This window comes from Salinicoccus sp. Marseille-QA3875 (genome assembly GCF_054950095.1).
On record NZ_CM143103.1, the window covers coordinates 1,323,677 to 1,380,753 of the forward strand.

Below are 57,077 nucleotides of genomic sequence, written 5' to 3' on the forward strand. Positions count from 1 at the left end.
ATAAGCGCTCTGTGCCTGTTCCAGTGTGCCGCCGTTAGTGAACACGGCATCTGCATGCTTAGCAGCAAAACCAGATCCTTTTTTGGAGGCGCCGGCCTGAAAGATGATCGGCTGACCCTGCTTGGAACGGTCGATATTGAGCGGCCCCTTCACTTGGAAGTGCTCCCCATTATAGTTGAGCTCATGCATTTTTTCTTTATCAAAGTATTGATTGTTTTCTGCATCCCGGACGAAAGCATCGTCTTCCCATGAGTCCCAAAGCCCCTGCACAACCTGGAGGTGTTCTTCTGCGATGTCATAACGGAGACTGTGCTCGGGATGTTTGTCCTTGCTGAAGTTATCCGCACTGCCTTCAAGAGGAGAAGTTACGACGTTCCACCCTGCACGGCCGCCGCTTATCTTATCGATTGAGGCGAGTTGTCTTGCTACAGTGAACGGTTCGCTGTAAGAGCTAGAAATTGTGCCTACAAGACCGATTTTGCTCGTTATCGGTGCCAGTGCCGCCAGGATCGTCAATGGTTCGAAGCGGCTGAGGAAATGTGGGATGGACTTTTCATTTATATACAGACCGTCTGCGACGAAAACAAAAGAGATACCGGCCGCTTCTGCTTTTTTTGTCACGTTCAGGTAATGTTCGAAATTCGTACTGGCATCGGATGGCACATCGTCACTGCGCCAGGCGTTCATGTGACCGCCCGGGCCGTGCAGCATCACGCCGAACTGTACTTTTTTTCTGCTCATACTATCCCTGCTTTCTCTGAATTATGAATTGTATTGACTGGTGCCAGTGCTTCAAGTGTCTGTTCACGTATTTCAGGATCTGTCGTCGGCAGATGGAACATGAATTCATCAATATAATTATCTTTATTGAGTTCCCGTAATCTATCGATCACTTCATCAGCACTTCCCATGATGATATCCGGCTGTTTTTTTACAACTTCAATTTCTTCATCTGAATTTTTCACGAAAGTTTCAACCTGTTCTTCAGTGATTACTCTATACTTTCTGCCGTCTTCGTATAGTAATTGATAGTATTCATTCTCTTTGATGACCGCTTCTTTGCTCTCATCGCCTTCAATGATCAGTACGGACAAGGCAACGATGAACTTTCCTTTTCGGACATTCTCTTTATAATTCTGTGCGACCTCTTTTAAAAGAGCGACATCATTGTTTATAAAATGTGCAAACATGTAATTCACGTTTTCTTCTGCGGCAAACAAAGCGGAACTTACACTGCCGCCGAGTAGAAACAGTTCAGGCGGGTTATCTGTATCGGGAGAAATTTTCAGTTCATCTGCATTTGAATGTTTATTGTTCAGGTACTTCTTAAGTTCAATGAAGCGTTTGTTGAAAGGTGCGATGTCATCTTTCAGCTCATGCTGGAGCGCTTTTGTTGCATCAGGCGTCCCGCCGGGTGCTTTTCCCACACCAAGATCGATACGGCCGTCAGCCAGGTGGCTGATCAATTGAAATTGCTCGGCAACATGAAATGGATTGTGGTGGGAGAGCATGATACCGCCCGCTCCAATATGCATTTTAGAAGTGTGTGCAGCAATATGTGACACGAGCACTTCGGGTGCCGTGCCGATCAATGTTTTCAAGTTGTGGTGTTCTGAAACGAAAAATCTATTGTAACCTAAAGTCTCTGCTTTCACCGCAAAGTCTATAGTATTCTGCAGCGACTCTTTAACTGTATGATTTTTTAAAATAGGACTTTGATTTAAAATACTGAATTCCATATACTCACCCTCAATATATAAACATACTATGTAACTATGAATTAAAACCATAGTAACACAGTAGGAGAAAGAATCAAGGTTTTGATGTGAAAAGTTTAAAAATTAAAACAATAAATATATCAGAATAACACTTTTATCTCATGTATAATTAAGAACATCATAAACTCTGAAGAAAACAGGTGGTTAAGATCCAGACGCTCTATTTAATCCTCATTGTAACGATTTTGATGATTTTAATCTCAGCAGGTATAAAGATTCATGAAATTTATAAAACAAGAAAAGATATTAAAAATTTATGGGATAGAAAAGAAGCATTCGAGGCCAAGAAGGATTCTTTTGTGCATTATCATAATTACTTCGTAAATATTTTGGAAAATGAGGATACCGATAACAGGAATATCGTAGATGATGAAACATGGAGTGACCTGGACTTGGGGCAGTTGATCGATAAAAGCAATTTCACTTTTACGACTATAGGTGAAGAACTGCTTTATGCTGCACTGCGCAATTCAACAGAAAATAAAGTCATTGATGAAGATTTAATAGAAGATATAAAACATGATGCGAGTTTTCGGGAAAAACTCTCTTATCGTCTGGCTATGCTCGGTAAATATAAAAACTCTGATACAAGCAAGTTCATGTATGAATATATTCCAGAAAAAAAGTATAAACCTTTATACATACTGTTCTCGTTCCTGCCGGTAATAGGCGTTTTTCTATTTGTACTTAATCCCTTGTTTGCGTTGATTATGATAATCGCGGGACTCGGCATAAATGTCTACATTTCACAGAAGCATAAAGGTTCCACCGGGTTCGATTATACAGATATATTTTACACCCTGAACATTATCGTAACTGCAGGCAAGTTAAAATCCGAATACAACAGCAAAGGTTTGAAAAGATTATCGCTGCTCAGCCCTTTATTCGTCAATGATGATAATGCGCGTGAGATGAATATAGCAATCCAGCTGTTTGTTGTGATGAAGTCGTTATTCCTGATTGATTATCATATCTATCATGCCATTATAAAATCGTTGAATAAAAACCATGAATTATATAAAGCCGGCTGGCATTATGTGGCCAGACTGGATTTGAATTATAGTGTCGCAATGTGGCGCGAAACTCTGCCCTATTACAGTCTTCCGGATGTTGCTGAACATTCGTACATCAATGTCGAAGATCTCTACCATCCATTGGTGACGGAAGCGGTTGAGAATGATCTGGATTTCAATAAGGACATATTGCTGACGGGCTCAAATGCTTCAGGAAAATCAACATTCATGAAAGCGCTGGGAATCAATGTCGTACTCAGCAATGGCTTGAATACTTCAACGAGTACGCACTTTGAATATCACACCGGTAAAGTGATTTCGTCGATGGATATTACAGACAGTGTTATAGAAGGAGACAGTTACTTCATCAGTGAAATGAAATCTTTGAAGAGGATTATTGATGAAGCAGACGATTTTGAAGGTAATCTCTACTGCATCATAGATGAGGTGTTCAAGGGTACCAACACTGCGGAACGCGTTGCAGCGGCAGAATCCCTGCTCCGGTATTTGAATGGTAAAGAGAATATCTTTTTAATTGCAGCGACACATGATATGGAATTAACCGAACTTATGGATAAAGAGCTTGAATTCTACCATTTCAGGGAAAATCTGATTGATGATGAAATTTATTTTGATTATAAAATCCGTGAGGGCGTTTCTTCTACCACGAATGCAATAGAGCTGTTGAGGCTTTATAAGTTTCCTAAGGAAGTGTATGCGGAAGCGAAAAGGAAAACGTGCAAAGGCTCTGAAAGTTATACTCAATGAGATACAGCCATTAGTTCAAATCAATGAATTAATGGCTGTTTTGAACTGCTTGGAATATTATCATAACTGCAGTTATGTATATGATAAAGATCAACATGTAATATACAAACGGCTGCGCCCTGTCATTCATCAAAAAGCACTTTTTTGTCCCATTTGCCAAATCTGTAATAACCATAGGCAAAAACACTGCTGAGAATGAAACTTGCGCCCATCCCCATGCCGATTCCGATCGAACCAAAGATGGAGGAGAAAAGATCCGTCAGTGGAAATCTGAGTACCCAGAAAGATATGATATTGAGCACAAGCACCTGGAACATGGCACCTGAAGCACGGACGATGCCATTCAGTACAAAGTTGATTCCCAGAAATGGAAAGCACAGTGCAACGATCCTTAAGTAGGTTGCACCGAACTCGACTGCTTCAGACTCTTGTATGAACAACCGGATACCGGCCTCTGCAAAAATCATGATGATGACAGCGATGGCCACCATGATTGCGAGGTTATATACAACCGCATATTTTGCGATGCTTTTTACACGGTTCCAGTAATTAAGGCCGATATTCTGCCCAGCCATACTGTTGACGGCAGTTCCAAGCGCCATTGCAGGCAGTGTGATCAGACTGCTCAGTCTTTGTGCTGCGCTGAACCCTGCAACAGTCTGTCCCCCGAAACTTGTGACGACGCTTAAGATTGCAGCGGAACCTGCAGCGATGACACCCATCTGCAGTCCCGCAGGTACGCCCAATTTTAAAATGAGCGATACTTCAGAGAACTTCGGCAATGTCGGATAAGTGAAAGGGATCAATTTATACCTCATCGAGTGATAAACGCTGTATATAAATGCTATTCCCTGTGAAGCGACTGTTGCAAGTGCCGCCCCGACAATGCCCAGTTCAAAGATGACCATCAATACAGGAGCTAAAACCGCGTTCAGCACAACGGCGATCAGAACAATTCTCATCGGCGTCCTACTGTCACCAAGTGCTCTTAAAACAGTATTGATGAAGTTATAGGCAAACAGAAAAAACATGCCTAAAAAGCTGATTTGGAGATATATCTGTGACTGGTCCAATATTGATTCAGGTGTACCGAGCAGGAGCAGCAGTTCAGCTGAAAATATGTAGCCAAGGAGTCCAAAACCGACTGCCATGACTGTCATGACAACGATAAAAGCATTTAAATATCTCTTCAGACCCGCTTCATCACCTCTCCCATATTGCTGTGAAAGGATTGTTAAAGCTGCATTGTTTAACCCAAGTACAAATGACAACACAGTGACGAGTATTGTTGTTGAAATGTTGACTGCGGCAAGAGCTTCCGCACCAAGAATATTACCGACCCAAAGACTGTCGACGATTTGAAATGATGTCTGCAGCAAGTTTGTCAGCATGATCGGTCCCGAAAACAGTATTAAAGGTTTCAGTATCGGCCCCTGCGTGAAATCCTGCGTATTTTTAGCCACTTTGTCACCTTCCAGTCAATGATAATTTAATCAAAAGAAATCGGACGGGAAACTTTATTGATCTGACCGCCGTCTACCATCATCGTCTGACCGCTGACAAATGCCGAATCGTCCGAAGCAAAGAACAGACATGCTTTCGCGATGTCATCCACCTTACCGAAACGTCCCATAGGATTAAATTCCAGAGACTGTTTCATTGCCTCTTCTGGATCATCAAGGCTTTCAAAAGTTTTTTCGAGCATCGGTGTTTCAATAGTACTCGGACCCACAGCATTCACCCGGATCTGATCTTTGCCGTAGTCGAGGGCCATCTGTCGTGTCAATGCAGTCAGACCGCCTTTTGCACTGGCATAGGCAGCCAGTCTCGTGATGGTTGTCTCAGCATGCCAGGAGACAATGTTTATGATTGAAGCACTTTCCTGTTTCTGCATTTCAGGAATCGCATATTTACTGCAGAGGAAAGCTCCGGTCAAATTGACATTCATTAAATTATTCCACTCTTCCAACGAAGTTTCATGAACAGCTTTCCGATAGTTGACCGCAGCATTATTGACCAGAATATCAATACTGCCAAATTTATCAGCGGTAAATTTCATCAGTTTTTTCACATCGTTTTCATTGCTCACATCTGTTTTGAGAAAAGCGACTTTCAAGTTTTCATTTTTAAACTCTATTTCCGCCTGTTCGCCTGTCTCGCTGTTAATATCTGCGATGACGACTTTAGCCCCTTCTTCGGCAAAATTTTTCACGATACCTCTGCCAATGCCCTGGCTGCCGCCGGTAATGATGGCAACTTTATCTTTTAATCTCATAATTTCATCTCCTAAATCTTAATACTTAAATCAATTATACTTGAATGGGCCTAAAATAAAAAAGCACTATGTAATAAACATAGTACTCTCCATTCTATAAGATTGCATTCACTTCGCGGTTTAAAAATTCAACGATAGATGCAGTGATGGGAATCCCATTTTTTTCGCGTTCTTTAACAGTCTGCATTTCAATATCACCGGGAGCAAAAATTTGTTCTGAATTTCCTGCAGGCGGTGCTTCTCGCAACTCATTAATCATTTGATCTAATCTGGATTTGAAAATATCTGCAGCTACAAATTTTGCAGGGTCAATTACCATGAAGAAATGACCGAGTTCTCTATTCTTATCGTAATCTCCGTACATTTTGGAGATGTGGGGGCCGAAGGCAGCCCCTGTCAGTAATGCGGTGAAAATTTCAACAACCATTGCGAGTCCATATCCCTTGGGGCCGCCAAATGGTGTTAGAGCAACGACTTCATTTGGATTATTCGTATCATTACCGTCTTTGTCGACTCCCCACCCACTTGGGATACTTTCGCCGGTTTCTCTGGCATTTAAAATTTTACCAAGTGCGACAGTACTGGTGGCAAAATCTAATATTAACGGTTCTTCTTTATTGGCAGGAAAGCCAAAAGCAATCGGGTTTGTACCAAAAAATGATTCTGCACCGCCAAAAGGCACTACTATTTTGTCAGCATGTGTCATTGCAATTCCAATCAGGCCATCTTCAGCAGCCTGGTTGACGAAATATGATAAAGCCCCGCAGTGGCTGCTGTTCTTGACTGCTACAGCACCAACCCCTTCGGCTTTTGCTCTCTCAATCGCACTATTCATGGCTTTCTTTGCAATATAGTGACCAAAACCATTATCACCATCTATCGTACTTGTAGTTGCTGAACTTTCCGATTCTGAAATTCGAGGCTGAATATTGATTCCGCCTTCTTTGATTCTTTTTATGTAGTGTTCTATTCTTAAAACCCCGTGAGAATCTACACCTCTTAAATTAGCATGAACCAGTACATCGGCTATCGTCTCTGCCGACTCTTCTGGTAACCCATACTTTTTGAACACGTCTTGTGTTGCATTTTTCAATTTTATTTTTGAAACCAAAAAATTACCTCCTTTATTTGTAAGCGTTTTAAATTATACTAGCATACTTGTATGGTAGTATGGTAGAATAAATCCAGAAAAGGGGGATAGACATGTTAAATAAGAATGAATTTAGAAAATCAACACGTGGATTCGTCTATGACACATTACTGGAAGCCATTGTTTCTCTTGAATTACCTCCAGGTACAACAATCTCGGAAACAGAAATATCAGAAGAACTGGAAGTAAGCAGAACACCTGTCAGAGAAGCATTTCTAAAGTTGTCTGAAGAGGAATTGCTGACTGTTCTTCCGCAAAGGGGTTCGTATATATCTCTTATTGATTTAGATCATGTAGAAGATGCACGTTTCTTGAGAGAGCAGGCTGAAGCAGGAATCATACGCCTTGCGTGCCAATCTTTTTCAAATACATACATACAGAAACTTGAAAAAAATTTAAAATATCAAAAGTTCGCGCAAGAAAATGATGATGAAAATGAATTATTCGCATTGGATAAAGAATTTCACCGTCTGTTGGCTGAGGGAAGTGGCAAATTAAGAGTTTGGGAAGTCATTCAAAAGAATGAGACGGATTCTAACCGCCTAAGAAGACTAAGCCTGACGATGAAACTCAATTGGGATGTCCTGGTTGATCAGCATGAAGAAATGATTGAAGCAATCAAGAAAAAAGAAGCTGACAATGCTGAAAAAATTATAAGGAAACATTTGGAATTATTGATATATGATCAGAAAGCGCTGAAAGAATCATATCCTGATTATTTCAATTGAAAAGGGATGGAGGACTAAGTAATGAGGAAAAAATGGACAGTATTCATATTGTTTTTTATATTGATTGTAAGCGGTTGCGGACAAAGTGATACGGCAACGGATGAAAATGGCGTCACCACTTGGAAAATGACTCATATTTCAGATGAGAACCATTTATGGCACAGAACATCTGTTGAGTTTGCAGACCTTGTCGAAGAGAAAACAGACGGAAAAGTGCAGATAGAAATATTCCCAAACAGTCAGTTGGGAAGCGAAGTGGATAACATCAACTCTATTCGCTACGGAGCTACAGATCTGACAATAACCGGTGAATCATTGGAAGTATGGACACCAAATGCTGTAATGCTCGCAGTACCCTATGCATTTGATGATCAGAATCATATGCGGAGAGTGGTAGAAGGTCCGCTTGGTGAACAGATTGAAAAAGAGATTGATGAAGATGTTGGTTTGACTCCATTATTCTACATGGAAAGAGAGCCTAGAAATCTGACATCCAACTACCCTATTTCTTCGCCGGAAGATTTAAATGGTTTCAGTATGCGAATACCAAACGTTCCGCTATTTCTGGATTCATGGTCTGAAGCCGGTGCGCAACCACAGGTGATGAGTTTGAGTGAAGTGTTCACTGGTCTTCAGCAGGGCGTTATTGATGGCCAGGAAAACCCGAATGACTTGATACAAAGCAGCGGTTTCTACGAAGTGCAGAATTATATTAATGAGACAGAACATGTACGTTCTTGGATTTATATAGTGGTCGGTTCAGAACAATTGGAAGCACTTCCTGAAGAACAACAGGCCCAAGTATTAGAAGCTGCCGAGGAAGCGGAAGAATTTGCACAGGGCTTGATTGAAGAAGAGGCTGAAACGGTTCGTACTGCCTTGGAAGAAACAGGTGTCGAGTTTAATGGTGATGTAGACCAGGAAGCTTTCCGTGAAGCAATGATGCCTGCCTTGGAAGAATATTTCAATGAAGACCAAGTTGAGCTCTATAATCAGATACTTGAAAGTGGAAATGGAGGTAACAATGAATGAAATTAATGAGTAGAGTCGATAAAGTTTTAGGCATTATTTCCATGGTACTCTTTGCAGCCCTCCTTTTTGTAGTCGTGATTCAAATTTTGAGCAGATACTTTCCAATTGAATTTACTTGGACGGAAGAATTATCCAGATATTTATTTGTATATTCAATGGTTACAGCGGCTCCGGTTGCACTCAGAAAAAGTGAGTTCATAACTGTGGATATGATTATTACCGCATTGCCCAGCCTTAAGGCACAGAGAATTTATGAAAGTGTAGTTTCAGGTGCTATTGCTATATTTTCTGTATTTCTATTTATTTACGGCATCCGGTTTACAGGGCTCGGCCTGGACTTTTATGCACCGACTCTGGGTATGACGATGGTCTATGTATATGCGGCAATTCCGATATTGGCGATACTGCTGTTTATATATTCAATAGTTTATATAATAGACCGTTATCAGGGAATTGAACAAAGGAATGAGGTGGATGATATATGATGGCTTTACTCGTAGTAGGATTATTCCTCTTATTTATCGCAGTTGGTGTACCAATTGCATTTAGTTTAGGTTTGTCAGCTTTGATTTATCTGCTTGTGGCAGAGGTGCCTCTGACTGTTATACCTCAAACTATGTTTGCCGGTCTGGACTCGTTTGTAATGCTTGCGATACCTGCATTTATTTTAGCGGGTAACTTGATGAATGCCGGAGGGATCACCAACCGTATCATAGATTTTGCAAATGCGTTGGTGGGCCATATTCGCGGCGGCCTTGCATTGACAAACGTTGCTTCATCACTTGGATTCGGAGGTATTTCCGGAACCGCACTTTCAGATACGGCGAGTATCGGTTCGGTGATGATACCTGCAATGAAGAAACAAGGGTACGGCTCCGGTTTCTCTGCAGCTGTAACGTCTATTTCGTCAACAGTAGGTCCGATGCTGCCACCTTCTCTGCCGATGATTATCATTGGTACATTGGCAACAATTTCAATTGGTGATTTGTTCGTAGCCGGAGCGATACCGGGTGTTCTTTTATCAATAGGATTCTTAATCATTACATACCTTATTTCAATAAAACGTCAATATCCTAAAGGAAGAAGACATTCTGTGTCTGAAATCGGTAAAAGCTTCCTTGGCGCATTTTGGGCGCTGTTAATGGTAGTCATTATTCTATGGGGTATTTTAGGTGGTTATTTTACGCCGACTGAAGCGGCGGTCGTCGTCGTATTCTATGCATTTATCGTAGGTAAATTCGTATATAAAGAACTTGATCTAAAAGAAATACCAAGAATCATGATGGATACATTAAGAACGACTGCCTCAATCCTTATTCTTGTTGCGCTTGCAAACACATTTGGATGGATTCTGGTTGCAGAAGGTGTACCGTTATTAGTAGCCGACGGTATCCTGTCAATTACAGAAAACCCATTCCTCGTCATACTGCTGATTATTTTATTGCTGTTGATCATAGGTATGTTTATGGAAACAATAGCAGCAATTGTGATTCTGTTCCCGGTGCTGCTGCCTGTTGCTGAGAGCATAGGAATGGATCCAATTCACTTCAGTATTGTCATGGTGCTTGCACTGATGATTGGTCTTTCAACACCGCCTGTCGGTGTCTGTCTGTTCGTCGCATCATCATTTGCCAACGTGAAAATTATGACGACGGTAAAAGAATTAATACCTTATTTTGCAGTGGCGATCATAGTTCTGATCATTGTAGCATTTGTACCATCATTGTCATTGTTCCTGCCGAGTTTGTTTGAATAAATGTTAGGAGTGTAATTGAATGAAGGCTATACAAGTAGAAAAACCGGGAAAGATAGATATTGTAGACATTGAAAAACCAGTCATTGAAAATAATAATGAAGTTTTAGTAAAGGTGAAAAGTGCAGGTATATGTGGATCTGATGTCCACATATACCAGGGCACCAACCCTTTTACAGTTTACCCGAGAGTGATTGGCCATGAAGTTTCCGGAGTTGTAGAAGAAGTCGGTAAAGATGTTTCTTCATTAAAAGCCGGCGACCTGGTATCTTTAGAACCGATTACTTATTGCGGAAAATGTTATGCATGTAAAAATGGACAGCCTAACGTATGTGATACTCTGGAAGTTTTCGGAGTGCACAAAGATGGTGGAATGGCCGAGTATTTAAAAGCTGATGAAAATAATTGGCATAAAGTACCCGGTAACATCAGTGAAGAGTCTGCTGCCTTAATGGAACCCATGACGATCGGGGCTCAGGCAACCTTTAGAGGTGAGGTGAGAAAAGGTGATACTGTACTGGTCATTGGTGCAGGACCAACAGGAATAGCATGCCTGCTCCAAGCGAAACAACGGGGAGCCAAAGTTTTTATTTCAGATTTCAATCAGAACAGATTGGAATATGCAAAATCAATTGGTGCTGATGCAATCATCCAGCCTAAAGAAGCAGATGTGGACCAGGAAATCGTTAAATTGACAGATGGAGAATTGGCGAATGTAGTTATTGATGCGGTGGGAATTCCACAGACATTTCAACAAGCCGTTGAACTAGCTTCAATCGCAGGAAGAGTGGTGACTCTTGGATTTAATGAAGAGTCCTCATCAATCCCCTCTTTCCTGCTGACTAAAAAAGAATTGAAACTCGTCGGTTCAAGACTTCAGACATATCAGTTCCCTAAAGTCATAGAACAGGTAGGGAATGGTGAAATTGACCCTGCTCAAATCATTTCACATAGATACCCAATGGATGATATCAAGGAAGCTTTGGATTTGCTGGAGAATAGTCCTGAAGAAGTAAGAAAAATCGTACTGACATTTTAAGAAAGGAACTGATACCACATGCGTATGACATTTAGATGGTATGGAGAAGATAATGATTCTGTATCATTGGATCAAATAAAACAGATTCCGGGTGTTGAAGGTGTCGTTTGGGCACTGCATCACAGGCCGGCAGGTGAAATATGGACGGAAGAAGAAGTGAAGGAAGTTAAAAGACAGGCAGATGAATATGGATTCAATCTGGATGTAGTGGAAAGTATCAATGTTCATGAAGATATTAAATTAGGAAAATCAACAAGAGATGAATACATCGAAAATTATAAGGCAAGCTTGAGAAATGTGGCAAAAGTGGGTGCAAAGGTAGTATGTTTTAATTTCATGCCTGTTTTTGACTGGACAAGAACAGACTTATATAAAGAATTGGAAGATGGGTCCACGGCTTTATTTTATGAAAAATCAAAAGTGGACAATATGAATCCAAAAGATTTGATAAAACAGACCACTGAATCTGAATTTACCATGCCTGGCTGGGAACCTGAAAGACTGGCTACAATCGAAGAATCATTCAAAGATTATGAAAAAGTGGATGAAGAAGAGCTTTGGAACAATCTGGAGTACTTCTTAAATGAAATTCTGCCTGTTGCTGAGGAAGAAGATATAAAAATGGCCATTCACCCTGATGATCCGCCTTGGTCGGTATTCAATCTTCCCAGAATTATAAACAGTGAGAAGGCAATAGAAAGATATCTCTCAATCTCTGACAGCCCTGCTCACTGCTTAACCTTATGCACCGGATCATTAGGAGCAAATCCGGAGAATAATATACCTGAAATAATCCGCCGTTTCGCAGATCGTGTGGCATTTGCTCATATCAGAAATGTCAGGATTTATGACAATGGCGACTTCATTGAAACCTCACACAGAACAAAAGATGGTTCTGTTCCTATAGATGATGTTGTCAAGGCGTATCATGAGGCTGGTTTTGAGGGATATGTACGTCCGGACCATGGGAGACATTTGTGGAATGAGAACTGCCGTCCTGGATACGGATTATATGACCGTGCACTTGGTATCATGTATTTATGGGGCCTGTGGGATGCGTATGAATTGAACAATAAAAAAGGAGCTGAATAATTTTGTTACCAATTTTTGAAGGTTTATCTGGAAAAATTGCCGCTGTAACAGGCGGGAGCGGTGTCCTTTGTCAGGAGATGGCCAAAGAACTTGCCAACCAGGGGATGAAAGTTGCTATTCTGAACCGCAACCAGGAAAATGGCCAGAAAATTGCGGATGAAATTACAGAGAATGGTGGCAAAGCCATTGCTGTGGCATGTGATGTTCTCGATGAGGAAAGTGTCAGAAAAGCTTATGAAACGGTTAAAAGTGCGCTCGGTGAATGTGATCTGTTAATCAACGGTGCAGGTGGCAATCATCCTGATGCGATAACAGATAAGGAAACATTTGAAAAAGGCGATATTGAAGATGACACTTTGAAGTCATTTTTCAATCTTGAGATAAAAGGCTTTGACCATGTTTTCCGTTTGAATCTTGCAGGGACACTAATCCCTACTCAAGTGTTTGCTAAAGAGATGACAGAAAATGGAGGCACTGTAATTAATATATCCTCCATGTCCGCACCATCTCCGATGACTAAAGTACCCGCATACAGCGCTGCTAAAGCAGGTATAGATAACTTGACCCAATGGCTGGCAGTGCATTTTGCTGAAGCGGGAATACGTGTGAATGCCATAGCACCAGGTTTCTTCTTAACTGATCAGAACCGTGATTTATTATTAAGGGAAGATGGTTCATTATCTGAAAGAGCTGAAAAAATAATTTCTCATACGCCTCAACGTCGTTTCGGTGAACCGGAAGACTTGCTGGGGACATTATTATGGTTGGCTGATGAAAACACATCGAAGTTTGTTACAGGTATTACGGTCCCTGTTGACGGTGGCTTCATGTCATACTCCGGTGTGTAATATGATAGTGTTGGTCGTGGGAATGTCCTGCGACCTGTTTTTAATGATGACGAAAAGATATAATCATAATGCAAGTAGCAATAGGAGGCTCTTTAAATGAAAAAGTTTGAGATTCTGAATAAGATACATGAAAATTACATGGTAGCAGTTGTCAGGGGGCATGACTTTGAGAGTACTGTCAAAATGATTCAAAGCATCATCGAGGGTGGAATTAAAAATATAGAAATCACTTATACTACTCCAAAAGCGAGTGAACTTATCGGACACTTCAGTTCACAAAACGATATATGTGTCGGTGCAGGCACTGTAATGTCCAGAGAAACAGCAGATGAAGCAATCAGGAGAGGCGCTCAGTATATTGTGAGTCCTCATTTGGATACGGATATTGCAGAGTTATGTAATCTTCATCATATCCCCTACCTGCCGGGCTGTGGTACAGCCACTGAAATTACGGAGGCGATGAAAGCAGGCGTTGATGTAGTCAAAGTATTTCCTGGCGGCATACTGGGCGCTTCATTTATTAAAGATATCAAAGGACCGCTGCCGCATGCCAATCTGATGCCTTCAGGGGGCGTCAATAAAGATAATATGGCGGATTGGTATGCCAACGGGTCTTTTGCTATCGGCATCGGCAGTGCGCTTGCTGAAGGATATGAGGGTGATAATCCGGAAGTAGTCAAAAATAATACAGAGGGATTTGTGAGAGCGTATGAAAAAATAGTGGAGGGAACTAGTCGATGAAGTTTATTACATTCGGAGAAATTCTGATGCGTTTGTCGACCGGGACCACACGGGCATTTAAAAATACTGATGAATTCAACTTGGATATCGGCGGCAGTGAAATGAATGTCGCACTGAGCCTCGCTGCCTCCGGTGTTAAAACTGGAATGATCACTACCATCCCTGATAATCCATTCGGTAATCGTATCCTCTCACTTCTTAAAAATAATGAAGTGGATATAAGTAGCATAAGGCTTGATGGTCCCCGTATCGGAACCTATTTCCTTGAGCAGGGATTCAATATAAGGTCATCATCGGTTGTTTATGATCGGAAATATTCAAGTTTTGAACAATCTACACTTGAGGATTATGATTTTAAAAAAGCTTTCAAAGGTTATGACTGGTTCCATTTCAGCGGGATTACACCCGCATTGAACACTAAAATGCAGAAAGTTCTTCTTAAAGCGGTTGAAACGGCAAGCGAAATGGGATTAAAAGTGAGTTCAGACCTTAATTTCAGAGGCAATCTGTGGAGTTTTGATGAAGCCAGAAAAACAATGCCGCAGTATATCAAGTATTGTGATGTCATATTCGGTTATGAACCTTTGGAACTTATTGAGAATGGCGAGGACCTCAAAGATGGTCTGGAGCGTAATCCTGACACTGACACACTTAAACCCATTCTTCAAAAGATACACGAAGTATATGATGTTTCACATATAGCATTCACACAGCGGACAGTGCTCCATACCAATAAACACATTATCAAAGGTGTGTACTCCACCCCGGAAGTATTGACTGAAACTGAAGCATATGAAGTGGAAATTCTCGACCGCATCGGTACAGGTGATGCTTTTACGGCAGGAGTAATCCACGGTCTGATAAATCAGCTTGATAATGAAGAGACACTGAATAATGCGTTGGGCAATATGCTATACAAACATACGATCAGCGGGGATTCCATAATGGAGGATATCTCTGCTATGAGCAGTGTTCTCGATTCAACACAAGAAGTGAAAAGATGATGATTAAAAACCCTTCCAGAGCTCAATATTCTGGAGGGGTTTCTGCTGTAGATAAATGAGGACTCCGGTCATGCAGATTTTTATTACCCAGCCATGCTTTAACTCGCGGCAGCGCAAGCTGATACAGGCTGATTGAGATAAAGATTCCGGCCATTCCGAAAGTGAGGCCGCCGATTGTATCGGACGGATAATGAACGCCTAAATATACTCTCGAAGTCATTACAAATAGAATCAGTATCAGCGCAATGCTGCCGATGACGATCTTGTGCCACATTTTTTTAACAAGCAGTATCAGTATAAGTCCCACAAGGCCGAAGAGCATCACTGAAGCGATGGAATGACCGCTTGGATAGCTCATTGAAGTTTCTGTGGTGAGGACCAGCAGATCTGGACGTTCACGGCCGATGAGGTCTTTCATGGTATCCATAAAAAATGAAGCGAATATATAGATGGTGAGGCCAAACCAAACAGCTGCGATATACATTCTTTTTATCAGCAGTGTCAGTACTACAGCCAGAGTCAGTACAAAAACTGCAGGAAAACCTGCAATATCAGTTGCAACGGAAACAAAATCCGCCCCATCCTCGGTGACCTGTCCCTGGATAAGAGCGGTCAATGAGTAATCAAATGTCTGAACCCACTCAAGGTCCGCCATGACTCCCCAGGTAATGATAAAATATAATATCAAAAAGACAATCCCTGTAAAACCCAATTTTTTAGCCATTATTCTGCTCCTTTAATCTGATTGAGTTCATCCTTCCTTATTGTATATGTTACTGCCGAATAGTTTAAAGGTTTTGGAAAGTGAGTATGTAATCAGAAGAGTAGCAGCCTGTAATAGATTGAATATGATGAAAGAACCCGACATATCAGTTGTAAAAGTCATGGAATCATAATTGATGATCAAGAGCATCGGGAAAACCATTAACAGCATAGCAGTGTAATGTATGATGATTTGTTTTATAAAACTCCATTCTATGACGAGGAAAATGACACTTCCAAATCCCAGAAACATAGCGATGAAACCATAATAGAGAAAAACTCTTATATTTTCAGCGGAACCTATGAAGAGGCTCCAAACCGATAAAAGTACAAAAACCGAGAATAATGCAGCGCCTCTGAAAAACCCCCGTACGAATAAACTGATAAGAACCCCTCCTTTTTTTAAATAATTCAAAAATTATGTATTTGTATTACATTATAACCATCAATCCGTAAAAAAAGCAGCCTATAATTTAAAAGGCTACTTAAAAAAGCAGTATTTAGGGGGTTAATCAGAATCGCTGCTGTAAGGCCTTTTTAAAGCCATTTTGAATAAGTTTTCAGCGGCATTCTCCGGGCTCATGATGTAGTCATTTTTTATCCACCACAAAATTGTCTCTGTGTAGGCACCTGTTATATATGAAATAAGAAAATCACGATCGACTGCCACAAGCCGTTCCTGCGCTTTTGAATAATGGATACCTTCAATTATAAATTGTCTGATGATATTTTTTACGCCTTTGATGAATAATGCATCCGGCTGCCTGACAAGCAGTATTTCATAAGCATAACGGTGCTGGTAAATATGTTTGAATAATAAGAGCATATTTTCCGGCAAATCGTTGGATGCCTCATAGACAGCCATCGGAATCGGATTATTAATTGTGAGAGCGACTTTCAGTTTGGACAGCAGATCATTATGAACATCAAGGCGCAATGCTTCCAGATCACTGTATTGCTTATAAAAAGTCGGGCGCGTGATACCTGCTTCAGTACATAATTGCTGAACGGATATAATGGTTTCATTGTCAGCAAGTAAATTCAAATAGGCCTTATACATGCTTTCTTTTGAACGATGCTGCCTCGGATCAAGTTGAGCCATAATGATCCCTCCTTTTGAGAATTAATGACCATAATCATAACACAGCCCGGACCAGTTGAAGACTGAATCCGGGCTGTTGATTTTATTTTATTGTGCGGTCAAACCGCCATCCACGATAAATTCCGAACCTGTCGAGTAGTTCGATTCATCTGAAGCGAGGAACAGTACCAGGTTGGTTACATCTTCAGACTGTCCCATTCTTTTTGCCGGAATGGCTTTCGCAAACTCTTTAATCAATTCGTAAGAATCGCCTTCTTTGACCATTGGTGTTTCAATTACACCGGGGTGCACAGAGTTGACGCGTATATTATCTTTTGAAAATTCCAGAGCGGCAGCTTTGGTCATGCCCCGTACTGCAAATTTAGTGTCTGTATAGCCGATTGCTCCGCCGACGATTCCATTCATGGATGAAATATTTACAATAGATCCGCCTTCAGCTTTTATCATGGAAGGATGGACATGTTTCATACCCAGGAACACAGATATCTGGTTGATGTTCACAATACTCATATAGTCATCCAATGTCGTTTCCGCAATGGATTTATTTCTGCTGATTCCTGCATTGTTCACCAATATGCTTACCGGACCGAACTTCTCTTCAGTTTCTTCGATGACTTTTTTCCAGTCATCTTCATTCGTCACGTCATGCTTGATGAATAGTGCATTATCGCCAAGTTCTTCAGCGAGGGCGCTGCCCTTCTCTTCATTCAAATCTGTGATGACGATTTTTGCGCCTTCACTCAGTAATTTACGGGCATGTGACTCCCCCATCCCTTGTGCTGCTCCTGTAACAATTGCTACTTTGTTCTCTAATCTCATTTTATTTCCTCCTGTCTAATTTACAGTATGTAAAATAGTTTGTATTTTATTTATATCATAAAATTGAGATAAATAATATTAAAAGGAGTGCTATAATGGCTGGGATGCTAAAATCATCAATTTCAGGAGGTATTTTTTTATGGGGGTCAGAAACTTGAAATAAGCCCGGCTTACCACATATTAAATAAAGGGGGTATTTAACATGAAAAGTAATTGGGCTGACAAATTTTATAAGATGCAATTTGGAAATATGAGTGCTATAGATACGTCATATTACGAAGAACAGGCGAAAGAAATACTGGAGCAGACTGGGAGAAAGATTGATTCACTGCTTGAACTGGGCGCCTGGGACGGCAGTCTGGCGCGTGCGCTTTTAAAAGATGTAAGCCGTATAACGACGGTGGAACTCGTTAAAGAAATGACGGAAGCGGCACAAAAATATAACCCGGGAAATATTGATATCATTCATGGCAGTTTTTATGATGTCGAGCTGACAGATAAATTTGATGCCATCATTTACATTGACGGTTTTGGTGTAGGGACTGATGAAGATCAGTTGAACCTGCTTAAAAATATTCGGCATTGGCTGAAAGATGATGGCTGTGCACTGGTCGATATTTATCAGCCTGAACATTGGAAAAGAGCGGATGGCATTGAGATGTATCCTGACCCGAAACACAATCCGGATATAGTACGCAGATATTCCTTTGACCATGAACAGAATATTATGATGGATACATGGTGGCATAAAGATGATGCAGGACTCAAACAGACGCAGTATTTGAAATGTTATACCGCCGGTGAGATTCATCATCTCTGTGAACAGGCAGGGTTAAAAGTTGCCGGCTACTTCCCGAATGGTGTCATGGACTATGAAAACATAAGATATTATGAAAATGCATCATTGGAAAAATGCATGTCATACCGGATTAAAATTATAAAATGATTTGAGCCACGATTTCGGCAGTGCCAAATCGATTTCGATGTTCTCTCTTTATATAAAATGATTTACCAATCACCTTTAGTGGTATGTATATGTTGAAGAGATCAATATAAGAAGGTGAGATTTATGAATCAATCAAAAGCGATAGAACGTATTACTGAAATATTGGATGACTCGAAGATAGGTATATTATCCACAGCTAAAGATAACGTCCCGAATTCACGGTATATGTGGTTTTACAATGACGGCATCACACTGTATGCCAAAACGAGTGATGAATCTCCAAAGTTTGATGAAATCGAAGAAAATCCGCAGGGGTTCGTGTTACTTGGTTTTCACGATGAGAAGAATCATGCATTTGTAGAATATTACGGCGAGATTGAAGTCATCAGAAATCAGGAGACGATTGACTGGTTATGGGAAAATCAGGATAAGGACTTTTTTGACAATAAAGAAAATCCTCATCTGGTTGCTTTGAAGATTAATCCGACGGCCATTAAAATCATGAACGATGACGAATTCCAAGATGTAGAACTTTCGCTGTAAACAGTGTGTTGAAAGTGGATTGCTCCACTTTCTTTTTTTTATACAGAACAGGCTGAATTTAAAATTAATAGTCGCGATTTTGGGTAAAGAGAACTATGACTATCTTTTAAAGACAAGGAGAGATTTGAATGCTGGCTTTTGTCTGGGCTGAAGACGAGAATAAATTAATCGGAAAAGGCGACGAATTACCATGGCGTTTACCGGTCGATGTCGCTTTTTTTAAGAAGGTGACGATGCGCGGGGATATGGTAACGGGCAGAAAAACATATGAAACGATTCCGAAAAGACCTTTACCCGGGCGCCGTAATATTGTCTTAACAAGTCAAAAGGACTACGAAGCACCTGGGGCGGTCATTGTTCATTCCAAAGAGGAAATTCTGGAATTGGAAGAAAAGAATGGTGAAGACTTATATATCATCGGCGGTGAATCGTTGTTCAGAATGTTCGAATACGAAGTTGATGAACTGTACAGAACAGTCATCTATGACACATTCGAGGGTGATACGTATTTCCCTAAAGATTTTGATTATGAACCGTTCGAACTTGTTAAATCCGAGGAAGGTCCTGTGGATGATAAGAATATATATGAACATACGTATGAACTGTGGCGACGTAAGTAAGAATAATGATATTCATTTGTCAGGACCTGTTACAAGCGGGTTTTATATTAAAATGCTCCGTATAAGAAAAAACTTCCTGTGATGGCCATTGCACGCAATATAGTAAAAAATAAGCCGCCGGGATTTCCCGGTGGCTTATTTTATCTTCAGTTCCTGATTAGCTGTCCCACTTGGAATTTACGATGCATGTACAGAAGTTGGGGTTTGCATAGTCAGGCTGGAAGTGTTTGATCACATCCTCTTTCATATTGCCGAACGTCGTTTCCGGCTTATGCTTGATGCCGTTATAAAATGCTTCAATGATATCATTTTTGAAATTGTTTCTAGGGAATTTCTGGATGACGGACTTTCTGATCTCTTCAGAAAACTGCTCGAAGTTATCTCCCATCACGTCCATGCCGACGCCGTGGAAAAGAAGTGCGACTTCGCTCTCTTTATGTTCTGCAACACCGGGTGTAGTATGGAGTGCAATCGCATCCCAGACCAGCTGCATCTGATCAGGTGTAATATTGTGGGTGTCCAAAAACTGACGTGCAGTGTTCGCGCCGTCGACTTCAAAACGCAAGTCATCACTGCTGTACTCTTTCGTCAAGCCAAGATCATGGAAAAGTGCACTGATATATAATAGTTCATGATCATACTTTATCTTATCCTGGTCACCTTTGACTGCACCGAAAAGATAAACTCTGTTCGAATGGTTCCAAATCAGTTCGTTACCGTGTTCATGCACGAGATCCTGTGCTTCAGTTATAATCCTACTGTCCGGGACTATGATTTCATCCAATTCTGTTATCATTACTTAATCAGCTCCTTATACTTAAAGGGTAAGAATAAAATACATAATAATCAAACTATAGTGCTATAGTCCTTGTGAAATGGAGGGAAGATAATGTCCTATAAGCGGTTGTATTATTTTTTTATACTGGGCTGTGAGAAAAATTATTCCGAAGCGGCCAAAAAAATCGGCATCAAGCAGCCGACCTTGAGCCAGCAGATCAATCTGCTTGAAGAAGAGCTCGATATCAGATTATTTTACCGGAATTCAAGAAAAGTCTTACTGACCACAGCCGGAGAACAGCTGTTTCATAAAATATCTGAAATGAAAAAAGAGCTGGACGATGCAGTCAATGAACTGTGGCATGAAAACTCCAGCAGAAAAATTTTGCGCATCGGTGTAATGCAGGGGGAGCTTACGGATTTAATATCCAATGTCATGATTCGATTCAAAATGAATTATCCTGATGTCCAATGTGTACTTTATACTTTGGATCTATCTACTTCAATGGTGGAAAAAGGAGAACTGGATCTTTATTTTGATTATGATACGACAGATAATAAAAATAATATGAAATTTTTATATGAAGATGGTTTTAACATCATTTCTTCAAAAAATGTTGGGAATATTGACCTTGAAGCACTTTCCGATCATTCATGGGTGCTGATGAATGATAGATATTCATGCAGGCATATATTCGAAGAACTGTCGTCCCGCTATGGCTTTAATGTACGCCCTGCTATAGAACTCAGTGATCTCTCAGTTGTTTATAACATGGTGAATAATAATATGGGTATCTCTCTTGTATCAGATACTTCGCTCTCCTTCTACGACTCTGAGACTTTGAATATTTTAAAAATGAAGGAGCCGGAATTGAAGCGGAATGTCGTCATGCACCACAACGGCGGTTTAAAGAAAGGAGGTTTCCCTGATGCATTTTATCAGCTGACCATCCAGGAACTGAAAAAACTTAAGATTATGAGGTAGAATATATTTCAAAAAAATTATTCCGGTAATCGAGGATGGCTGTTTTTAAATGGCCAATCAAGGGTAAATGTGAACTGCATGAATCATAAGTTCGAATATTAGGAGGAACTTTAAATGGCAGAAGAAAAGATTCTCGTGACAGGTGCAGGTACAGGATTTGGCAGAGGGATCGTTTTAAAACTGGCTGAACAAGGAAAATCCGTAATAGCCGGTGTAGAAGTGATGTCACAGGTTTCTGCACTTGAAAAAGAGGCACATGACCGTGGAGTGGATATGCAGATTGAGAAGCTGGACGTGACGAATCCTAAAGACCGTAAGAAAGCGTGGTCCTGGGATATAGATGTTCTGGTCAATAACGCAGCTGTAAAAGAAGGCGGTTCATTAGTGGATATACCGGAAGAGAATCTGCGGCATCAATTTGAAGTGAATACATTTGCGCCCGTGCTTCTGACACAGGAGTTTGCACGTAAAATGATCAAGAATAAAAAAGGCAGAATCATCAATGTATCATCCGTGTCCGGATTGATGGCCGATCCGTTATCAGGTCCTTACTGCGGCTCTAAATTTGCGCTCGAAGCATTCACTGAATCACTGAGCAAAGAGCTTCAGGAGTTTAATATAGAAGTAGCAACGATAAATCCGGGGCCTTATTTAACAGGATTCAACGATCGTGAATTCGAGGCATGGAAGAACTGGCATGAAGACAATAGTGAAACTGTATTCGACTACGAAAATGCAGCTTTCCCCTATGAGCAGTTTGACCCTGAAGAAGTGATCGGACCGGCTGTCAAAGTAATTCTTGGAGAAACGAAGACTTATAGAAATGTCATTCCTGAGGCCATGGTTCCCGAAGTGAAGAAAAGAAGAGGGGCAGTATGGGACAAACGAACAGATGATGAGCTTGGACAAAGACATGAAATGATTAAAAAGTCGTATGAAATGGAACCTGGAACGAAAGCAGAATAAGAAAAAAGTGTGCGGGAAGTGAATGTGACCTCACTTCCCGGCTTTTAATGATTGGAGTGAGTAGAGATGACACAACAAAGAAAGTGGGTCCTCGGATATTTTATAGCTTTCGTCATCATGATTATCATGAACTACACTGCCGGCTCGAGTGTAGGGAATGTGGCAGATGACAATCCGACGATTATTCAGCCGGCAGGTTTTGCATTCGCCATCTGGGGTTTGATATATGTACTGATTTTTATCTGGATGGTAAAACTGTTTTTTTCCAAAGGTGATCAATTTTCTGTTTCTATTGCAGAGCGTTTGAAATACTGGCCGATTATAAATTTCATATTGAACGGTGTCTGGATTGTTGCATTTACCCAGCAGTGGATGGTTATTTCTACAATAGTGATACTTGCTCTGCTGTTTACGTTATTCAGAATGCACACCATCACTTCCGCCGAGTTATATCACTGGTATGACCGTCTGCCATTTTCAATCTACTTCGGCTGGGTGACAATCGCTTCAATCGTGAATATATTTACTGCTTTCTCAAATTACAATATAGAAAGCCTCCTTGGAATGAGTGAGTTGGTCTGGACCATTATCGCAATAATGGCAGCAGCACTTATTGGTATATTCATTGCCGGGTTTTTCAATGACTGGCTTTATCCCCTGGTGCTGATCTGGCCATTTTTCGGCATATACATGGAAAGCGGGGATATATCTACCGGTCTTAATATCACTTTGGCAGCAGCAAGTCTAACACTTGTGATTACAGCAATGATAATCATTTCCAAAAAGACAAGGGCCATGAGGGCGTAAAGCCATAAGAAAAAGAGTGACGAAAAGTCACTCCTTTTCATTTATTTCAAATCTTTTATTTTCATTACACCATTTGCGACGGCGAGATCAAAATATCCCGCCCCGACGCATTTATACAATGTGATTTCATCATCTGAATTTCTCAAATGATTTTTATCGAAAATATCTGCTAAAGTGCCCTTGATATCTTCCCAGGAGATGATGCCTTCTTGGACAGCTTTTATAATTTCCCCAGCTTCTTCTTTTGCACCGTTCATATCATCCAGGTAAATCTGATCCGCACTTTTAATGGTCTCCATATCCATTTCGATCATTTCAGGAGTGAATGAACCGACTCCATTGATATGTGTCCCTTTCTGTAATTTAGAGCCGTCAAAAACAGGTGCTTTTGACTGGGTCGCACAGTTTAAGATGTCACTTTCAACGACCAGATTGCCGATATCACTCATAACCTCGACATCGATATTGACTCCAAAATCCTTCAAGTCTTCTTTAAAAGTTTCAGCCTTGCTTTCGGTTCTGTTAAACAGCAGAATCTTTTTGATGCTGCGCACTTCGAGAACACCCAGCACTTGTTCAAAAGCCATCCTGCCTGTACCGATGACGCCGAGGGTTTTCGAATCTTCCCTCGCAAGCTTATCAGTGGCGATGGCAGTCATCGCACCCGTACGCAGTCTTGTTAAATAAGAAGCTTCAAGTGAGGCAATATGCCTGCCGTCATTCAAGTTGGAAACCAGTATGTTCCCCTGGGTCGTCGGCAAATCTGCATTTTCCGGAAAGATGGATACAGTCTTGATAATTGAAACTTTCTGTTCCGTGCTGATGCAGGGCATGTAAAGCATGGAAGAGCTGTCACTCGCCGGTAAGACGATTCTGTTGGCCTCGACCAGCTTGTCATTTCTGAAATCATCCAGGACTAACTTTACATCTGAGATGGCATGATGGATTTTATAAGCGTTTTGAATATCTGAATCACTTAAGACATGCATTTTATAGAACTCCTTTTCATAAGTCATTATGTATTTCCCTCTTTAGTAGAGCTTACAACAATATTCTTGATTATTCACTAAAATAAAAACCCATCTTGATTTTATATCAACATGGGTTCTGATATTATTTGCATCACTCATACAATTCATCTCTCGTAATGGAAAATGATGAGATGTCATGTCCTGTCTTCCCTTTTGTAACAAGGTCGGTCAAAATTTCTCCCACTACCGGGACATATTTGAAACCGTGTCCGGAAAAGCCGCCGGCAATGTAAATATTATTATGTTCAGGGTGCTGGTCTATGATGAAGTCTTCATCCGTTGTATTCGTAAAAATGCAGGTGACGCCTTTATTGACCTTGCCATTTGCGCCTGCCATATGTTCTTTCAGATAAGTTCTGAGATCTCCTTCATCTCTGTCGAATGCACCGAATTCCCTGTTCATGTTCTCCGGTTCACTATCATCGTCTTCGTAGCCATCGTAACGGCCGATTTTCACGCCCGTACCGTCTATACTTGAAAATCCATAGTAGGAACCGTGCCGGGAACGTCCGATAAAACCCGGGAAATGATCTGAGCTGTATAGTTCTTCATCAGCTTCAAACCATGCGATAGTTCTCCTTGACGGCTGGAGATTTAAATTCAAACCCAGATCTTTAAGCATTCTGCCGTTCCGTGCGCCTGAGGACAGGATGAGTTTATCCGCTGTAAAAGAATCCTTTTCAGTTTCCACACGGACATGTTCTTCTTCGGGCTGAATGCTTTTTACCGGTGTATCGATGAGCAGTTCAGCACCGCCAGCCAGCGCAAGCCGGCGGTATGTCCGGATAGCATTCTCACCCATGATCACACCACCTTTTTTCTCATAATAACCAATCTCTAAGTCTTCACCATGAACTCCAGGCCATCTTTCCTGTATTTCTTCAGCCGTAAGAGTTTCAATCTCCAAATTATATTCACGGGCACCTTCAATAGTGTTCTCAAGGAATTCAGATCCTTTATACCCAAAATTAAGAATGCCTATCTGTCTGAAAATCTCATCATTTGAATGTGTCTGAAGTTCATTCCATAATTCCTGTGAGCGTAAAGCAAGTGGAATATACTGCAGGCCTTCACCTACTGCATGGCGGATCAGACGTGTGTCTCCGCCGTGGCTGCCATGGGGATGCGGCGGGTCATTTGCATCAATCATCAGAACTTTGAGATCTTTTTGTGAAAGATAGTAACCTGCGGACATTCCCATTGAACCGGCACCGACAATAACGACATCATAATGCTTATTAATAAGATCACCCCTAGCGGATATATTTATTTCAAATCATTCCTACTCTACCCGGCACGGCAGTCAGTTAATTACAAAATATGAGATTCATAAAAAATTACACCTTATCAAATCTGAATATTTTGATAACTGGTTCGAGACATGAGATAATGGATATAAATAAGTATGTAATAAATCGGGTGATTTATTACTAAAAGGAGTGTGACACCCATGGGAAGAAAAACAAAGTTGGTCAGTGCAGTCGGGTTGGTCGCAGGTGTGTTGTACCTCACTAAAAATAAAGAGACGGTTAAAAAAGGTATTGATAAAGGAATCGATATCGTCGTCAGCCAGGCAGGAAAATGGACAAGTGATCCATATGTTAAAAAGCTGGGCAGACCTGAGAATCTAAGAGATTCGAATATGGTGGACGAAGGTGCTATGACAAGTGTGCAATACTACAATGATTTAAGAGAAGAAGCGCGTCATAAAAATAAGTGATTAAAAACGGCCGGGCTCAAGTTCATTTGAGTCCGGCTCTTTGATTTTTATTTTTGAACAGTGCCTATGTAAGTAAATTTCCCATGGCATTTGCCGCATATATACCTTTTTTCATATCCCTTCATGTTCTTACTGAATTGATATTTACATTTTCTGCATTCATATAAAAATGATTGTCCCCTGTATTTATATCTTCGTGTTTTAGAAATTCCAAGGTGTTCCAATGTATTTATAAACTCCGGGTCAGAGTCCCTGAAAGGCAATCTTTTCTTATACAGTGCATAATGCACACATTCATGGTAAAGAACATCGAGTACGGCTTCTTTATCGTTGTTGATTATAAAGTTATAAGATATAACAATCTCGCTGCTTAAAACTTTGTGGTCATTATATTTAATGCTGAATACTCCGAGCTTCGACTTCATCCTCTTAGATATACGCAGCGGCACATCCAGTGATAGGTCAAAGTTCTTTCTGAGGAATTCATCAGCATATATTTCTAACTGCCGCGTATTCATATTCGATCACTCTCAATTTTTAATGGTTGGATTAATAATATCACAAAAAATCCCCATCCGACTTTTCGATATTTCGAATGAGTGGAAATGGGGATTTCACATTCTAACTTAGATCTCTTCTCTTAAACAGCATCCAGCCTGTAATGAATAACAGGAGGCCTGTCCCGATGACACCAGTAAATCCGACCCAGTCCATGTCCTCGATGGGTACGTTGCTCAAATAATGGAACGGAGTCAGCATATGGAATATATCATCAAGTTCGACGAGGTTGCCGAGATAAGCGACGAAGAACAGGTAGCCGGTATACAACCAGACCAGCTTGAATAATTTATTGGATATTCCGAGCAGCAGGACACCAAGTCCGGCAGCACATACAATGACACTGAAGTAATTGAGACTGGCCATGAAATAGTCTCCTAAGTCCACCTGCAGATTATCAACGTTCAAGCTTGCGAGATACATGCCGAGTGTGGTTAACAGCATGCCGAAAAAACCGACTGCGAGGCTGATCATCCAATGTATGACCAGCACTCTGCCGCGTGATAATTTGTTAAGCAGTGTTCCGGAGTTCACGACTTCAAGCCGGGCACTGTTTTCTTCTTTCAATATCCGGCCGATGATCATAAGACTCGGAATGACAGCGATAACGGTCGTGATGATTAATATCATATTGATGAAGAATAATATCGGGTCATCAATTGCCCCTGCTTCGACTGCGGCACTCAGCATCTCATTGTCTGAAACCATCATCTCCAAATCACCGAACACAGAGCCGTAAGTCAGTCCGATGACGAAGAGGCCGATGAGCCACGATACGATCATCGTTCGCATGTTAAGGAAGGCGAGCATTGTATAACTTCCGATGGAACGCGGTTTATTATGTGCTTTCGCTTTAAAGTAAGCATCATTGATATCCCTTTTAGAAAATAAAAACCATCCGGCAAATGCAAACACAATAAGAATGATGAAGGGCAGCAGCCAGATAAAGTTGTCTTCAGCATATGGATACATGCGTGTCAGCCAGTTATACGGAGAAATGACAGAGTAGCTCATATCGACAACATCCGTTACCGCACGGTATAAATACATCAGGATAAGCACACTGAGTGATATGCCAAAAGTGAGTTCAGCCGACGATACAATTGAGCCGATGAATATTGTAAACATATAAAAAAGCATGCCGAAAAGCGCAAGTCCCATACTGTAAAGCAGATTACCGCCATTGGTAAACGTTTCTATATTCATCACAGACAACCCGCTGTAAATAATGATGCCGACTGACAGGTTGATAATGACACCTGCGATTATTTGATTGAAATACATCGTGCTCTTTTTCAGACCGCCACTTATCAAATACTCAGCCAGTCCGGCATCTTCAGATCTTTTACTCACCTGATTTGCAATCAGTATGCCGAATATTCCATGTACGATGGCCATGAATATCATCATTTCGTGACTGTATGCGACAGCGGTTGTATATTCACCGTCCGGTATCGGACCGACGAGTGCAACCATCGCAGGGTTATCAAGAGTTGCTTCTATTGACTGAAGTTCCTCTTCCGTCGAAAACAAGTCACCAAAAACAGGTACGAGGCCGAGTGACATGCCGCATAAAATGAGCAGCCATATGGACACTTTTACACGGATTTGTTTAATGAGCAATTTTAAATAAATCATGATTTGACCTCATAATAACGCATGAAGATATCTTCAAGTTTAGGCGGTTCGGTGACCAGGTACGTGATGTTGTATCCACTGATATCATCGAGGAATCGGGACACTTTGTCGTTGTCGACCATGAGATGTGTGGTTTCGTCTTCCTCGCGGTAGTCATGCACATACTCTTTATCTTTAAGAGCTGAAAGGTCATTTTCCGATGATAAGATATATTTGATGCGCGTAATATGGCTCAAATCGGACAGTTTGCCTGTTTCAATGATTTTACCGTCCCGTATAATCGCAATCCTGTCGGCAAGCTTTTCAACTTCCGATAAAATATGGCTTGATAATAATACACTTTTTCCCTGATTTTTTGCATTCAGGATTTCTTCATGAAAGACGCGTTCCATCAAAGGGTCGAGCCCTGTGGTCGGCTCATCGAATATGAGCAGGTCCGCTTCTGATAGAAAGGCCGTAATCAGTGCCACCTTCTGCCGGTTCCCCTTTGAATATGTCTTACATTTCTTGCCTGGATCCAGGCGGAAATTTTCAATTAGTTCATCACGTAATTTTTGATCTTTAAAACCACGGAGTTTCATGAAGAAGTTGATGACTTCCATCCCGGTGAGATTATCCCACAAGTTGACATCCCCTGGTACATAGCTGATTTCTTCGATATATTTTTTGTACTTTTTAATATTTTCTCCTTTAAAATAAATGTCTCCCGAAGTCGCATTCAATGCTCCGATTATCATGCGGATCGTCGTTGATTTCCCTGCACCGTTAGGTCCGATGAATCCGAAGATCTCACCTTCATTTATGTCGATTGATACATTGTCAGCTGCTTTCACTTTGCCGAAATGTTTGGACACATTATCCAGTGTAAGAATCGTCATTGATATTCCTCCTTATAATAGATTTTTTTCAAGGCAGTCAAATACTCGTCAAATTCTTCCCATAGCGGATCTAAATTGTTCAAGTCGGCATTCATGCCCTTCGCTTCCTCTTCAACGTGTTTTGAATAACCTTCTATGGTCCAGGTGATCAGTTTCATGAGAGTTTCATGGGAAACATCATCTCTGAAATATGAAAGGTCAACGTCTTCATACATCTTTTCAAAGCCGTTTTGAACCAGTTCATCAAGCAGTGAGCGGAATGTCTCGGGAACACTGTCATATAAGTATACTTGTGTGATGAATTGACTGATTTCCGGATTTTCATCATAGTATTCTTTCTTCAATCTGGCGATGAGTGCCGAACGCTCGATAAATCCCTGTCTGGGATAATCTCTTTTCATAAGTGCAGTGTTCACATTTTCCAAGGCGTATTCTGTACAGGCGTAATACAGACTTTCTTTATTCTGAAAATAGTAATACAGCATGCCCTTCGACATGTCAGCACGTTTAACAATGCTGTTTGTTGAAGCATCTTCATAACCGTAAGCTGCAAATTCGGCCAATGCTGCATTCATTATCTCGACCTGTCGTGAGTTATCAAGCTTTCTAAAGGCTTCTTTCATAATAAAACCCTCTCCTTGACCAGTCTGGTCAACATCAATTTAATTTCATATTACACTCTTTGACCAGTCTGGTCAATATTAAAATAAAAAAACAATCTTATGAAAATATCATAAGATTGCCCATATGACCCGGGAAATATCCGGTAGTCGTTATTTATTATAAATCCGGTAGAATTCTATATGCGGCTTTGGAAAATAATAATGTACCAAGCAAGGTTGTAATCAATGTTGAAATTGTAATCGTGACAAAGCTGAACCAAAATGGTATTCCAAGTACTGCAAGCAGCATCAGACCGACGAATATACCGCAAAGCAGACTGTACTGTATTGCGTTTATCCATACGTTTTTAATGAAATAGCTGATCGTATATGAAATGACGGCGATGCCGACCCCTGTCGCAACATCAATTAAACCCAGCGGCGAGAAAAAGTTGGCTATTGCGAGCCCGATCAGCATTCCCGGAATGAATTTCCGGTTGAAAAATGGAATGACCGCGAGCATCTCGCTGATTCGTATTTGTATCGCCATGGTCCCGATGGGGTTGATCACTGTTAGCGCAACATAGATGGCAGCAAGGACTGCATTGTAAATCATTATTTTGTTACTGATAATAATCATTCTCCTTAGTTTTTTATACAGGGAGTTTGCGAACCTGTGAGATGGAACATAACAAACTGCCATATAATTATATCAGATTAATATATTATTTGAAGGCCATTAAGTGACAGTGTGATGATGAAAATAAAGCCCCTGAAATTTAGATTTTCAGGGACTCTTGTTTGAGAATGATTAAGTTTCGTCTTAATATGGAGCCTCCAGTGACACGAGATGAATTAAAAATCATCTTTCGTGTCATCTGGCACAGGATTATGGCACCAAACATATGGGAACTCTACTCTCGTGCCATTTGGGACGGAAATGTGGCACCAGGTTTACGAAAAGGGTGTTTTCGTACCATTTGTCACGAGTCTATGGCACCAAATCTACCAAAGAGGAGTTTCGTGTCACGTAGGAAATAAAATAGCTTTTCAACACTATCCGTTCATCACTCTTTGATAGTTATCGGGGTCTGTATTACCTTCAGTATTAATGACCAACACTTTTGAATCACTGCCGAGCTTCAGTTTTTCTTTAAGATCCGCATACGAATCATTTGTCATCACTTCATGCAGAAAACCGGCCGGCAAGGCACCTGAGGCGCCTGAAGTGATTTTTGTATCACCTTCTATTGGTCTGCCAAGGATTCGCATGCCTTTATCGCTGATTTCATCCTTACATGAAATGAAATAATCAGCAGTTGATTTTAGTATGTTCCAACCGATTGGACTGGGTTCGCCACAGGAGAGTCCCGCCATCGTTGTATCCATAGCGCCGTAGACTCTGACAGGGTTTCCGAGCTCACTATCAGCTGAGCGTAAAATAGGATTCGCTTCTGTCGGCTCGACAACAATAATTTTTGGAGGATTGCCGCCAGTAATATTATGAATAGCGGCTGACATTGCACCTGCAAATGAACCGACGCCTGCCTGTAATATCACATGTGTGACTTGTTCGAGATTTTCTGATTCAAGCTGCTCAGTAATTTCAGAAATAATCGTCGTGTATCCCTGCATGATATTGGTGGGTATTTTTTCATAACCTTCCCAGGCTGTATCCTGCAATAAAATCCAGCCGTTTCCACTGGATTGATCAGCCGCGTATTGAACTGTATCATCATAATTTATATCTGTGACTTTCGCTTCAGCTCCTAAGTCAGTGACTGCATCAACACGAGATTTTGCAGCTCCTTTCGGAAGAAATACTTTACCTTTTTGATTAAAAATGTCAGCACCCCATGCCACACCCTTACCGTGGTTGCCTTCGGTGGCAGTCGCAAACGTTTCAGGAGGAAATTCACTCACCTGTTCCAGTAGTTCGTTGAAAGTCAGATCAGCAATATCCTGATTCAATTTTCCGGCAAAATAGCTCGCCATCGCGTATGATACGCCAAGTCCTTTAAATGCATTCAAACAAAATCTTGGTGACTCATCTTTGACGAATAAAGCACCCAACCCCATCTCATTTGAACGTTTGGTCAATTTATAGAGAGGTGTTTTTTCATATTGAGGCATGGATTTATGCAAGTTATTTACTTTTTCCATATTCTCCATAGAAAAATCTGGTGTAAACTTTTTAACGTTAGTATGATCTTTAAATTTATTCTGTATCCACTCCATTTACTGAACCTCCTTAATGGTTGATAAGTCACTATCGGAATATTTTTTCCAGCTCCAGTGCAACTTTGAATAATGCTTTTTCAATCTCCTTATTAAGCTCTATCATAACTCAAATCTGTTTAAAATTAAGTTCTTAGTACCTTTGTGTTCTAAATCAGAATATACTGTGTATAAATAAAAATACCCAGTAAATTTTGCCAATTACTGCAGGGTAACAGAAATAGTATGGAGATATGATGAATACAGGAGGTTGGTATTATGGACATTAAGCGAATTAATGAGAGTCTGGACTATATTGAATCACATATTGAAGAAGATATTAATTTTGAAAAAATCGAGAAGATCTCTTTATTGTCCAGGTATAATTTTCAAAAGGTTTTTAGAATTCTTTCAGGGTATTCTCTGGGCGATTATGTACAGAGAAGAAGAATGTCGATTGCAGTATTTCAGTTAAAAGAGACTGAGAGAAAAATTATTGATATAGCAATGGATTGTGGGTACGAGAACAGCGATTCTTTCGCTAGACGTTTTAAACAGTATTATGGTATATCTCCAAGTCAATTCAGAACGGACACCACTTCTATACCAACCTTCCCTAAATTAACAATTTCTGTGGAGATTAGAGGAGGAAGTAATATGAATTATCGAGTAGAAGAGTTGAACACTATTAATATTCTCGGAGAAAGCCGCCATTATTCTACAATGGAAGAGGCACAAAGAGAAATTTCAGGATTTTGGATGGAGTTTAATCAGCGAAATGACAACAGCTTGTTTAAACTGCAGAATGATTATTTAAAAGGCATGCTTGGGTTATGTATACCTGCAAAAGAAGGTGGCATGATTTATGTGATTGGAGTGACTTCAGATAATGAAAGTGAGCACTGGTCCAAACATGAGGTAGAAAAAGGAAGATATTTAGTATTTGATGCTATTGGTCCTGTGCCTGATGAAATTCAAAGAGTCACACGTGAAATTTATTCGAACTTTTTACCGGTTTCAGAGTATGAACTGAGAGATGATGCAGAATTTGAGCTGTATCTGCCCGGTGATGTCGATGCAAATGACTATAAAACAGAAATCTGGATACCGGTTAAATAATAAAAAATTAAAGGACAGACAATCCTGTCCTTTAATTTATAAGTTTTCATACTTTCCTGTCATTTTGCCTGGATAAAGAAGCCTTCTGTTTCATTCCATTCAGCCAGGAATATATCACTTGCCTTATAGCCTGTCTCCTCTTCAACTGTACGTTCCAGCCAATCTTCATCATACCCGGCTGCCTTCAGTGCTCTGTGTTCAACTTTCCCTCCATCTATAAATAGATATGATATCGAATTTTCTTTATAATCATCGATCAATTCGCTGCGGACCGGCGGCTCTTCCTGTGCATATTTGATTATAGAAAGTTTACCGCTTGTCTCCATGATGGCGTGTTTGACCTCACGTAAAGAAAAAACACCATTCATCCTGAGCAGTTCTCTGACTTCATCGATATCCATGTTATGTCTGTTCAAGACTTTATTATCAACTTTTCCGTCATTGATGAGCAGTTGTGCGCTGCTCTTGGCCAGTTTTCTGAAGCGTTCATTTTTCATGGCGAACCTCTCAATTATATAAATCAGCAACCCCCAGTAGGCCAACATGATTACCATGTGGTAAAAAGGCGTTGTCGTTTCATATAAGGACTCTTCTACAATACTTCCCAAAATAAGAGCATAGACAAAATCCAGTGGTGTTATTTGAGCAAGCTCTTTATGGCCGAGTATTCGGATGACGGCCATTACACCAATCAGGCCCACTGTCAGCTTTACAAAATAAGACATAATATCTTCCATTGACCCCACTCCTGTTCAGTATTTTTTTGAAATAGAATGTCAATCTCCGTTTTAAATTCACATTCAATATGAATACACACCCTTTTCTATATGAGACTAACCTTTCGACAGCTTTTAAAATTGTATAAAAAAAGAGATGACCTGTATTTGATACAGGTCATTTTTGTGAAAATTTGTTACATTATATTTTTAAATACCCTGCCATCTTTAGCGACAACTTTAATTTCATCGTTGTTATTTAGAACGCCGATATTATCCAGCGGGTTTTCTTTTGTCATTATAAAGTCGGCCACATAATTTTCTTTGATGAGGCCGAGATCTGTGTACCCCATGCACTCGGCAGCAGTTTGAGTGGAGGCGACAATCGCATCCATCGGCGTCATGCCGCATTCAACCATCAGCTCAAGTTCGCGAAGGTTTGTACCATGCTTAAATACTCCTGCATCAGTACCCATCGCAATCTTCACACCCGCTTTGTAAGCTCTTGTAAAACTTTCCTTATGAATTTCTATGACTTCTTCAGACTTATCGATGGATGTTTGTGCCATACCCAGTTCATCTGCGAATTCCAATACGGATACGGGTGCGAGAAGTGTCGGTACAAGGTAAGTACCCTGATCTTTCATCTTTTCACAAATTTCATCATCAAGATAGATGCCATGTTCGATTGAATGGATGCCTGCTTCCACACACTGTCTGACACCTTCCAATCCCTGGGCATGTGCCATCACTTTGACACCATTTCTGAACTGCGCTTCTTCAACAATCACTTTTAATTCTTCAAGAGAAAACTGTGTGAATTTGGGGTGGTCAGTCGGACTGGACACTCCGCCTGTCGCATGCACTTTAATGACATCTGCACCTGCTCTTAACATTTCGCGGGTTTTCTTTCTTACCTCTTCAACACCATCACAAACGCCTGACGGCATGCCGGGATGTGACTGCAGCATGTCAGTGATGACACCTGAATAGTTATATCCATCTCCATGACCGCCTGTAATCGTTAAAGCATTAACACTAATCTGCATTCTCGGGCCGTCAACAAGGCCGTCGTCAACCGCTTTCTTCAGACCCAGATCACTGCCGAGCGCATCGCGGACTGTCGTGACGCCGGCATTAAGCACTGTATTCAAATGTTTTGCCGCTTCATAGAAATTGTATGAAAAAGGTGTGGTAAGCCGTTCTTCAATCGGTTTAAGCTCCATCATCATATGAACATGTGTATCGATCATACCCGGCAGCATATAATGACCTGCGCCGTCGATTACTTCTGCATCACTGACAGCGGAAGCATCAACATGCAGAGATTTAAATCTATTATTTTCAATCAATATATTTGTATTAATAACATTATCCGATCCTGTACCATCAATAAGGTTTACATTTTTAACTAATAACTTGGTCAATATAATATCCTCCATTATTTTAAATTAAATTCATCACGATACTTGCTATGAATATCGAAGCGACAGTAACGGTCACAAAACCCCCGATCAGCATCGGTGTCACAAGCTCCTGGAATAATTTATCCTCATCTTCCGGGTTATCCGTTTCACTGCGTGCGACTTCTTCACAGATTATATAGTCTGCCGGGAAGCCGAGAAGTGCGGTCAGTGCAACAGGCATCCCTTTATATGGATGCCAGCCGACAATTTTGGAAGCAATATAGCCGCCTGCAAGTATTCCGAATGTACCGATAGCCAAAATAGCCAGAACGCTTGGAATATTATTTACAACATCCATCGGTGTAACGTCGGCCATCGTACCGATAATGACAAAAATCAGTGCCACCATCATAAAGCTGAATGAATTTGCCGATTCAAGAACACTTTTTGGAAAGAACCCGAAATTAAGTGCAAGTATACCGAGCACCAGACAGAATATCGTAAAGTGTATCCCCGTAATATCGCCCAGGAAAACACCCACTGCTGCCAAAAGAAAGACGAAAAATAACTTTAGAATATTATTCTCCATAAATTTATATTTGACAGGCTCTTCTTTTAAAGCAGTTTTCGCAGTGTCTTTAGCATTTACCTGCCCTGTCATGAATAAATGACCATATCTCTTCATGAAGAAAGTGGAAATCGGCATACCGACAATACCCTGGAATGCATACACCAATACAGGAACGACAACTAAAGAAGTCATGCCGAGTTCAGTCAGTCTTTCATTCGTAATCAGAAGTGCAACGACGCCACCTGACAATGGGCCTACGCCACTTGCAGCAGTTGTAAAATCAAACATAAAAGTGACCAGAGTCAGGACAAGCGTCAGTGCACCGATCAGCCCTGAAAGTGCAATGACGACTGCTTTCCACTGGGATTTCAAAATATCAAAACGCATCAGCGTTCCCATATGTACAATCAACGGGCCAATCAAAATCGCTCCTAAAGCAGGGAGTGTTGATAATTCAAGAATATCCTCCGGAAATACACCGATCCATGTAAAGATGAGAAAACCCAGCATTGCAGTCATCAGTGTGGGAATCCGTGCCCGTGTCATGACAGAAATATATTCACCCAAAGCAAGCAGGGCGAATATACCGACTGTCGCAATAATTGGTTCTTGCCACATAATAACACTCCTCAATAATTTATATTAATGAATGCATTATACTAGCAATAAAAAAAGAATAATAGCTATATTCTGAAAAAACCGAGTTTTCAGTGAAAGAATGCGTTTTCATTGTATACAGTATACTTGTATGAAAATAAATACCAGTTAACTTCTTGATTTAATGTGATTAAATGACTGGGGTTATATGGGCTACTCCACATCTTTTCTGAATTCCACGAACATCACATATTCTATGACCGATTCCGAAATCATTCCGTCTTTATCTTTTTCCAGGAGTTTGAGCTCCTGCATATGAAAGTCACCGACAGGGATGACCATTTTTCCGCCCGGGGCGAGTTGATTGATTAATATCTCCGGCACTTCCTTTGCTGCGGCAGTAACCATGATCTTGTCATAAGGGGCATTTTCCTCCCAGCCGGAATGGCCGTCCCCATAATGATAATAGACATTTGAATATCCGAGATCTGACAGCCTCTTTTTTGCAGAATCATAGAGGGCTCTGATTCTTTCTACTGTATAGACGGAATGTGAAAACTTTGAGAGGAGAGCTGTCTGGAATCCGGAACCTGTCCCTATCTCAAGAACTTTGTCATCTTTTCTTAAATCCAACTGTAAAGTCATGGTCAATACCAGTGTCGGCTGTGATATTGTCTGCCCATGTCCGATCGATAACGGTCTGTCGAGTGCTGCGTGTTCTTTTTGATCATCTATAAATTTACTGCGGTCAAGCTGTCTGAAATACTTTTCGATTTCCTCATCACTATAATTCATGGTACCCCGTCCTTTCAAATAGTGCATTAAGCTGTTATAAAACTATACCCATCTCAGCCAAGTTTCATTTAGACGATTAATGTTAATATATGAAACAAGAGAGAAATCATAATTCAGAGGTGATTTGTAATGAACCAGATTCATATTAAAGGTGCAAACCAGAATAATTTAAAAAACATCAGTGTTGATATACCGAAACATAAATTAACGGTCTTTACAGGACGGTCGGGTTCAGGAAAATCATCACTTGTTTTCAACACTATCGCTGCTGAGTCAGAGCGGCTGTTGAACGAAACATATTCCACTTATATTCAGAATCAGCTGACACAGTATGAGAAACCTGAAGTGGACCAGATATTGAACTTGCCTGTTGCGATGGTTATCAATCAGAAGCGGCTGGGAGGAAATTCACGCTCGACAGTCGGTACAATTTCCGATATATACGCTTCGGTGCGGCTGCTGTGGTCACGACTCGGCAGTCCGTTTGTCGGATACTCAAGCGTATTTTCTTTTAATAACCCGAACGGAATGTGCGACACGTGCCAGGGTCTTGGCTACGTTGAAGATATTGATTTGAATGAACTTCTTGATTTCGACAGGTCATTGAATGAAGATGCGATAAAATTCCCATCTTTCCGTCCGGACAGCTGGCGCGGAAAACGTTATTTATACACGGGTCTATTCGATAATGATAAAAAACTGAAAGATTATACAGAAAAGGAGATGGAGACATTTCTGTATACAAAACCCAGAAAGCTCAAAAATCCACCGGCCAACTGGCCGAGGACTGCAAAGTATGAAGGGTTGATTCACCGTTTCAGACGGTCATTTCTATTAAATGATAATTTTGAAAAGAAGCGGTTTTTAACTGACGTGGAGCGGGTTGTCACTTCCAAGGACTGTCCGGCCTGTGATGGGCAGAGACTGAGTCAGAAAGTGCTGACGTGTAAAATCAAAGGTTTGAATATCGCAGACTTTACTTCACTGACTATTGAAGATGCGATACCTTTTCTGGAATCACTCGAGGATGAGAAAGCAAAGTACATCATTGAGCCGCTGTTGAAACAGTTAAAAGCTTTGAAACATGTCGGTTTGAATTACTTGACGCTCGACAGGGAAACACCGACTTTATCCGGCGGTGAATCACAGAGAATTAAGCTGATCAGACATTTGAACAGTCCCCTGACGGATCTCGTATATATTATAGATGAACCGAGTGTCGGCCTTCATCCGGAAGATATAGACAAGATCAACGACATTATCAGATCCATTCGCGATAAAGGGAATACAGTCTTAATCGTCGAACATGATCCGGACGTCATCAAAATAGCTGATTACGTTATAGATATTGGCCCGGGAGCCGGTAAAAGCGGCGGTGAGATTACATTTACGGGCACTTATGACGGTTTGTTGGAATCAAATACGGCGACGGGAACTGCATTAAGAGAGAAACATTCATTACAACAGAACTATAAAAAAATTGCCGGCAGAATATCGCTTAATAATATTACTAAAAACAATCTCGATAATGTGAGTGTTGATATACCAAAAAATATGACAACAGTATTCACCGGTGTTGCAGGATCAGGTAAGAGCACTCTGCTCAGAGAAGGCTTAAAATCAAATGAAAACTGTATCTTCGTCAACCAGAAGAGCATTCATGCATCCAGCAGATCCAATGTTCTGACTTATATGGATGTGTTTGATGATATACGCAGCTTTTTCAGTAAGAAAACAGGCTTGAAGAAAAGCATGTTCAGCTATAACTCTGAAGGTGCCTGTCCGGAATGCGGCGGAAAAGGGGTCATTAAAACAGAACTTGCGTTCATGCCGGAACTCTCGCAGGTCTGTGAACTGTGCCAGGGTTCTAGATATAAAGAAGAAGTGCTGGAGGCGGAGGTAGATGGATATTCCATCGCTGATATATTGGCACTCACTGTAGAAGAGGCGATTAATTTATTTGAAGAGAATAAAACCGTACGTGAACGCCTGTATCATCTGGAACAGACCGGTCTGCAGTACATGACACTTGGGCAGTCACTGAACACTTTATCCGGCGGGGAAATGCAGCGGTTGAAACTCAGCTGGCATCTTGACAGTGATGCGTCAGACACTGTCTATGTTTTTGACGAACCGACGACAGGACTGCATGAAAAGGATATTCCGACTCTTCTTGAATGTTTTGAAACATTGATTGAAGCGGGTAATACCGTTATCATTGTTGAACACAATTTAACGATGATGATCCACGCTGACTGGCTGATAGACATCGGCCCGGGAGCCGGCAGTAACGGCGGTAGAATTTTATATGAGGGCAGGCCTCCCGGAATATTTGATGTTGAAGAATCAGTGACAGGAAAGCACTTGAAACGTTATATTGATGGTAAAGGATGAGCCTATGAATGTCAGAATGCTGAATATCAATGATGCAGAAGACTACCGTAATCTGAGGCTGAAAGGATTAAGGACAGATCCGAGTGCATTCGGGTCTACATATGAACTGGAGTCCACACTGCCGATTGAAAAATTTGGAGAAAGATTGATATGTTCGAATGAACAGTTTGTTGTCGGTGGCTTGGATGAAGATCAGCTCGTATGTGTCGCCTCTTTTATACAAAGTGGCGGCCCTAAATCGAGTCACAAAGGATCTTTACAGGCAATGTACTGCGATAAAGCGTACCGCGGAAAAGGAATTGCCCGTGATGTTGTGACTTATTTGATTGATAAGACGAAAGAGATTGAAGGTGTTGAACAACTCAGTCTGTCAGTTGTTGCTGAAAATGTCAGAGCAAAGGCATTTTATGAAGCATTCGGATTTGAGACATATGGTACAGAACCAAGAGCAATGTTTGACGGCAAAAATTATTATGACGAACATAAGATGGTGCTGCAGTTATAAAGCTGAAATCCTTGAGCAATATCTTTAAGCAAATACCTGTTTATAAATATAACGTTTAGTATGATTCTTATCGATAATTCAGGAAAAGAGAAGTTTAAGCATTTCTGGAATGGGTAAATATTCAACAAACTTACTATAGTTATTAAAAATTAAGAGGTGGGATACTCATGAATAAAAGGACAAAAAAAGTTACAGGGATTATCGGCGCAATCGGCGGCTTATTCGTTTTGATGGCTGGCATATTTATGGCAGTAGTATCAGCATTGGCAGTAACGGCAGCGTTATTACCATTAAGAAAGCAAGAGAATCGTGAAATGATTGTGGGCGAGTATAACAAGGCTAAAGAAAATCCGAAAGGATATGCGCAAAATGTTCAGCACAAAGTTACGGATAAGGCAGGGCAATATCAGGAAAGAGCGATGAACGAGTATAATAAAGCAAAAGAAAACCCGAAAGGTTATGCGCAAAACGTTCAGGAGAAAGCGAAATCCCAAGTGGAAAAAGTGAAAGAAGATCCTAAAAGCTATGGCAAAGATGCGAAGAGTAGAGTGGACAACAGAATCCAGAGTGGTAAGCAGCACTTCCAGGAAGCGACAGATGAAGGTAATGATGCTCAACCGGGTACTGGTCAATAAAATCTATCCCGTAAACACAGCATGATATTTTCATATAAAAATGTATGGCAACATGCAAATGAAGAAGCCATTTTGAATGATCTTTTATTCAAAATGGCTTCTTCTTTTTACTTTATTCTTCTAAATAATCAATATACATAACCGCGTCATACTGCTCACTCGGGACCATGGATAATCCCTGTGATGGTAGACCTTCATTATAGGTGGAATACTCTTCGTCAGCCCAGTCTGTCTCATGGAGATTGACAACGGCATAATCCAACTCATATTCAGAGATGCGGTTTTCCAAATCGCTGCCTCTAGTTTTTCTTGGCACTGTGTCACTGCGATATCCGTACTCTTCAGGAAAAATATCCTCACCTTCGTTAAAGATTGTTGCAATATGGAAGGTGTTGATATCCGATTCTTCAAGCAGATTTCCAACGGAGTTTTTAAGTGCCTTGTGCCGTAAATCTAAAACCTCGATGTGTGAACTGATTTCACCAAGTTGTTTGGCTGTATGTGCATTATGCATTTGTACAACCACTTTATGTCCATTTTCAATCAGTGTTTCAATATTTTCAAACATATCCTGTCCGCGCCTGGCATAGTACTCTTCGCGTGAATCTTCAATTTCCAAATCTCCAAGATAATCCTCTGATAAAGTGTTTTCCAGAAAATCGATACGGCCCTCTATATAATTTTGGGACATAGTGTCTAAATCATTGAAGTAATCACTGCTATAAATATTTTCATAGACGGCTTGCATTTCATCCATAAATTCATAATTTATTTCTTCGTAATCATAAACCATAGAAAGAATCTGCTGTTTAATATTTTGTTCAGCTTCCAGAAATTCACCGTTTATATTACTGAAATTCGATAAATCATCAGCTATAAATTCTTCATGAGTCACTTCACGGTCCATAGGTCCTGCACTGATTCTGGAGATCCCCTCTAATTCGAACTCAACTTCAGAGTCAAGGGACCGCTGGATGACTTCGTCAAATTCAGTATTATGATGAACTGAGGTTATGAAGTCTCTTTTAGGAAAATCTTCAGTGTAACCTTGTGACTCAAAATAGTTCAAATAAAAATCGACATGGTCTCTGCCGAATTCCATGGCATATGTGTCGAAATCATAATTATCATTCAGATAAAAAGACAACTCAGAAAACAACTTACTGATTTCTACAGAATGATGAGTGGGCTCCCCTAATATCACTACGTCATACTCGTCGAGCATTTCCCCGATTTCATCCATTTCCGACTCCAGGTTATAATACTCTTTTGGCTCATCATTACCGCATGCAGTAACAAATAAAAATGATATAAATAATATTAGAGCGTACTTCATTCAGCCTCATCCCCATAAAACCATTTACAATATTATTACCGTTTTACAATTATATCTAAACATGTGAGTCTTTAGAGATAAACATTAAAAACTTAATAAAGTGATTTATAACGCATGGCGTTATAATGGATAAACGTTGATATTTCAGTATGTAAAAGAGTTTTGACATGATAAAAGTATCGCATGTAAAAGAAGTTTGATAGTTTAATGGTATATAGTCCTCTAAATTAAAATCAGAAGGTGAAATCGATGGAGATCGGCAGTCAAATAAGAAGATACAGAGAAAGGGATCAATTTTCACAAGAAGAGCTGGCGGGGAAAATTTATGTTTCCAGACAGACGATATCGAACTGGGAAAACAACCGCAGTTACCCGGATATACAAAACTTAATGCTTCTGAGCGTTTTATTCAACGTTTCTTTGGATGAACTGGTCAATGAAGATGTGGATGTGATGAAAAAAGAAATCGATAGAAAAAGCTGGAACAGATATGGATATGTCATGTTTGTCGCATCTATGCTCGGATTGTTTCTTATGGTGCCTGCCCTTAGATATGATTTATTACTTTTAAAAATATCTGCAGGTGTTTTGATCGGTCTGTCATTTATGGCGAGTGTCAAAGTGGAAAGATTAAAAGCGCAATATGATATCAATACTTATCAGGATATACTTGCATTTTTAGAAGGTGAAGATAAATCACCGAAGAAAAATGGATTCATACACAAGGCTCTCCCCTATCTTTTCTATATAATCATATCTGCACTTGTCATATCTCTAGGTCTTATCATCTTCTAAAAATATATGAGGATGGACGATATGAAGAATATATTAAACACGAATTGGTTTTGGGTCATATTTATCATTACACTGGGTATAACACTGGAACTTACTACGAATTTTGACGCACTATTTTTATTTGTAATGATCGGTATATGGATAGTCACCGTTTTCTATCACGAATGCGGCCACTGGTTCTTTGCGAAAACCAGGAAAATGGAATTATTCATGATTTCTTCTTTTGCAGGGATGTATATGAACAAAAGATGGTACTTTTCAATCCCTGCCTACATCAGCTGGGGTGTGTGCGGTATGTACAAACCTTTAAGCAGAGGCAGAATGACAAGGAAAGATTCAATGTGGTATATATCAGGCGGTATGATTTTCAACCTCATTGCTGTCGTCCTCCTGCTGGGAATCAGATATACTTTCAGTATTGAAAATGACATTCTGGATTTTACGATTTTGATGAATGGAGTAATAATGATTGCTACTGCCATTCCGACTAAAAATAATGACGGCGGCCGCCTTTTAAGCTTATTGCGAGGTAATCTTGATGAATTGGATGTGTTCAATTCGTCCAATTATTTATTTTCCCCGGAGTCATCAGCAGAAAAAATATTCAATGAAATTTCTCTTGATAATGAAAATGATTATATGGCAAGTTATGTGAGGAATTTAGCCTTTATTGACAAGGAATCGCATAATGATTTTAAAAACATCTACTCCGCCGCTCTTATAGAAAGACACGAGCTGAATAAGCAGGTTATAGACGGCTTCCAGGCAATGTACAAATATGCAGATGGGCAGGAACTGGATTCTCATGAGATAGAAATTTTTAACGGCCAGGCGAGTGTATATTCAATACCCTTCAATAAGTTATATCAGTTTTTTAAAACAGGAGAGACAGAACATCTTGTGTACTTTGAAAAGCACAGAACACATTTTCCGAGTGAACTTGAGAACAAAGTATTTATGAGAGCACTTGAAGCATTCTAAAATCGCCGGTCCGGGCTTTAAATGCCCCTTAAAAGGGTATGTATATGGATATAAAGGATGATGAAAATGTCTGAAGTACATCATATATTATCAACTCGTGCAGGTAAGGTACGACATTCATATAAAGATTTTCATAACAACCCCTTCAAAGAAGAGACGGCGCATAAATTAAGAGTCAATACACGCAAACTGCGTGGGATTTTAAATATCCTTAAAAAAGCGATGTATAAAGCGGATTACGCCAGGTTGAATAAGGGGCTGAGAGATATAGCCTTGATGATCGGCGATCTAAGGGAGACGGATGTTTTAGATGGGTTATGTTCAGATATCGCTAGAGACAAACCCGATATGAGCGGCCAGTATCAGAAGCTGTTCTTTTATTTAAATGTGGAACGTGATAAGGAAATGCAAAAGACTTTAGAAAGTGTCGAGAAATACAATGTTGAAAATAAAATTGAAAATATAGTATCGAAAATTAACACATTGGAATTTAAAAAAGTATACCGTGATGAGGAAGCCTTGATACAATTTATCAATAAACGTCTGAAGAAGAAGCATCAGCATATGAGTAATGATTGGAAAGCGCTTGATTTTGATGACTACAGCGAGGTTCATGAGCTTAGAAAAGATGCTAAAAAACTTAGGTACTGTGCAAAATATTTAGGTGAGCTGACCGAAATTGACTACAAATCAATCAGTAAGGAAGCGAAGAAAATTCAAGACGAACTGGGAAAAATAACTGATCTTCATGTAAATATGAAAATGCTGCAGGAGTATGCAGATACCGTCCAGGATAAAGAATTAAGCGAATTATTTATAGAGATGAGAGATTTGGAAAAGAATCAATAGAAAGTCTCTGCACACCGGTGCAGAGACTCTTCTTACTTAATTAGCAGAATCTATTCACCAAAAATGCTGAATGCCCTACTGAGGTTATCGACGATATCAGAAGCAGTCATCGTTTCAATGCCAATCCCCTCTTTTAAAATATGATCTGCAGTAAAACCATGCATAAATACTGCACTGGAGACCGCATGCTGCGTATTTTCATATCTGCCGAGGAATGCAGCAATCATTCCAGTCAGTACATCGCCGCTTCCACCTTTGGCAAGTCCGGCATTACCGGTATCATTAATGAATGTTTCTCCAGCGGGTGTAGCCACTAAAGTGTTAGGACCCTTTAGGACGACATACATTCCATACTCAACAGAAATTTCCCGGGAAATTTCAAACCTGTTCTGATTAACTCCGCTTGCAGAAGAACCAGTCAATCGTGCCACTTCCCCGGGATGAGGCGTGATGACGACGGGATACTGTCTTTTCTTAATTTTTTCTTTCAATATCTGTAATTCTGACAGTCCGTCCGCATCCACTACCAACGGTCCTTCAAAGTTATCAATCAGATGCTCGACCATACTTCTGGTATCATCATTCACCCCAATGCCAGGACCGATGGCGATGACATCTTTATCCTCAATAAAATCCTGCAGGTCATCTTTCCTGTCGAAAAGCGTGGCTTCAGGGGCATGGTTCGTAATGGTGGAAAAGATATCCTTATGTGTACTCAGCGCCGTGAGTCCTGCCCCGCTTCTTACTGCAGCAGTTGTGGTGAGCACAGCGGCTCCCGGCATATTGCTGCTGCCGGCAATTATTCCGATTTTTCCATGTGAACCTTTATGGGAATTGTCATCTCTCTTTGGCCAATGGTTGATAGTATCTTTACGACTCCAGACATTTCTTCCGGATTCGACAGCATTGTCAATCGCCCTCGCCGGTATGCCTATATCAATTACTTTCGCATTACCGTAGTAATTACGCGCCGGATAAGTGTAATAGCTTAACTTAGGCAGTCCGATGATCAGAGTATGATCCGCTTTTAATGCATGTTCCGGTGCCGGTGATTCATCAGCAGGCAGTCCGCTTGGAATATCTATGGAGACAATGATGTTATCCAAGTTGTTCAATTCCTGAAAAATCTCTGCATAGGGCGGTCTGATCTGACCTGTGATGCCAGTACCGAGCATCGTATCGATAACGATGTCTGCATTGTTCATAATATCTCTGTCATACTGTGTGAAAGTAAAACCGGAATTCAGAAAGATGTTTTTGTGATAGTCTGCATCTCCACTGATTCTTTCGGGGTCGGGTATGACGCATACCTCAACATCGTAACCATATTCCTTCAACACTTTGGCGATTACAAAACCATCTCCGCCGTTATTGCCGCTGCCGATGAGTACACAGAATGTCTGATGCTGAAAATTTTTCATGATGTTTTTTGCGGCGACACGGCCTGCATTTTCCATCAGGATTCGGCCGTCGACACCTATGTTTTTAATCGCATATTCATCGATTGCACGCATCTCTTCACCTGTAACAACTTGCATGTTTATCCTCCTTAATTCTAAATAAAATAAATCCCCTTGAGCTCAGCGGGTGCATCACTCAAGGGGGTTATGTGTTTATCGCAGAATCTTTTCCATCTTCTTGCCCTTTGCCAGTTCATCAATGAGTTTATCCATATATCGTATTTCCTGCATCAGAGGCTCTTCGATTTCCTCTACTCTGACGCCGCAGATTACTCCCTTTATCAGTTCTCTGGATGGATTCATGTCAGGTGCTTTATCAAAGAAGTTTTCAAAGTCTGTTTTATTTTCAATTTGTCTTTCGAGTTCATCCTGACTATACCCTGTCAGCCATCGTATAATCTCGTCGACTTCCTCTTTAGTGCGGCCTTTTTTCTCCGCTTTTGTGATGTAATGCGGATATACGCTTGAGAATGCCATTGAATATATTTTGTGACCAGCCATAATTTCCCTCCTGATTTAAAGTTATTGAATGTATCTGTAAGCGAGCAGCTCTTTAAGAGACTTTATCTCTTCTTTCAGCTTGACGCCGATGTTCGTGTCCCGCACTTTTTTACGCTTGAGTTCTTCGTCCACAACACGGCGTACACTCAGGGCGTCTGCGCCGTTTCTTAAAACTTTTTCTTTCGTATTGAAGTGCTGGTGCGCAACGAGCTGCATGCCGAACGAGTTGTACAGCAGTGTATAACCTGCGATGCCTGTCGTTTTCTGATAGGCTTTTGAGAACCCGCCGTCAATGACGAGCATCTTGCCATTTGCTTTAATCGGATCTTCACCGTCTATCTCCTTGACCGGAGTGTGTCCGTTTATGATTCTGCCTTGTTCTGGATCCAGGTTGAATTCCTCCAGCATTTTACGGCACATGCCGACATCTTCCCTTAAGTAGTAATATGGATTCTTTTCTTCTTTATGGGATGCTTTATCAGTGATGAAATATCTTTCAAAAGTGGTCATCGCACGTTTGCCGAATAGTGATGAATATTTTCCTGTCCACAAGTACCAGACGATATCTGTTGCCAGGTCATCTGTATTTTCTTTGTTTACGAACGACTGACGGAGGTACTCTTCAAATTTATCGAGCAGCTCGCGGCCTTTGAATGTTTCACCTTCGATTTCCATGGATTCCATTTCGCCGTTTTCGTCGACCGGTACACATCCGTGAATCAAAAGGTTACCGTTATATTTCAAGTAAAGGCTGCCTTTTTTCATCAGGAAATTCATATGTCTCTTCAGTTTTTCAGATTGCTGGATGGACAGTAACAGTTTATTGATGACTTCCTCTTCTTCAGGCAGCAGTTTTGTCGGATCATTTCTGTCGACGGTCTGGAAGCATGTGTTTTCAAGAGTATAAGTATTGCCATATACCGTCAGTTCATTTTTTTCATAATCCACTTTTTCCAGTACAAGCCTTTCTTCCATTTCAAAGAACGGACGGCGTTTAATTATCGGTGCTTCCAGTTTAAACTGGATGATGGCGATGGCCTGGTGAATTTTCGTGATCTGCAGCTTTTCCAGCTCTGAAAGTTCATCTCCCGAAGTGACTTTCGGGTGGAAAGCTGAATTGTCATCATAATATTTCTCAGCCAGGTTGACTAAAGGTCTGAGATTGATTCCGTAGGCATCTTCTATAATGTTCAAGTTGTCGTAACGCGCACAGATCCGTAAAATATTCGCAAGGCACACTTTAGAACCCGCATAAGCACCAATCCAAAGAACATCATGGTTGCCCCACTGAATATCAAGTGAATGGTAATCGATCAGAGTATCCATGATTTTGTCGGGTTCAGGCCCGCGGTCGTATATATCACCGACGACATGCAGATGGTTGACTACCAGGCGCTGCGTGGAATATGACAGACCGATGATGAGTTTATCCGCCTGCCCGAGAGAAATGATCTGATTTACAAGCTTTTCGTAATATGTCTTTTTATTCGCATCTTCATCCGTTTTATAAAGAAGCTCTTCAATAATGAAAACAAACTGCTGGGGCAGTGCTTTTCTCAGTTTTGAACGTGTATATTTCGTGGATGAATGTGCAATTAGATCTACCATTCGGTGAATCGTCGTTATATACCAGTCATCCAATTCTTCTTTGGTTTCAAAATCATTTTTTACCAGTTGCAGCTTGTCTTCCGGATAATAGACCAGTGCGGCGAAGTTGCTGATTTCATCATCGGACAGCGTATCTTTGAAAAGCTCGGCAATTTTTTGTCTCACGTTGCCTGAACCATTTCGGAGTACATGCTGAAATGCCTGGTACTCTCCGTGCAAGTCACTGACAAAATGTTCAGTCCCTTTCGGCAGGTCCAGAATGGACTCCAGGTTCATAATCTCAGTCGCCACTTTTTCTTCGTTATCATATCTATTGGCAAGCAAATCTAAATATTTTGCCTTCAAGTCTGTTTCATAAGTCTCAACCATAATAGACACTCCCATTTAATGTTACATACTATTATACAAGATTTCTGTGTATGGATAACCTATTCAATGTAAAATAGTGATTTTCCCTTATGGAAAGTGACAGCGCACTGTATCTGCTTTTATATTTAGACTTGTATCAGTTTTGGGCAATATAAAAAATAAGTAATAAATATGCTTTTTATTTTATAAGTACTCTTTAGATGGTATAGTGGATGAAAGGGATAAAGTACCCTTTTCTCCAACAGGAATGACACTCGGAATACAATTATGTAAGCGTTTACAATTATGAAGGGGAAGTGAGATGATGACAAGAAAGTTGAGTCGTGCAACCGAAGCTGTTTGGGCAGGGGAAAAGGATTACAGAGCACATGGTGCAACGCAGGTGCCGGTGGTTAACAGTGTGTCTTATGATTACACAGATCTCGAGCACTGGTACAGTGTGGCAACAGGCGAAGCGGAAGGACATATCTACTCCAGGAATACGAATCCGACAGTGGCTTCTTTTGAGGATAAGGTCAGGCAGTTGGAGGGGGCAGAAGCAGCAACGAGTTTTTCGACAGGCATGGCGGCAATCAGCAATACGTTCTATACTTTCTTAAAGCCCGGCGAACGGATAGTGAGTATTAAAGACTCGTATGGCGGTACGAATAGAGTTTTCAGTGATTTCTTACCGCATATGAACATTGAAGCTGTGCTGTGTGATACGGATGATCACGAAGCATTGGAGGAAGAAATCAGAAAAGGATGCAAGCTGGTGCACCTGGAATCACCGACGAATCCAACAGTAAAAATCATCGATATTAAGAGAATTGCGAAAGCTGCACATGAAGCAGGTGCAATCGTTGTCGTGGACAACACTTTTGCAACACCGATACTTCAAAGTCCGTTAGATCTCGGTGCCGACCTCGTCATTCATAGTGCGACGAAATTTTTGGGCGGGCATGCAGATGCGCTCGGCGGTGTTTTGTGCGGCGACAGGGAGCTTGTGGCTCAAGTACACCACTACCGTGAGATCAACGGTGCGACGTTGGATCCCCATGCCGCATATTTATTGTTGAGAGGTTTGAAAACACTGGATTTAAGAGTCAGAAAGCAGACTGAAAATGCTGAGAAACTGGTTGAATACCTGCAGTCACATCCGGCAATTGATGACCTGTTCTATCCGGGTCTGAAAACCCATCCGCACCATGATATCGCAACGGAGCAAATGAGGGGATACGGCGGTATTTTCAGCTTCTCATTGAACGGAGGTATGGACGCGGTCAGAAAAGTATTGCCACGCCTGGAATATGCCAATCGCGCGGCAAACCTGGGTGCGGTGGAAACAACGGTCGGACCTGCGAATACGACGAGTCATGTTGAATCAACAGAAGAAGAACTGGAGAAGTTAGGAATACCGTCCAGTTTAGTGCGCTATTCTGCCGGAATTGAAGACTTTGAAGATTTAAAAGACGATTTAGAAAATGCTCTCAGTATTCTCGAAAAATAAATTAGAGAAAGGAGACATGTGATGTTCTCCAAAAAAGAGTATAAAAAGAGACTTAATAGAACCAAACAAAGCATGATGCAGTATGGAATCGAAGTGCTGGTCATTTCAAACCCCTCCAATATGTGTTATTTGACAGGATATAATGCATGGAGTTTCTATGTGCATCAAGTGGTGGTGGTTTTCATTGATGAAAAAGAGCCTTTATGGATCGGCAGAGGGATGGATGCGAGAGGTGCTGAACAGACCACCTGGATGAATCCGCAAAATGTTTTGAACTATCCTGATGAATATGTGCAGTCGACGATAAAACATCCAATGGACTATGTAGCAGAAGTTCTGCTTGAAATGGGAAAAGGAGAACGGAAGATAGGTGTGGAGATGGATGCATTTTATTATACTGCAAAATGTCATGAAAGAATGCTCTATGAACTCCCGGAAGCAGAATTGAAGGATGCCAGCGGAATCGTCAACTGGGTGAGATTGATCAAGAGTAAAAAAGAAATAAGTTATATGAGAAATGCAGCGTATATAGTGCAGCAGGCGATGACAGCGGCCTATGAAACAATAGAAGTCGGCACAAGGGAAAATGATGTGGCAGCTGCCATTTACAGTGCACAAATGCATGGCAGTGAGGACTTTGGCGGTGACTACCCTTCCATGGCACCGATGATTCCGACCGGGGAACAGACTGCGAGCCCGCATTTGACATGGTCGGACAGACGGTATGAGGAGGGGGACCTGGTCACGATAGAAATAGCCGGTGCCTACCGGAGATATAATGCGCCGATGGCCAGAACGATGTCACTCGGAAAAGCGGGCCCCAAAGTGCTGGAAGTCGGTAAAGTCATTATGGAAGGTATTGAAGAAACATTGAATTATATCCAGCCCGGACACACTGCCGCAGAAGTTAACAACGTCTGGGCAGGAACGATTGCAAAATACGGCTATGAAAAAGAAGCGAGGATCGGCTACTCAATCGGCCTGAGCTATCCTCCGGACTGGGGAGAGCATACAATCAGCCTGCGGCAGCATGACAATTCGATATTGGAACCGAATATGACATTCCATCTCATGCCCGGCATGTGGTTTGAAAATTTTGGTGTCTCAATCACCGAACCGTTTTTAGTGACAGAATCAGGGGTTGAGCTGCTGACGTCATTTGAACGTAAAATTTACCAGAAAGGAATTGATTAAAATAGTCTGAAACCAAAATAAAACAGGAGCAAAATCTTATGGAATAAGGTTTTGCTCCTGTATTTTTATGCTTTCAGTACATTATCCGTCGCTTTCGCACCTGCTATATCTTTTTCGGTTAATTCTTTTTTCGAAAATGTCGTCCATGTTATCGAGACGTTCGTATGATTGATTGATATGCCCGGATGGTGCTGCTGACTCTCTGCATATACTGCAAGTTTCTGAACAAATGCGATGCCCTCAAGATATTTATCGAACTTAAAAGTCTTCTTTAATTTTTCACCGTCAAGTTCCCATCCTTCGAGTTTTTCAGCTTCAGTTTTTACATCACTCATTATTTGGTCACCTCCGTGTAATACATACTCCACTTTACCTTTTAATAGATACAGTTAAACGTATTCAGGGCGGTGAACTGAAAATACACCTAATTGTTTTCACTTTCATCGTAATCACCGAAAATGGTTTGGGCCAACATAAAATTATAAGTGACCTCCTGGGCCTCATTTGCCATTACAACGTAACCGATATCTTCTTCAATCCCGGACGGCAGTGTCACATTTATAAATGGTGCGAAAAGAGACCGGATGATCATCGCTGAGCTGATCAACATAAATAGGTTGCTTTTAATAATAAACCTCCCCTTATAAAACAACAGTCGTTACTGATGAGTGGTCTGCATAAATAGAATTATCAGCTTTGAACGTATAAGTCATGAGCAATTTCAAAGTTGTGCGAAAAGAATCCATTCTCTAATCCAACCGGTCAATAATTCTGTGGTAACCGTCACTGCCATAATCCAGGCAGCGTTTGACACGGGAAACTGTGGCGCTGGATGCGCCGGTTTTATCCTGAACTTTTTTATATGTGTGGCCTTCTTTTATCATTTTGGCAACCTGGAACCTTTGTTTGAGGGCGATTAATTCATTTGTTGTGCACAGATCATCAAAGAAATGATAGCAGTCTTCCAAACTTTCAAGCTTCAATATTCCTTCAAATAAGTCATCGAGCTCCTGGTCTTTAATATTATCTATTTGCATAAAAATTCCCTCCATTAATAAAATAATCTTATCAAATTACTTTAGCGAATTAAAGTGTTAAACAATTATCCTGACAATCCTTGCATACTGCAGTTATGTTTGTTATTATCAAACTTATTAGTTATTCTTCACTACGCTAAAGTGTTAAAGGAGATTTGTCATGGAGAACTCATTAATTATCAACCGTTTGAAATTAGCACAGGATTACACAGAGCTTCTGGACCAGGAAGATTATCATCTGGTCGATATGAATATGGTGGAGCCTTTTTACATCAAGGATAAGGAACATCACCCTTCAACGATTATTTTTGAAAGAAACGAGCAATTGATGTCAATTCGAAGTGATTGGACGCGTTCTCTTTTAAACTACAATGAAAATTACCAGTTGAGTCACCGCCATTTCGGCTATTTTGGTCCGGTTGTCAGAGGCTATGAAACATTTTACCAGGCGGGTGTCGAGCTGTATGGTCCCGGTGAAGAGGATGTTTTAAAAAGTATCGAAATGCACTTATCATTTTTTGACAGCAAAACAACCGACAGCTACAGAGCGATCGTCGTTAATAACGATGAACTTCTGGACTTGTATATTGAGAAGTACAGCCTGGACAGCGGTATAAAAGATCTTATATATGAAAAAAATATATCCGAAATCAGAAAAGTTCTGGGTGAAGAACATCCTCTCACTGTTTTAATGACTGCCAAAGTGAGTGACCAGATTGATATTATCAATGATGAATTCAGGGACAGTGAAGTTCTCGGTTTTATCAATCACTTAAGAAGTTACCTGGAAGATTATAATATGAAATTCATACTGGATCTATCTTTCCGTTCTCCTCAGTCATATTACAACGGTTTTTATTTCCAAGTGTTTTTAAACCATGATTACCCGCTTTTAAGCGGCGGTGAATACAACAGTAATGCATTCGGCATTGCTGTGAATCTTTCGAATGGAGGTTTGTTATGATTACTGTAGCATTGACCAAAGGCAGATTATTTAAAGATTTTACAGCTTATTTGGAAGATAATGATTTGTCGCAGTATATCAAGCCGTTATCTGAAGAAACCCGCTCTCTATACACAGTGGTTGATAATGTTAAATTCATTTTTGCGAAAGGGCCCGATGTACCGACATATGTCGAAAGTGGTGTTGCAGACATCGGTATTGTCGGCTCGGATATTATTGTGGAGGATGAGTTCAACATACTGAATGTGTCCCAGCTGCCTTTTGGCGACTGCCACTTTTCAGTGGCCGGACTGCCCGGACAGGGAGAGATGAAAACCATCGCAACAAAGTACACAAATGTTGCTTCAAAATATTTCAGGAAGAAGAAGATGGATGTGTCACTGGTACACTTAAACGGTTCTGTTGAGCTTGCCCCTCTTCTTGGATTGACTGACGGGATCGTGGATATCGTCCAGACGGGTAACACACTGAAAGATAACGGACTGATCGAGTATGAAAAAATCCTGGAAATACATGCACGTTTAATCGCCAATAAAAGAACCTTCTATACTAAAGAAGATGAGATATATAAATTTTTGACAGAAATCGGGGTTTTCTAATGGATGCTCTGGAATTTAAAAAACTATTTGAAGAAAGATATGTTGAGAATCAAAGCTTTGACGGAATGAGTGATGTCATCAAAACTTTGGAAGACGTTAAAAAAAATAAAGACAGTGCCTTAAGAAGATACACGGAGAAATTTGATGATATGAAAGTGGATGATTTCAAAGTACCGGCTGAAAAATTAAAGAAGAGTTATGACTCACTTCCAGAAGATGAAAAAGAAGCATTGAAAACAATCAGGCAGAGAATAGAAGATTATCAGAAGACGATAAAATATTCTGATCAGGACGACGGTGAATTCAAGTATGTATACTACCCTCTTGAAAAAGTCGGCGTCTATGTACCGGGCGGTACTGCGCTCTACCCTTCCAGCGTATTGATGACAGTCGTTCCGGCGTTGGCTGCGGGAGTGAAAGAAATCCATGTCACTACACCGACATTTGAAGATGATAACATTACATTTGCTGCACTGTATTTATGCGGTGTGGAAAATGTCTACACTGTCGGCGGCGCCCAGGCAGTCGCAGCACTCGCCTATGGAACTGAAACAATTCCTAAAGTCGATAAGATTGTCGGGCCGGGCAACTATTATGTTGCGATGGCAAAAAGGCTGTTATTTGGAGAGGTAGGCATAGACATGATTGCCGGACCAAGTGAAATCCTACTTTATATAGATGACAAAGTGGATGTGGATTCACTCGTCTATGATATTTTTGCACAGTCGGAACATGATGCCAATGCACGGACGTTCCTGCTCAGTGAAGATGAGGGCATCATTGATCGTATAGAAAACCGGATAAAAGAACTGATTGACGATCAGCCGAGAGCGGACATCATAAGAGCATCCATTAAAGAAAATCATTATGCGGTTGTAGACTACAGAGAAGCACTGATAGACCTGGTAAACCATATTGCGCCTGAACACGTTTCGGTACAGCATAAGGATTCCGGCATGATCGTTAAAAATATCAAATATGCAGGTGCAGTGTTTGAAGGTTACTACTCTCCTGAAGCAATCGGTGATTATGCCGCCGGACCTTCACATGTATTGCCGACAGACCGAACCGGACGTTTCAGCCATGGCTTGAACGTCAATGATTTTTTAACGAGCCATGCAGTCATCTCTTTAAATGAAGAAACATTCCAGGAAATCGCAGGACCGGCGATGACGGTCGCCAAAAAAGAAGCACTTGATGCACATTATCAGTCATTGAAAATTAGAACGGAGTGATTTCATGATTATCATGGACAGAAATACGAGTCCAATATCACCATTGTCGGAGGAAGCGATGATGGAAGTGTTATCAAAAACAAAAATTAATGAGTATCCAAGTGCTGAAATTGATAATTTTAAAAACGTTTATGCGGATTACTATAATATAAACCCGGATAATATTGAAGTTGCCAATGGTTCGGATGAGTGGATCCAGAAAGTCGTCATGACACTCGGGCAGGACGGCGTAATGACAGTGGCACCGGATTTTGTAATGTATGAAGAGTACTCTGATCAGGTTGATGCGAAGTTCACCACTGTACCCGGTAACGCAGACTACAGATTTGATTTTGAGGAAGTTCTCACTCAAATTGATAAAGAAAAACCATCATTATTTTTAATATCAATGCCGCATAATCCGACTGGCCAGCTGTTCAAATACGAGGACCTGGAAAAATTGTCCGGGGCAATGAAGCGTATCGGCGGTTATCTCGTCATTGACGAGGCTTATGCCGAGTTTGGGCCGGCTTTTAAGAAACCGGAAGGCGAACATATTTTAATTATCCGCACTTTAAGCAAAATGTATGGTGTCGCAGGTCTAAGGGTCGGGCTGGTCATAGCACAGGGCGAAACGTTCAAAAAAGTGACTCGGATCAACCACCCCTATCCTGTGAATTCGCTGTCTCTGAATATGGCATCTAAAATCTTTGAAGAAAAAGAAGTTTTGGCGGATTTTATCAACTATCAGAAAAAGTCGAAGGAAATGCTGGAAGAAGCATTCAGTAAAGTGAGCGACAAGGTGAATATCATAGAATCGTATACCAATTTTGTATTTACTTACGGGGAAAATGCAATGGCTTTAGGACAGCATCTTATGGATAACGGCTTCAGATGCAGAATGTACAATAATGAATCACTGAAAAATGTCGTCAGGTATTCCATCATTAAACATGAAGACTACAAGCGTCTGAATGAACTAATTACAGAATGGAGCAATCAGAATGTATGAAAAAGAAAGATCTACTAAAGAAACCCAGATTAAAATAAAGATAGATGATAAAAAATCTTTTAAAGAATCAAGTATTTCGACTAATGTCGGTTTTTTTGACCATATGCTGACATTGCTCTCTTTCCATTCCGAATTGTATCTTTATGTGGATGCAGATGGCGATAATGAAGTCGACGATCACCATACTGTTGAAGATGTCGGAATCATTCTCGGGCAGCTGATCAGAGACTTATATGTTGAAAAAGAATCGTACCAAAGGTACGGCACGACATATATCCCGATGGATGAATCATTGGCACGCGTTGTTCTTGATCTATCCGGCCGCCCGCATTTGAACTTCCAGGCGGAATTTTCAAAGGAGACGGTAGGCGCTTTTGATACAGAACTCGTGATGGAATTCTTCAATGCCCTGAGTATGAACAGCCGTATGACACTGCATGTCGATCTGCTGAAAGGCGGCAACACGCATCATGAGATTGAAGCCATATTCAAAGCTTTTGCACGCAGCTTGAAAGCAGCGCTGCAGGAAAGCGAGTCAGGCATCCCTTCTTCAAAGGGTGTCATTGAATGATAGGTATCGTTGATTATTCCCTGGGAAATATTCAGAACATCAAAAATGCACTGGAAAAGTTGGAGCAGGAATTTATTCTGTCAAGCAGGAAAGAAGATTTAATGGAGTGTGAATCCATCATTTTACCGGGCGTCGGCCACTTTGGAGAAGCGATGAAAACGATTGAAA

61 protein-coding genes and 1 riboswitch (2 of these 62 running past the window's edge) are annotated in these 57,077 nt (G+C 40.8%); of the genes, 32 read left to right on the top strand and 29 right to left on the bottom strand.

What is annotated here, in order from left to right:
• Both ACY8DT_RS06725 and ACY8DT_RS06730 read right to left on the bottom strand, forming a co-directional pair.
• On the bottom strand, nt 1-741 hold the 5' portion of the coding sequence (locus tag ACY8DT_RS06725; protein ID WP_462422142.1) for an LLM class flavin-dependent oxidoreductase. It extends 585 nt beyond the left edge of the window; only the first 741 of its 1,326 coding nucleotides appear in the window; its start codon is at nt 739-741; its stop codon lies off the left edge, out of view.
• Nucleotides 738-1,739, bottom strand: coding sequence for an MsnO8 family LLM class oxidoreductase (locus ACY8DT_RS06730; RefSeq protein WP_462422143.1), 1,002 nt, complete (start codon nt 1,737-1,739; stop codon nt 738-740). Before ACY8DT_RS06730 ends, ACY8DT_RS06725 begins: the two co-directional genes overlap by 4 nt.
• Nucleotides 1,740-1,918: 179 nt before the next feature.
• Here ACY8DT_RS06730 and ACY8DT_RS06735 point away from each other — a divergent pair, with 179 nt between their 5' ends.
• Nucleotides 1,919-3,559, top strand: coding sequence for a MutS-related protein (locus tag ACY8DT_RS06735; protein WP_462422144.1), 1,641 nt, complete (start codon nt 1,919-1,921; stop codon nt 3,557-3,559).
• A 122-nt stretch (nt 3,560-3,681) separates the two neighbouring features.
• Here ACY8DT_RS06735 and ACY8DT_RS06740 read toward each other — a convergent pair whose 3' ends face one another.
• From ACY8DT_RS06740 to allD, 3 genes are all read right to left on the bottom strand, one after another.
• Complete coding sequence (locus tag ACY8DT_RS06740) at nt 3,682-5,022, bottom strand: MATE family efflux transporter (protein ID WP_462422145.1); 1,341 nt, start codon at nt 5,020-5,022, stop codon at nt 3,682-3,684.
• A 26-nt stretch (nt 5,023-5,048) separates the two neighbouring features.
• Nucleotides 5,049-5,834 (bottom strand): SDR family NAD(P)-dependent oxidoreductase, encoded by a 786-nt coding sequence (locus ACY8DT_RS06745; RefSeq protein WP_462422146.1) that lies wholly within the window; start codon nt 5,832-5,834, stop codon nt 5,049-5,051.
• Nucleotides 5,835-5,928: 94 nt separating this feature from the next.
• Nucleotides 5,929-6,945 (bottom strand): ureidoglycolate dehydrogenase, encoded by a 1,017-nt coding sequence (gene allD / locus ACY8DT_RS06750; protein ID WP_462422147.1) that lies wholly within the window; start codon nt 6,943-6,945, stop codon nt 5,929-5,931.
• Between the two features lie 92 nt (nt 6,946-7,037).
• On the opposite strand from allD, the gene ACY8DT_RS06755 reads away from it, so the two are divergent.
• The 9 genes from ACY8DT_RS06755 to ACY8DT_RS06795 all read left to right on the top strand — a co-directional run bounded on the left by ACY8DT_RS06755 (nt 7,038) and on the right by ACY8DT_RS06795 (nt 15,221).
• Nucleotides 7,038-7,712 carry a GntR family transcriptional regulator gene (locus ACY8DT_RS06755; protein WP_462422148.1) on the top strand — a complete coding sequence of 225 codons (675 nt, stop codon included), beginning with the start codon at nt 7,038-7,040 and terminating at the stop codon, nt 7,710-7,712.
• 21 nt (nt 7,713-7,733) lie between these two features.
• A complete protein-coding gene (locus ACY8DT_RS06760; RefSeq protein ID WP_462422149.1) occupies nt 7,734-8,744 on the top strand; it encodes a TRAP transporter substrate-binding protein in 1,011 nt (336 codons plus the stop codon).
• The gene (locus ACY8DT_RS06765; RefSeq protein WP_462422150.1) at nt 8,741-9,229 is read left to right on the top strand and encodes a TRAP transporter small permease; all 489 of its coding nucleotides are present in this window, start codon (nt 8,741-8,743) and stop codon (nt 9,227-9,229) included. The genes ACY8DT_RS06760 and ACY8DT_RS06765 overlap by 4 nt, the downstream gene beginning before the upstream one ends.
• Nucleotides 9,226-10,500, top strand: a complete 1,275-nt coding sequence (locus ACY8DT_RS06770; RefSeq protein WP_462422151.1) for a TRAP transporter large permease — start codon at nt 9,226-9,228, stop codon at nt 10,498-10,500. Before ACY8DT_RS06765 ends, ACY8DT_RS06770 begins: the two co-directional genes overlap by 4 nt.
• A 19-nt stretch (nt 10,501-10,519) precedes the next feature.
• Nucleotides 10,520-11,536, top strand: a complete 1,017-nt coding sequence (locus tag ACY8DT_RS06775; protein ID WP_462422152.1) for a zinc-binding alcohol dehydrogenase family protein — start codon at nt 10,520-10,522, stop codon at nt 11,534-11,536.
• An 18-nt stretch (nt 11,537-11,554) separates the two neighbouring features.
• The gene (uxuA, locus tag ACY8DT_RS06780) at nt 11,555-12,628 is read left to right on the top strand and encodes a mannonate dehydratase (RefSeq protein ID WP_462422153.1); all 1,074 of its coding nucleotides are present in this window, start codon (nt 11,555-11,557) and stop codon (nt 12,626-12,628) included.
• Nucleotides 12,625-13,476, top strand: a complete 852-nt coding sequence (locus ACY8DT_RS06785; RefSeq protein WP_462422237.1) for an SDR family oxidoreductase — start codon at nt 12,625-12,627, stop codon at nt 13,474-13,476. The genes uxuA and ACY8DT_RS06785 overlap by 4 nt, the downstream gene beginning before the upstream one ends.
• 96 nt (nt 13,477-13,572) lie before the next feature.
• On the top strand, nt 13,573-14,217 hold the full coding sequence (locus ACY8DT_RS06790) for a bifunctional 2-keto-4-hydroxyglutarate aldolase/2-keto-3-deoxy-6-phosphogluconate aldolase (RefSeq protein WP_462422154.1): 645 nt from the start codon (nt 13,573-13,575) through the stop codon (nt 14,215-14,217).
• Nucleotides 14,214-15,221 carry a PfkB family carbohydrate kinase gene (locus ACY8DT_RS06795; protein WP_462422155.1) on the top strand — a complete coding sequence of 336 codons (1,008 nt, stop codon included), beginning with the start codon at nt 14,214-14,216 and terminating at the stop codon, nt 15,219-15,221. The genes ACY8DT_RS06790 and ACY8DT_RS06795 overlap by 4 nt, the downstream gene beginning before the upstream one ends.
• Nucleotides 15,222-15,243: 22 nt before the next feature.
• Here the strand turns inward: ACY8DT_RS06795 and ACY8DT_RS06800 are convergent, their stop codons facing one another.
• The 4 genes from ACY8DT_RS06800 to ACY8DT_RS06815 all read right to left on the bottom strand — a co-directional run bounded on the left by ACY8DT_RS06800 (nt 15,244) and on the right by ACY8DT_RS06815 (nt 17,904).
• A complete protein-coding gene (locus ACY8DT_RS06800) occupies nt 15,244-15,945 on the bottom strand; it encodes a phosphatase PAP2 family protein (RefSeq protein ID WP_462422156.1) in 702 nt (233 codons plus the stop codon).
• Nucleotides 15,946-15,972: 27 nt separating this feature from the next.
• A complete protein-coding gene (locus ACY8DT_RS06805; RefSeq protein ID WP_462422157.1) occupies nt 15,973-16,398 on the bottom strand; it encodes a DUF3021 family protein in 426 nt (141 codons plus the stop codon).
• 93 nt (nt 16,399-16,491) lie between these two features.
• Entirely contained in the window at nt 16,492-17,085 is a 594-nt protein-coding gene (locus tag ACY8DT_RS06810; protein ID WP_462422158.1) for a TetR/AcrR family transcriptional regulator, read from the bottom strand.
• A gap of 87 nt (nt 17,086-17,172) precedes the next feature.
• The gene (locus ACY8DT_RS06815; protein WP_462422159.1) at nt 17,173-17,904 is read right to left on the bottom strand and encodes an SDR family NAD(P)-dependent oxidoreductase; all 732 of its coding nucleotides are present in this window, start codon (nt 17,902-17,904) and stop codon (nt 17,173-17,175) included.
• Between the two features lie 202 nt (nt 17,905-18,106).
• On the opposite strand from ACY8DT_RS06815, the gene ACY8DT_RS06820 reads away from it, so the two are divergent.
• The 3 genes from ACY8DT_RS06820 to ACY8DT_RS06830 all read left to right on the top strand — a co-directional run bounded on the left by ACY8DT_RS06820 (nt 18,107) and on the right by ACY8DT_RS06830 (nt 20,013).
• The gene (locus ACY8DT_RS06820) at nt 18,107-18,850 is read left to right on the top strand and encodes a class I SAM-dependent methyltransferase (protein WP_462422160.1); all 744 of its coding nucleotides are present in this window, start codon (nt 18,107-18,109) and stop codon (nt 18,848-18,850) included.
• A gap of 123 nt (nt 18,851-18,973) precedes the next feature.
• On the top strand, nt 18,974-19,393 hold the full coding sequence (locus tag ACY8DT_RS06825; RefSeq protein ID WP_462422161.1) for a pyridoxamine 5'-phosphate oxidase family protein: 420 nt from the start codon (nt 18,974-18,976) through the stop codon (nt 19,391-19,393).
• A 128-nt stretch (nt 19,394-19,521) separates the two neighbouring features.
• On the top strand, nt 19,522-20,013 hold the full coding sequence (locus tag ACY8DT_RS06830) for a dihydrofolate reductase (protein ID WP_462422162.1): 492 nt from the start codon (nt 19,522-19,524) through the stop codon (nt 20,011-20,013).
• Nucleotides 20,014-20,170: 157 nt separating this feature from the next.
• On the opposite strand, the gene ACY8DT_RS06835 is transcribed toward ACY8DT_RS06830, so the two are convergent.
• Complete coding sequence (locus tag ACY8DT_RS06835) at nt 20,171-20,809, bottom strand: HD domain-containing protein (RefSeq protein ID WP_462422163.1); 639 nt, start codon at nt 20,807-20,809, stop codon at nt 20,171-20,173.
• Nucleotides 20,810-20,902: 93 nt separating this feature from the next.
• Between ACY8DT_RS06835 and ACY8DT_RS06840 the strand changes: the two genes are divergently transcribed.
• From ACY8DT_RS06840 to ACY8DT_RS06850, 3 genes are all read left to right on the top strand, one after another.
• Nucleotides 20,903-21,775 (top strand): LysR substrate-binding domain-containing protein, encoded by an 873-nt coding sequence (locus ACY8DT_RS06840; protein ID WP_462422164.1) that lies wholly within the window; start codon nt 20,903-20,905, stop codon nt 21,773-21,775.
• A gap of 114 nt (nt 21,776-21,889) precedes the next feature.
• The gene (locus ACY8DT_RS06845; RefSeq protein WP_462422165.1) at nt 21,890-22,741 is read left to right on the top strand and encodes an SDR family oxidoreductase; all 852 of its coding nucleotides are present in this window, start codon (nt 21,890-21,892) and stop codon (nt 22,739-22,741) included.
• Nucleotides 22,742-22,807: 66 nt separating this feature from the next.
• Nucleotides 22,808-23,548: a TspO-related membrane protein gene (locus ACY8DT_RS06850; protein ID WP_462422166.1), complete on the top strand. Its 741-nt coding sequence runs from the start codon at nt 22,808-22,810 to the stop codon at nt 23,546-23,548.
• Between the two features lie 41 nt (nt 23,549-23,589).
• On the opposite strand, the gene ACY8DT_RS06855 is transcribed toward ACY8DT_RS06850, so the two are convergent.
• Both ACY8DT_RS06855 and solA read right to left on the bottom strand, forming a co-directional pair.
• Nucleotides 23,590-24,564 carry an ornithine cyclodeaminase family protein gene (locus ACY8DT_RS06855; RefSeq protein WP_462422167.1) on the bottom strand — a complete coding sequence of 325 codons (975 nt, stop codon included), beginning with the start codon at nt 24,562-24,564 and terminating at the stop codon, nt 23,590-23,592.
• 106 nt (nt 24,565-24,670) lie between these two features.
• Nucleotides 24,671-25,780, bottom strand: a complete 1,110-nt coding sequence (gene solA, locus ACY8DT_RS06860; RefSeq protein WP_462422168.1) for an N-methyl-L-tryptophan oxidase — start codon at nt 25,778-25,780, stop codon at nt 24,671-24,673.
• 249 nt (nt 25,781-26,029) lie between these two features.
• On the opposite strand from solA, the gene ACY8DT_RS06865 reads away from it, so the two are divergent.
• Nucleotides 26,030-26,299, top strand: a complete 270-nt coding sequence (locus tag ACY8DT_RS06865) for a YbyB family protein (RefSeq protein WP_462422169.1) — start codon at nt 26,030-26,032, stop codon at nt 26,297-26,299.
• A 47-nt stretch (nt 26,300-26,346) separates the two neighbouring features.
• Here ACY8DT_RS06865 and ACY8DT_RS06870 read toward each other — a convergent pair whose 3' ends face one another.
• The 6 genes from ACY8DT_RS06870 to ACY8DT_RS06895 all read right to left on the bottom strand — a co-directional run bounded on the left by ACY8DT_RS06870 (nt 26,347) and on the right by ACY8DT_RS06895 (nt 32,213).
• Entirely contained in the window at nt 26,347-26,817 is a 471-nt protein-coding gene (locus ACY8DT_RS06870; RefSeq protein ID WP_462422170.1) for a SprT-like domain-containing protein, read from the bottom strand.
• Between the two features lie 103 nt (nt 26,818-26,920).
• Nucleotides 26,921-28,495: an ABC transporter permease gene (locus ACY8DT_RS06875; protein WP_462422171.1), complete on the bottom strand. Its 1,575-nt coding sequence runs from the start codon at nt 28,493-28,495 to the stop codon at nt 26,921-26,923.
• Nucleotides 28,492-29,373 carry an ABC transporter ATP-binding protein gene (locus ACY8DT_RS06880; RefSeq protein WP_462422172.1) on the bottom strand — a complete coding sequence of 294 codons (882 nt, stop codon included), beginning with the start codon at nt 29,371-29,373 and terminating at the stop codon, nt 28,492-28,494. The genes ACY8DT_RS06875 and ACY8DT_RS06880 overlap by 4 nt, the downstream gene beginning before the upstream one ends.
• Nucleotides 29,370-29,996 carry a TetR/AcrR family transcriptional regulator gene (locus ACY8DT_RS06885; protein ID WP_462422173.1) on the bottom strand — a complete coding sequence of 209 codons (627 nt, stop codon included), beginning with the start codon at nt 29,994-29,996 and terminating at the stop codon, nt 29,370-29,372. The genes ACY8DT_RS06880 and ACY8DT_RS06885 overlap by 4 nt, the downstream gene beginning before the upstream one ends.
• Before the next feature lie 157 nt (nt 29,997-30,153).
• Nucleotides 30,154-30,615 carry a QueT transporter family protein gene (locus ACY8DT_RS06890; protein WP_462422174.1) on the bottom strand — a complete coding sequence of 154 codons (462 nt, stop codon included), beginning with the start codon at nt 30,613-30,615 and terminating at the stop codon, nt 30,154-30,156.
• Nucleotides 30,615-30,658: riboswitch (PreQ1 riboswitch) on the bottom strand. (Overlaps the previous gene by 1 nt.)
• Nucleotides 30,659-31,031: 373 nt before the next feature.
• Nucleotides 31,032-32,213 (bottom strand): diaminopropionate ammonia-lyase, encoded by a 1,182-nt coding sequence (locus ACY8DT_RS06895; protein ID WP_462422175.1) that lies wholly within the window; start codon nt 32,211-32,213, stop codon nt 31,032-31,034.
• A gap of 258 nt (nt 32,214-32,471) precedes the next feature.
• Here ACY8DT_RS06895 and ACY8DT_RS06900 point away from each other — a divergent pair, with 258 nt between their 5' ends.
• Nucleotides 32,472-33,311, top strand: coding sequence for an AraC family transcriptional regulator (locus ACY8DT_RS06900; protein ID WP_462422176.1), 840 nt, complete (start codon nt 32,472-32,474; stop codon nt 33,309-33,311).
• 59 nt (nt 33,312-33,370) lie between these two features.
• Here ACY8DT_RS06900 and ACY8DT_RS06905 read toward each other — a convergent pair whose 3' ends face one another.
• The 4 genes from ACY8DT_RS06905 to ACY8DT_RS06920 form a co-directional block, all read right to left on the bottom strand.
• Nucleotides 33,371-34,048: a DUF421 domain-containing protein gene (locus ACY8DT_RS06905; RefSeq protein WP_462422177.1), complete on the bottom strand. Its 678-nt coding sequence runs from the start codon at nt 34,046-34,048 to the stop codon at nt 33,371-33,373.
• A gap of 176 nt (nt 34,049-34,224) precedes the next feature.
• Nucleotides 34,225-35,454 carry a metal-dependent hydrolase family protein gene (locus ACY8DT_RS06910; RefSeq protein ID WP_462422178.1) on the bottom strand — a complete coding sequence of 410 codons (1,230 nt, stop codon included), beginning with the start codon at nt 35,452-35,454 and terminating at the stop codon, nt 34,225-34,227.
• A 19-nt stretch (nt 35,455-35,473) separates the two neighbouring features.
• Entirely contained in the window at nt 35,474-36,622 is a 1,149-nt protein-coding gene (locus ACY8DT_RS06915; protein WP_462422179.1) for a hypothetical protein, read from the bottom strand.
• 192 nt (nt 36,623-36,814) lie between these two features.
• The gene (locus ACY8DT_RS06920; RefSeq protein ID WP_462422180.1) at nt 36,815-37,396 is read right to left on the bottom strand and encodes a protein-L-isoaspartate(D-aspartate) O-methyltransferase; all 582 of its coding nucleotides are present in this window, start codon (nt 37,394-37,396) and stop codon (nt 36,815-36,817) included.
• Nucleotides 37,397-37,525: 129 nt separating this feature from the next.
• Here ACY8DT_RS06920 and ACY8DT_RS06925 point away from each other — a divergent pair, with 129 nt between their 5' ends.
• From ACY8DT_RS06925 to ACY8DT_RS06935, 3 genes are all read left to right on the top strand, one after another.
• Complete coding sequence (locus ACY8DT_RS06925; RefSeq protein WP_462422181.1) at nt 37,526-39,790, top strand: ATP-binding cassette domain-containing protein; 2,265 nt, start codon at nt 37,526-37,528, stop codon at nt 39,788-39,790.
• Between the two features lie 4 nt (nt 39,791-39,794).
• Nucleotides 39,795-40,295 (top strand): GNAT family N-acetyltransferase, encoded by a 501-nt coding sequence (locus ACY8DT_RS06930; protein WP_462422182.1) that lies wholly within the window; start codon nt 39,795-39,797, stop codon nt 40,293-40,295.
• Between the two features lie 167 nt (nt 40,296-40,462).
• On the top strand, nt 40,463-40,930 hold the full coding sequence (locus tag ACY8DT_RS06935) for a YtxH domain-containing protein (RefSeq protein ID WP_462422183.1): 468 nt from the start codon (nt 40,463-40,465) through the stop codon (nt 40,928-40,930).
• Nucleotides 40,931-41,042: 112 nt separating this feature from the next.
• Here the strand turns inward: ACY8DT_RS06935 and ACY8DT_RS06940 are convergent, their stop codons facing one another.
• Nucleotides 41,043-42,266, bottom strand: a complete 1,224-nt coding sequence (locus ACY8DT_RS06940) for an erythromycin esterase family protein (RefSeq protein ID WP_462422184.1) — start codon at nt 42,264-42,266, stop codon at nt 41,043-41,045.
• A gap of 249 nt (nt 42,267-42,515) precedes the next feature.
• On the opposite strand from ACY8DT_RS06940, the gene ACY8DT_RS06945 reads away from it, so the two are divergent.
• From ACY8DT_RS06945 to ACY8DT_RS06955, 3 genes are all read left to right on the top strand, one after another.
• The gene (locus tag ACY8DT_RS06945) at nt 42,516-43,061 is read left to right on the top strand and encodes a helix-turn-helix domain-containing protein (protein WP_462422185.1); all 546 of its coding nucleotides are present in this window, start codon (nt 42,516-42,518) and stop codon (nt 43,059-43,061) included.
• 21 nt (nt 43,062-43,082) lie between these two features.
• Entirely contained in the window at nt 43,083-44,042 is a 960-nt protein-coding gene (locus tag ACY8DT_RS06950) for a hypothetical protein (RefSeq protein WP_462422186.1), read from the top strand.
• A 66-nt stretch (nt 44,043-44,108) separates the two neighbouring features.
• Nucleotides 44,109-44,891, top strand: a complete 783-nt coding sequence (locus ACY8DT_RS06955; protein ID WP_462422187.1) for a CHAD domain-containing protein — start codon at nt 44,109-44,111, stop codon at nt 44,889-44,891.
• 50 nt (nt 44,892-44,941) lie between these two features.
• Here the strand turns inward: ACY8DT_RS06955 and ACY8DT_RS06960 are convergent, their stop codons facing one another.
• From ACY8DT_RS06960 to ACY8DT_RS06970, 3 genes are all read right to left on the bottom strand, one after another.
• Entirely contained in the window at nt 44,942-46,429 is a 1,488-nt protein-coding gene (locus ACY8DT_RS06960) for an NAD(P)H-hydrate dehydratase (RefSeq protein ID WP_462422188.1), read from the bottom strand.
• 75 nt (nt 46,430-46,504) lie between these two features.
• The gene (locus ACY8DT_RS06965; RefSeq protein WP_462422189.1) at nt 46,505-46,852 is read right to left on the bottom strand and encodes a DUF2200 domain-containing protein; all 348 of its coding nucleotides are present in this window, start codon (nt 46,850-46,852) and stop codon (nt 46,505-46,507) included.
• Between the two features lie 21 nt (nt 46,853-46,873).
• Nucleotides 46,874-48,829, bottom strand: coding sequence for a fructose-1,6-bisphosphatase (locus ACY8DT_RS06970; protein WP_462422190.1), 1,956 nt, complete (start codon nt 48,827-48,829; stop codon nt 46,874-46,876).
• A 304-nt stretch (nt 48,830-49,133) separates the two neighbouring features.
• On the opposite strand from ACY8DT_RS06970, the gene ACY8DT_RS06975 reads away from it, so the two are divergent.
• Both ACY8DT_RS06975 and ACY8DT_RS06980 read left to right on the top strand, forming a co-directional pair.
• A complete protein-coding gene (locus ACY8DT_RS06975) occupies nt 49,134-50,318 on the top strand; it encodes a cystathionine gamma-synthase family protein (RefSeq protein WP_462422238.1) in 1,185 nt (394 codons plus the stop codon).
• Between the two features lie 21 nt (nt 50,319-50,339).
• Complete coding sequence (locus ACY8DT_RS06980) at nt 50,340-51,512, top strand: M24 family metallopeptidase (protein ID WP_462422191.1); 1,173 nt, start codon at nt 50,340-50,342, stop codon at nt 51,510-51,512.
• 65 nt (nt 51,513-51,577) lie between these two features.
• On the opposite strand, the gene ACY8DT_RS06985 is transcribed toward ACY8DT_RS06980, so the two are convergent.
• The 3 genes from ACY8DT_RS06985 to ACY8DT_RS06995 all read right to left on the bottom strand — a co-directional run bounded on the left by ACY8DT_RS06985 (nt 51,578) and on the right by ACY8DT_RS06995 (nt 52,549).
• Nucleotides 51,578-51,847, bottom strand: coding sequence for a 4a-hydroxytetrahydrobiopterin dehydratase (locus ACY8DT_RS06985; RefSeq protein ID WP_462422192.1), 270 nt, complete (start codon nt 51,845-51,847; stop codon nt 51,578-51,580).
• Between the two features lie 89 nt (nt 51,848-51,936).
• Entirely contained in the window at nt 51,937-52,122 is a 186-nt protein-coding gene (locus ACY8DT_RS06990; protein ID WP_462422193.1) for a hypothetical protein, read from the bottom strand.
• Between the two features lie 139 nt (nt 52,123-52,261).
• Nucleotides 52,262-52,549, bottom strand: a complete 288-nt coding sequence (locus ACY8DT_RS06995) for a YerC/YecD family TrpR-related protein (protein ID WP_462422194.1) — start codon at nt 52,547-52,549, stop codon at nt 52,262-52,264.
• Between the two features lie 160 nt (nt 52,550-52,709).
• Between ACY8DT_RS06995 and ACY8DT_RS07000 the strand changes: the two genes are divergently transcribed.
• The 6 genes in view from ACY8DT_RS07000 to hisH are tightly spaced (at most 4 nt apart) and all read left to right on the top strand, a layout consistent with a single transcriptional unit that may run on beyond the window.
• Nucleotides 52,710-53,513 (top strand): ATP phosphoribosyltransferase regulatory subunit, encoded by an 804-nt coding sequence (locus ACY8DT_RS07000; protein WP_462422195.1) that lies wholly within the window; start codon nt 52,710-52,712, stop codon nt 53,511-53,513.
• A complete protein-coding gene (gene hisG, locus ACY8DT_RS07005) occupies nt 53,510-54,112 on the top strand; it encodes an ATP phosphoribosyltransferase (protein WP_462422196.1) in 603 nt (200 codons plus the stop codon). Before ACY8DT_RS07000 ends, hisG begins: the two co-directional genes overlap by 4 nt.
• Complete coding sequence (gene hisD, locus ACY8DT_RS07010; RefSeq protein ID WP_462422197.1) at nt 54,112-55,347, top strand: histidinol dehydrogenase; 1,236 nt, start codon at nt 54,112-54,114, stop codon at nt 55,345-55,347. The genes hisG and hisD overlap by 1 nt, the downstream gene beginning before the upstream one ends.
• A 4-nt stretch (nt 55,348-55,351) precedes the next feature.
• The gene (locus ACY8DT_RS07015) at nt 55,352-56,338 is read left to right on the top strand and encodes a pyridoxal phosphate-dependent aminotransferase (RefSeq protein WP_462422198.1); all 987 of its coding nucleotides are present in this window, start codon (nt 55,352-55,354) and stop codon (nt 56,336-56,338) included.
• Nucleotides 56,331-56,909, top strand: a complete 579-nt coding sequence (hisB, locus tag ACY8DT_RS07020; RefSeq protein WP_462422199.1) for an imidazoleglycerol-phosphate dehydratase HisB — start codon at nt 56,331-56,333, stop codon at nt 56,907-56,909. The genes ACY8DT_RS07015 and hisB overlap by 8 nt, the downstream gene beginning before the upstream one ends.
• Nucleotides 56,906-57,077 carry the start of an imidazole glycerol phosphate synthase subunit HisH gene (gene hisH, locus ACY8DT_RS07025; protein ID WP_462422200.1) on the top strand. The gene runs 407 nt beyond the window's last position, so the window shows 172 of its 579 coding nt (coding positions 1-172); its start codon is at nt 56,906-56,908; its stop codon lies off the right edge, out of view. The genes hisB and hisH overlap by 4 nt, the downstream gene beginning before the upstream one ends.

Coding starts and splice junctions, on each gene's coding strand:
- ACY8DT_RS06800 (WP_462422156.1), bottom strand. CDS start 15,945: ATGGCTAAAAAATTGGGTTTTACAGGGATTGTCTTTTTGATATTATAT.
- ACY8DT_RS06855 (WP_462422167.1), bottom strand. CDS start 24,564: ATGACTTATGAAAAGGAGTTCTATAAAATGCATGTCTTAAGTGATTCA.
- ACY8DT_RS06895 (WP_462422175.1), bottom strand. CDS start 32,213: ATGGAGTGGATACAGAATAAATTTAAAGATCATACTAACGTTAAAAAG.
- hisG (WP_462422196.1), top strand. CDS start 53,510: ATGATTACTGTAGCATTGACCAAAGGCAGATTATTTAAAGATTTTACA.
- ACY8DT_RS06835 (WP_462422163.1), bottom strand. CDS start 20,809: ATGATAACAGAATTGGATGAAATCATAGTCCCGGACAGTAGGATTATA.
- ACY8DT_RS06820 (WP_462422160.1), top strand. CDS start 18,107: ATGAAAAGTAATTGGGCTGACAAATTTTATAAGATGCAATTTGGAAAT.
- ACY8DT_RS06890 (WP_462422174.1), bottom strand. CDS start 30,615: ATGATTATTATCAGTAACAAAATAATGATTTACAATGCAGTCCTTGCT.
- ACY8DT_RS06730 (WP_462422143.1), bottom strand. CDS start 1,739: ATGGAATTCAGTATTTTAAATCAAAGTCCTATTTTAAAAAATCATACA.
- ACY8DT_RS07000 (WP_462422195.1), top strand. CDS start 52,710: ATGGAGAACTCATTAATTATCAACCGTTTGAAATTAGCACAGGATTAC.
- ACY8DT_RS06970 (WP_462422190.1), bottom strand. CDS start 48,829: ATGGTTGAGACTTATGAAACAGACTTGAAGGCAAAATATTTAGATTTG.
- ACY8DT_RS06935 (WP_462422183.1), top strand. CDS start 40,463: ATGAATAAAAGGACAAAAAAAGTTACAGGGATTATCGGCGCAATCGGC.
- ACY8DT_RS06770 (WP_462422151.1), top strand. CDS start 9,226: ATGATGGCTTTACTCGTAGTAGGATTATTCCTCTTATTTATCGCAGTT.
- ACY8DT_RS06870 (WP_462422170.1), bottom strand. CDS start 26,817: ATGAATACGCGGCAGTTAGAAATATATGCTGATGAATTCCTCAGAAAG.
- ACY8DT_RS06975 (WP_462422238.1), top strand. CDS start 49,134: ATGACAAGAAAGTTGAGTCGTGCAACCGAAGCTGTTTGGGCAGGGGAA.
- ACY8DT_RS06795 (WP_462422155.1), top strand. CDS start 14,214: ATGAAGTTTATTACATTCGGAGAAATTCTGATGCGTTTGTCGACCGGG.
- ACY8DT_RS06985 (WP_462422192.1), bottom strand. CDS start 51,847: ATGAGTGATGTAAAAACTGAAGCTGAAAAACTCGAAGGATGGGAACTT.
- ACY8DT_RS06900 (WP_462422176.1), top strand. CDS start 32,472: ATGGACATTAAGCGAATTAATGAGAGTCTGGACTATATTGAATCACAT.
- ACY8DT_RS06875 (WP_462422171.1), bottom strand. CDS start 28,495: ATGATTTATTTAAAATTGCTCATTAAACAAATCCGTGTAAAAGTGTCC.
- ACY8DT_RS06790 (WP_462422154.1), top strand. CDS start 13,573: ATGAAAAAGTTTGAGATTCTGAATAAGATACATGAAAATTACATGGTA.
- ACY8DT_RS06925 (WP_462422181.1), top strand. CDS start 37,526: ATGAACCAGATTCATATTAAAGGTGCAAACCAGAATAATTTAAAAAAC.
- ACY8DT_RS06990 (WP_462422193.1), bottom strand. CDS start 52,122: ATGTTGATCAGCTCAGCGATGATCATCCGGTCTCTTTTCGCACCATTT.
- ACY8DT_RS06825 (WP_462422161.1), top strand. CDS start 18,974: ATGAATCAATCAAAAGCGATAGAACGTATTACTGAAATATTGGATGAC.
- ACY8DT_RS06840 (WP_462422164.1), top strand. CDS start 20,903: ATGTCCTATAAGCGGTTGTATTATTTTTTTATACTGGGCTGTGAGAAA.
- hisD (WP_462422197.1), top strand. CDS start 54,112: ATGGATGCTCTGGAATTTAAAAAACTATTTGAAGAAAGATATGTTGAG.
- ACY8DT_RS06980 (WP_462422191.1), top strand. CDS start 50,340: ATGTTCTCCAAAAAAGAGTATAAAAAGAGACTTAATAGAACCAAACAA.
- ACY8DT_RS06945 (WP_462422185.1), top strand. CDS start 42,516: ATGGAGATCGGCAGTCAAATAAGAAGATACAGAGAAAGGGATCAATTT.
- ACY8DT_RS06760 (WP_462422149.1), top strand. CDS start 7,734: ATGAGGAAAAAATGGACAGTATTCATATTGTTTTTTATATTGATTGTA.
- ACY8DT_RS06885 (WP_462422173.1), bottom strand. CDS start 29,996: ATGAAAGAAGCCTTTAGAAAGCTTGATAACTCACGACAGGTCGAGATA.
- ACY8DT_RS07015 (WP_462422198.1), top strand. CDS start 55,352: ATGATTATCATGGACAGAAATACGAGTCCAATATCACCATTGTCGGAG.
- ACY8DT_RS06865 (WP_462422169.1), top strand. CDS start 26,030: ATGGGAAGAAAAACAAAGTTGGTCAGTGCAGTCGGGTTGGTCGCAGGT.
- ACY8DT_RS06995 (WP_462422194.1), bottom strand. CDS start 52,549: ATGCAAATAGATAATATTAAAGACCAGGAGCTCGATGACTTATTTGAA.
- ACY8DT_RS06810 (WP_462422158.1), bottom strand. CDS start 17,085: ATGGCTCAACTTGATCCGAGGCAGCATCGTTCAAAAGAAAGCATGTAT.
- ACY8DT_RS06955 (WP_462422187.1), top strand. CDS start 44,109: ATGTCTGAAGTACATCATATATTATCAACTCGTGCAGGTAAGGTACGA.
- ACY8DT_RS06950 (WP_462422186.1), top strand. CDS start 43,083: ATGAAGAATATATTAAACACGAATTGGTTTTGGGTCATATTTATCATT.
- ACY8DT_RS06965 (WP_462422189.1), bottom strand. CDS start 46,852: ATGGCTGGTCACAAAATATATTCAATGGCATTCTCAAGCGTATATCCG.
- ACY8DT_RS06915 (WP_462422179.1), bottom strand. CDS start 36,622: ATGTGGCAAGAACCAATTATTGCGACAGTCGGTATATTCGCCCTGCTT.
- ACY8DT_RS06940 (WP_462422184.1), bottom strand. CDS start 42,266: ATGAAGTACGCTCTAATATTATTTATATCATTTTTATTTGTTACTGCA.
- solA (WP_462422168.1), bottom strand. CDS start 25,780: ATGGGAATGTCCGCAGGTTACTATCTTTCACAAAAAGATCTCAAAGTT.
- ACY8DT_RS06850 (WP_462422166.1), top strand. CDS start 22,808: ATGACACAACAAAGAAAGTGGGTCCTCGGATATTTTATAGCTTTCGTC.
- ACY8DT_RS06960 (WP_462422188.1), bottom strand. CDS start 46,429: ATGCAAGTTGTTACAGGTGAAGAGATGCGTGCAATCGATGAATATGCG.
- ACY8DT_RS06745 (WP_462422146.1), bottom strand. CDS start 5,834: ATGAGATTAAAAGATAAAGTTGCCATCATTACCGGCGGCAGCCAGGGC.
- ACY8DT_RS06755 (WP_462422148.1), top strand. CDS start 7,038: ATGTTAAATAAGAATGAATTTAGAAAATCAACACGTGGATTCGTCTAT.
- ACY8DT_RS06905 (WP_462422177.1), bottom strand. CDS start 34,048: ATGGAAGATATTATGTCTTATTTTGTAAAGCTGACAGTGGGCCTGATT.
- ACY8DT_RS06830 (WP_462422162.1), top strand. CDS start 19,522: ATGCTGGCTTTTGTCTGGGCTGAAGACGAGAATAAATTAATCGGAAAA.
- ACY8DT_RS06920 (WP_462422180.1), bottom strand. CDS start 37,396: ATGAATTATAGTGATGAGGAAATCGAAAAGTATTTCAGACAGCTTGAC.
- ACY8DT_RS06765 (WP_462422150.1), top strand. CDS start 8,741: ATGAAATTAATGAGTAGAGTCGATAAAGTTTTAGGCATTATTTCCATG.
- ACY8DT_RS06930 (WP_462422182.1), top strand. CDS start 39,795: ATGAATGTCAGAATGCTGAATATCAATGATGCAGAAGACTACCGTAAT.
- ACY8DT_RS06775 (WP_462422152.1), top strand. CDS start 10,520: ATGAAGGCTATACAAGTAGAAAAACCGGGAAAGATAGATATTGTAGAC.
- hisB (WP_462422199.1), top strand. CDS start 56,331: ATGTATGAAAAAGAAAGATCTACTAAAGAAACCCAGATTAAAATAAAG.
- ACY8DT_RS06880 (WP_462422172.1), bottom strand. CDS start 29,373: ATGACGATTCTTACACTGGATAATGTGTCCAAACATTTCGGCAAAGTG.
- ACY8DT_RS06845 (WP_462422165.1), top strand. CDS start 21,890: ATGGCAGAAGAAAAGATTCTCGTGACAGGTGCAGGTACAGGATTTGGC.
- ACY8DT_RS06815 (WP_462422159.1), bottom strand. CDS start 17,904: ATGAGATTAGAGAACAAAGTAGCAATTGTTACAGGAGCAGCACAAGGG.
- uxuA (WP_462422153.1), top strand. CDS start 11,555: ATGCGTATGACATTTAGATGGTATGGAGAAGATAATGATTCTGTATCA.